This is a genomic window from Cohnella fermenti, assembly GCF_004801405.1.
In the GTDB taxonomy this organism is placed as follows: Bacteria; Bacillota; Bacilli; order Paenibacillales; family Paenibacillaceae; genus Cohnella; species Cohnella fermenti.
The window spans coordinates 1-57,671 of the sequence record NZ_SSOB01000053.1; the positions used below are offsets into that span (position 1 = coordinate 1).

Sequence of the window (57,671 nt, forward strand, 5' to 3'; positions counted from 1 at the left end):
CGGAGGCCCTCGAGCCATTTATGCCGTGGTCCGAGCAGCTTCCGGCAGAATGCCGGATGCCCCAATCCAAGTAAAAGCTTAGTCGAATCTCGCTCCCATCGCCAGGTGGGGGCTATTTGACGCTTACCTGGTAATGGCAAAACTGCCGGGGAATTAGAAAGAAAACTCCCACAGTTTTTAATAGAAGAGCAAATAGATAATTCTAAAAAAACAATTTTCGCAGAAATTATGAGAAAGCTAAGAAATAAAATAGCTCATGGGGATTTTAAGTCCGTGCAATGCTTATTAAATCAGTATCGTGATGAATTTATGGTTAATTACCAATACGACGAATTTGAATACAGTATAGAAAATTGGACTTATCTTAACATCTGTTGCAAGTTGGATTTGATACTGAATGAGATTGTATGGCAACTCCTTACTGATAAGAATAAAATGCGAATACTTCAGCACTCATAGGGAAGAAAATTAATTTGTATTCATAGCGGTCTTATCCCATTGTCTTCGCACAGCATCAGGGAAACTCACTGTATACATGACCAGAACGCCCAGCAAACTCAGTCCCAGCAAGGCTTTCTAACCGCAATACACACCACAATAAGCCCATAAAACACAGAAAAACCACCTCACGAGGTGGTCTCACTGATGGTATTGGTGGAGCCTAGGGGAGTATATGATTCCTCATTTTACTTGCTGACGAAGCCAATCCATCGAAGTAGAGCTTAGCGGTAGAATCAGATGCCGTACTCCTCCGCTTCGCTCCGTCCGTGCGGTCGAACCCCTGTCCTCCTTCGGAGTGGGGCGCCTCCCAACACCTTCTCCACCAAAGCAAAAACCCGACCTCACGCGGTCGGGTTTTTCTTGGTGGAGCCGAGGGGAGTCGAACCCCTGTCCGAAGACAACGCCACACAGGCTTCTACGGGTGTAGTCACGGTTTTGATGTCACCCTAGAGGCCCCCCGTAACCGGGTCCCCTTCGGGTCAGCCTGATTGTCTTCTTCAGCTAGCCCCAGGCGGAGACTAGACAGCGTATCCCACTAAAGTTGAGCCCCTATCCCGCCACATGGGCGATGGAAGGTAGAAGCCGCATCACAGGTTATTAAGCTGCGAAAGCGAGTTGTTGTTTTTGGTTGCCAGTTAATTGGCTTTCCGCGTTGATGAAGCAGACGCAGCCCTACTACCCGCTACCCATGCTCGAACTATCCCCGTCGAATCCATAAACGGCCCCGGATAGATGGTCGTCACCCGCGTCTTAGGCGGATGAGACGGAAGTGATGCTCTTGCATGAATGCTTACTTATTATAACACGTCTAAGACGGAATTACCGAAGTTCTTGCTGGGTGCGATGGCGAACTCTGCCCAAGCTTCCACTCTGGCCGCGCTGCCCTAATAACTCCATCACTACTCTCAATAGCTGACCTTCTGCTTCTCCTTGAGAGCCCGCTGGATCTCGCGCTGGGCATCCTTCTTGGCCGCCACATCGCGCTTGTCGTAGTTCTTCTTGCCTCGGCCGAGGCCGATCAGGCATTTGGCATAGCCGTTGCGGGTGTATACCTTCAGCGGCACGATCGTATAGCCCTCCTGACGGGAGAGGCCGTACAGCTTATTGATCTGCACCTTGTGCATAAGCAGCTTGCGAGCGCGGGTCGGGTCCGTCGGATTGTGGCGGTTGCCCTGCTCGAATGGACTGATATGCATATTATGCAGGAAAATCTCGCCGTTCCGAATCGTCGCGAAGGCATCGCCCATATTGGCCCGGCCGCCGCGAAGCGACTTGATCTCGGTGCCGGTGAGCACCATGCCCGCTTCGAAGGTGTCTTCGATGAAGTAGTCGTGGGACGCCTTCTTGTTCTGCGCGAGCGGCTTGTCGAAGGTGCTGTCCTTCTTGCCCATAATCCAACTTCATCCCCTTCTACCGCGGTCATTCCGTCATCGGTCTCTCATTATATCACGTCCGCCCAGGCAAGAACAACTGCTCCCCTCTACCCCGGGATAGAGACGGAACCGGACAGGATAAGCTATAGTATACGGGTATACCAAGCTTGGCACAATCGGGAGGAGTCGCTGCGAATGCTTCTTCAGCTTCTAGGATGGTCGCGCCATCGCGCGCGATGGATGTACCTGTTTATTGGGGTAACCCTGATCATCCTGTATTCCCGCCATTCCGATATGCTCGATCGGTTAGGCTGGTTCGGGACCGCGGGGCTCCTTGCCAGCTTCCTCCTCTATCTGATCCTGAGAAAAAAACCGCGGGTGCTCCCGTTCGCCGCGCCTGCGCTTACTCTGGTCGTCACGGCTTATTGCCTCGTCATGCACGGGATGGGGCTGACACAGAGCGATCTTCCGGCTTGGGTGCTCCTTGGGTTGCTGGCCTCCATGCCCCGATCTCATCTGAAGCTGTCGATCGGCTTAATTGCCTATACAGGTGGCGTTCTGCTGTACATCGATTACTCCGCCCCCTTCCCCTTCGTTGTCCTTATCGCGGTATTCGGGCTATACCTGGCCGTGCAGAGCGGGCAGGTGCGCAGGGAAGCGTATGAGCTGAACAAGCTGCGCCTGGAGGAGCTGGACCGCGCTTACTCCGAGCTGACACATGCGCACGAAGAGCTGCAGGAGGCGCAGCTCGACTCCATGCGGTACGCGGCACTGGCCGAGCGGGCTTCCATTGCCAGGGACATTCACGACGGCCTGGGCCATCACTTGACGTCGTTAATTATTCAACTGCAAGCGATCGATCTGATGCTGCAAAAAGGCCACTCCGAGGAAGCCGATCAACGAGTTCGAGAAGCGCTCGATCTGTCCCGCGAAGGGATGAAGGAGGTGCGGCGCGCCGTGCGGGAGTGGTCGGAGGATGAGAGCATGCTCGGCCTGGCAGCGCTCAGGGGGCTCGTCTCCCGAGTGGAGGCTCGCTCCAAGCTCCGCTGCGAATGGGTTCAGGACGGCCCGATCTCGGATTGGCCCATCGGGACGAGCATTGCCCTGTACCGCGTCCTCCAAGAAAGCCTGACGAACGTGTTGAAGCACGCCCGGGCGAAGAACGTGACGGTTCGCCTGAGCGAGACCGAATCCTCGGTGGAACTAAGCATAACCGATGACGGAGAGTATCGCTCCTCCGATCCGCCCGAGCCGGGCTTCGGCTTGACCGGGATGCGGAAGCGCTGCCTCGAAGCCGGGGGAAGCTGCGAGTTCCTGCCACGAGCTGGCGGCGGCCTGACCGTTGTCGCGATCCTCCCGCTCCTCGAACCGGAGCCGGACATGCGCGCCCAAGAACTGCAACCCCAAGCGAAGGGAGTTCCCGATCATCCATGACGAATCCGATTCCGCCCCAAGCGAATAATCCCGGGCAGGCGCCCGATCCGCTCTCCGCTGTCTCTGCTCCCGCTTCCCGGCCGAAGCTGCGAATTGTCCTGGCCGATGACCAAGCGATGATTCGCCAGGGGCTCGCCTACATCCTGAACAGCCAGCCGGACATGCAAGTTGTCGGCGAAGCGGCGGACGGGCTTGAAGCGGTCGAGATCGTCCGCCGCCGCCTCCCGGATGTCATCCTTATGGACATCCGAATGCCGAATCGCGGCGGCATCGAGGCAACGGCCGACATTTTGCGCGAGCGTCCGAATGTCAAGGTGCTGCTGCTGACGACCTTCGATGTCGAGGACTACGTCTACGACGGAATTCGGGCCGGCGCGGTCGGCTACCTGCTCAAGGACTCCGACTCGAAGGACCTCGTCGAAGCGATCCGGCTGGCCGCCCAAGGCGCCGCGATCTACCGAACGGCGAGCGCCGGAGAGGCGCTGGCCCGGGCGATCGCCTTCGCGAGAACGGAACCGGTTGCCGATCCCGCCTTGAATACCGTCCCCTCGTCGCACTCAACCCTGGAGCCCTCCGGGGTCTCCGGTGTTTTTCCCCTACCGTATCAATTAGAACCTCTAACCGCCCGGGAGACGGAGGTGCTGCAACTGATGGCGTACGGCAAGAGAAACGCAGTGATCGCGCAGGAGCTTCACGTCTCGGAGGGAACGGTCAAGACCCATGTCCACGCCATTCTGCAGAAGCTCGGGGCCGAGGATCGCACTCAGGCCGTCGTCGCCGCCATTCGGGGAGGACTCGTCCGCTAAAGATCGCCTCCTCCTGCAATCGATCAGGCCGTTCGAGTCGAGCGGACTCCCGTACGCGCCTTGCCCAACAATAGAATGCCCAGAACCCGAGTCAGCAGCGTTGCAATCGTCATGGCGATGAACCCGGTTCCGATCATGTCGGGGCTAAGCTGGTGACGGACAAGGAAGCTCCCCACTTCCATCTGATGGCTCTGCGCATAGTAAGCGAACGCAACCCGGAGGCCGAGCTCGAGCACCCACACGGCGAAGTACCCCCATCCCGCCTTCGTATACAGAACGCCGTTCTCTCCCCGTTCCAGACGCGTGGCCAGCACGAGCAGAGCACCGAAAACAACTCCGGCCAGAACGCAAAGCCCGAACGCCAGCAGGTTATGTCCGTCTTCCGGGAATCCGCCCAAGTATTGCCGCCCGACGACGACAGCCACGATAAACGGCATGACGATCCGGCGCGTCGTGAACGCCCTCTTGCCCATCTGAGTCCACACGGCGATCGCCAGAATCAGCAGTATCTCCAACCAGGTCGTTATTGTCATGAATATTCGCTCCCCTTCGCTTCGGTAGTTTATCGACGCTTCTACCTTACCGCGAACGGGGCCCCGACCGCTTCTACCGACGGATGGAACTTGCCGAACCGCCGCTCGTTCTCCCTATACCTATAGATAGATCGCCTCGCCGGAACCAACAAAAAAAAGCGCCCCTTCGGGCGCCAAAGCTGAACTCAGCCTTAATCCTTAATCCTTAATCCTTCAGCCGCTTTATCGTTGATCCGATTAACGATTAATGCCCCTAAGCGCCTTATCCACCAAGGCCATCCGGACATACAGCCCGTTCCGTGCCTGACGGAAGTAGGCGGCTCTGGGATCGTTGTCGACCGAATCCGCAATCTCCCCTGCGCGCGGCAGCGGATGCAGCACGATGGACTTGTTCGGCATAAGCGACATCAGCTCTGCATCCACGATGAAGTGGCCGGACGCCTTCTCATACTCCTCCAACGACGGGAACCGCTCCTTCTGGATGCGCGTCTGATACAGCACGTCGATATCGCCCGCCACCGAATTCAGATCGCCCGACTCCGAGTAACGGATTCCCTTCTCGTCCATATATCTCTTTACATAGGAAGGGATACGGACGTTCTCCGGGGAGATGTAGAACACTTGCACGTCCTTGTAGTTCGCGAGGATGTAGCTCAGCGAGTGCACCGTCCGGCCGTAGGCGAGATCGCCGACCATCGCGATTCGCACGCCGTCAAGCTGGCCGATCTCCTTCTGGATCGTGTACGCGTCGAGCAGTGCCTGCGTCGGGTGCTCGCCCGCGCCGTCGCCCGCGTTGATGACCGGCACGTCCGCTACCGCCGCCGCGCGCTTCGCCGCTCCGATCTCCGTGTGGCGCATGACAATGACATCGCTGTAGCCGCTGATGATGCGGATCGTATCCTCAAGCGTCTCTCCCTTGATCGCCGACGAGAACTGCGCCGCATTCTCCGTCCCGATGACGCTCCCCCCCAGGCGGGACATCGCCGATTCGAAGCTCAGCCGCGTCCGCGTGCTCGCCTCGAAGAACAGCGTCGTCATGATCGCGCCCTGATGGCTCCGATTCCCGCCCGTCCGAACGACCTCTTCCATTCCCTTGGCGGCGGCGAACAGCTCGTCCAGCTCCGAGCGGCTGAACTGCTTCGCTCCCAGTACGTGATACAGCTTCGGGTTCATCTTGTCCCATCCTTTCGTCCGTTGCCTAGACACACCATGTAATATCGTATCGGATACGCCCTTAAATGTAAATCCGATTTATGCCCTGAACGAGGAGGAGAGGCGAGTCATGTGTAAAAAAAAGAGCCGTCCGGATTAGCCGGGCGACCCTTGCTTAAGGCAATTGCTCTGAAGTTACTGTTGCGGTTCCGGCGACGGTGCGGCGGGCTTCTTCTTGCGGCGCTTGGGCTTCTTCGCGGCCGAAGCCTCGGAAGCTTGAGCCGGTGCGATGTCGGCCGCCGGTGCGACCAGCGCCGCCGGCTTCTTCGGCTTCTTCTTGCGCGGCTTGTTCGCGGCCGCGCCCGCATCCCCGGCGCCTGCCGTCGGAGCTGCGCCGGCCCTCGGCGCTCCGCCGCGCCTGCTGGCGCCGGAGCCCGTGCTGCGGCGTCCGCCGCCGAATTCGCCGCCGTCGTCATACCGGCGGCGCGCCGTCACCGGCAGGCCCCACATGTCGAGGGTGACGTTCTTGCCGCGCGGGGCCGCCGGCGGAACATAATCCGCCGAGTCCCGGTTGACCGGCCCGCCGTCGCGCGACATCGTCGCCTTAATCGGCTTCAGCCGGCCTTCGCCGATGATCTCCCCGCCGCTGAACACCGGCTTCTCCATCGCTGCGCGATCGAACCGCCCGCCGCCGCGGGAATCGCGGCCGCGCTTCTTGCCGCCGCCCTCGCTGCCGCGGCGGCCTTGACCCTCGCCGCCCGCCTTCGGCTTCGCGGCGCCAGCGCCCGCGGCGGCAGCAGCCGAGCCGCCGCCTTCTGCCGCACCGCGCTTCGCGTCGTCCGGCGCGGCAATGCCCAGCGCGACCGACGCTTCGCTCCGGTCGCCTCCCTGGCCGCCGGCTTCGCCCCGGCCGCCCTTCTTGCGCTTGCGGCTGCGCCCGCCTACGCGCGTCTCGCCGGCGGCGCTCTCTGCCGCTCCGCCGCGCTCCTCTACAATCTCCACGTTGTCCATGCCTCTTCCCCCACGTCGACCGTCAATACGACCGTTATTGTATCTATCCATCCTGCCATCTCTGGCCGTCTTCCCGACCCTTCCTGCCTTGCGCTTGCCGCGCGCGATGCCGCGGAAGGCTCCTCCGCCTCCGCCTCTCGCATCGATAAAGTTCATCTTGCCCGAGCGGCGCGGACGCATGTCCACCAACTCGAAGTCGATGGCGTACTCGGCCATGTTTACCCGGCCGACCCGGATGCGAACCTCGTCGCCGATCCGGTACACCTTGCTCGTCCGCTCCCCGATGAGCGCCATATGCAGCTCATGGAAGTGGTAGTAGTCGTCCGACATGTCGCTCAGTCGGATGAGCCCCTCGACGGTATTCTCCAGCTCGACGAACATGCCGAAGCTCGTTACGCCGCTGATGATGCCGTCGAATTCCTCGCCGATCTTGTCCAGCATGAACTCGGCTTTCTTCAGCCGTTCCGTGTCGCGCTCCGCGTCCACCGCAAGCCGCTCGCGTTCCGAGGATTGCTGCGCGATGTCCGGCATCCGCACGGCCAGCGCCTCCATCCTCTCCTCCGGGAGCATGCCCCCGTTCTCGGCGACCTCGCGGATAATCCGGTGGATCACAAGGTCCGGATACCGGCGAATCGGCGACGTGAAGTGCGTGTAGAATTCCGCCGCCAGACCGAAGTGGCCGAGGCTCTGCGCGTCATACTTCGCCTGCTTCATCGAGCGCAGCATCATCGTGCTGAGCACGGTCTCTTCCTTCGTGCCTTTGATCTGCTCAAGCAGACTTTGAAGCGCCTGCGGATGCACCGAGTTGCCCTTGCCCTTCACCGCGTACCCGAAGTTCGCCGCGAACTGCATGAACGTCATCAGCTTCTCGCTGCTCGGCTCCTCGTGAATCCGATACAGGAACGGCACCTTGAGCCAGTGGAAGTGCTCCGCCACCGTCTCGTTCGCCGCCAGCATGAATTCCTCGATGATCTGCTCCGCGACCGACCGCTCTCTTCTCACAATGTCGATCGGCTTGCCCTCGGCATCCACGATAACCTTCGACTCCTGGAAGTCGAAGTCGATCGCCCCGCGCCGCATTCGGCGCTGACGCAGCGCCATGGCCAGCTCCTCCATCGTCCGGAACATCTCGACAAGAGGCGCATAGCGCTCCATCAGCTCGGGGTCCTGATCGACCAGGATTCTGCGCACATTCGTGTACGTCATGCGCTCCGCCGTGCGGATAACGCTCGTGTAGATATCGTGGCGCACAACCCGCATCGTCGCCGGGTCGAACTCCATGTCGCAGGACAGCGTCAGCCGGTCCACTTGCGGATTCAGCGAGCAGATTCCGTTCGACAGCCGGTGCGGCAGCATCGGAATCACCCGGTCGACCAGGTAGACGCTCGTCCCGCGGCTGTACGCCTCTTCGTCCAGCTTGGACTTCTCGGGAACGTAGTAGCCGACATCCGCGATGTGGACTCCGAGCAGCAAGTTGCCATTCTCCAACCGTTCCACGTTCACCGCATCGTCCAGATCCTTGGCGTCCTCGCCGTCGATCGTCACGATGGTGCGCCCGCGCAGGTCGCGCCGGCCTTGGGCCGCAATCTCTTCCTCCGAGATGGAGCTGGGAGCGTCCTCCGCTTCCTTCATCACCTCATCCGGGAAAACCTCCGGGAGCCCGTGCTTGCGAATAATGCTCAGGATGTCGACGCCAGGGTCATCCTTATGCCCGAGAATCTCGACGATCTCGCCTTCGGCGGCCGAGCGGCCCTCCGGGTAGACGATAATGTTCGCGACGACCTTCTGCCCGGTTACCGCTCCCTTGAAGCTCTCCGGACGAATGAACAAGTCCTTGTTGATCCGCTTGTCGTCCGGAATGACGAAGCCGTAGCTCTCGTGGTTCTCGAACACGCCGACAACCTGCGTCACCGCCCGCTTCACGATGCGGACGATCTCGCCTTCGAGACGCGTGCCGCCTTCGCTCTTGGACGTGACCCGGCCGAGCACCGTATCGCCGTTCATCGCGCCCTTCAGATCGTTCGCATGAATGTACAAGTCCGGATGATCCGCATCTTCCGGCAGGAGGAACGCGAAGCCCTTCGCATGGGCTTGCAGCCTGCCTCGCAGCAGATTCATTCTCTCGGGAACGCCGTAGCGTTCCGTTCGGGTCCGCATGATCTTGCCGTCCTGCTCCAGCTCGGTCAGCAGCCGTAGGAATTCCTTGAATTCGGCCGCGCCTTCGATCCCGAACGCCTTCTCCAACTCTTGGTATGTCATCGGCTTATACGCGCTCTCGCGCATGAAGCTCAGGAGCTCCTGCTCCGTACACAATGGCATCCGCATCACCTCATCTTGCTTCTAGTATATACTCTTTCCCCGTTTGGCAACCGGATGAGCCATTCTTGCCAGAATTGCCCATGTGCGAACTATACAAAAAAAGGCGGGAAGCTCCTGCTTCCCGCCTTCGGTTGGTGAGGATAAGTTTAGTTCTTGACAAAGTAAGCGACGAGCAGCGACAGGATAAAGAACCCGATCGCCAGCACGATCGTTGCGCGCTGCAGGAACAAGTCCATTCCGCGAGCTTTGGTCTTGCCGAACAGGTGCTCAGCGCCGCCGGAGATGGCACCAGACAGACCTGCGCTCTTCCCGCGTTGCAGCAAGACGACGCCGATCAGGCCGATCGCGAAGAGTACCAGAACGATCTTCAGAGCGATTTCCATTGCTTCCACCTCCCATATATTACGCAGCGGCCGAAGCAGGTTCGGACCGAAACCATTCACAGTTCCACAGATGTGGACAGAAACAATTAGTTTTATATTATCACACAATCCCCTGCTCTAGCAACCTGCCAAGCCCAAAAAATCCGATCAGGAATAATGCGCCAACGCCCGCTCCAATTCGCGCCGAACGGCCTCTCTCAGCTCCGCAGGCTCCAGCACGGCCGCTTCCCTTCCGAGCCCCGCGAAGAAGCGCGCGTAGAAGCCGATATCGTTCGCCGGAACGCGCCCCTCCAGCATGCCCCCGCCGTCCGGCAGCACGCTCAGGGCTTCGGTCAGCCACGGCTCCGGCTCGCAGCGCCTCACCCCTTCCGGAGTGAGGCTCGCCCGGAGCTTCCCGGCGGCGCCGTCTCCCTCCCCGCTCGAAGGATGCCCCGGCTCGTATTGCTTCCGATTGCCGAGATGGCGGCCTTCGAGATCGATCGGAGGCGTGCCCGCCGGATCGGGCTCCGCGGACCGAATTCGGTCGCAGCGGAACACCCGCACCCCTTCGCGCAGGAAGCAATAGGCCGGGCAATACCACAAGCCGTTGCTCGCGTAGATGCCGATCGGCTGGATGGAGCGGACTCCCGGCTTGGCCTTGCTCCCGCGCTTTCCTTCCGTCGCTCCTTCAATCGCTCCTCCAACTGCTGCTTCTGCCGCTGCTTCTGCCGACTCATATTCGATCCGCAGCACCCGGCCGTCGATGGCGGCGTTCAGGAGAACGGCCAGGCAGGGCGCCTCGCGCCTTCTTCGCGGCGTCACGATGTCGACGCGGTTCTTCATCGCGTCGATCCGGTCGCGGACGTCGCCCGGCAGGTGCCGATAGAACTTGTCCAGCGCGGAGGACGACTCGCTCTCGAAGGGCAGGGAGACGTAATGCCGCAACGCGTCCACTGCGAAGAAGATCGACACCGCTTCCCCTTCGGTGAATGCAATCGGGGGCAGCACCCGCTCCCTCACAACCTGATAGCCCCCGTGCGGTCCAGGCTCCGAGTAGAGCGGAACGCCCAGCTCGCTCAGCTCCTGCAGATCGCGCAGAATCGTGCGCTTCGAGACGCCGAACTCGTCGGCCAGCTCCTGCACCTTAAACCTCCGCTTGCGGTTGACCGTCATCATAAGCTCCAACAGCCTCTTGGACTTCGGCATTCGGGACGCTCCTTCTCTAACGAATGCAGCTCACCAGCGGAATATAGCTCGCAAGCTTCGAATTGTTGACGGAATCTGTCACCATTATGCGCTACGATGATCTCGCAACGCAATCCTCGGTTCGCAGTTCGCGTTCCCGCAACACTCATTCTCATGCAAGGAGCGATTGTCCATGAGTAAATTCCCGATTCTGTTCTTCCTGATCATGTTCATGATCGGCACGGACACCTTCCTCGTCTCGCCGCTGCTGCCTACCCTGCAAGCCGAGTTCGACGTCTCCACCTCCTCGGCGGGCTGGATGCTGAGCGCCTACGCGCTCGGCTCCGCCGTGTTCGCGCTCATTGCCGGCCCTCTGTCCGACGGCTGGAATCGCCGTGTCGTGCTGCTGTGCGGACTGACCGCCTTCTCCGTCTGCACGTTCCTGTGCGGCTTCGCGAACGGCTTCTGGTCGATGTGCCTGTTCCGCCTGCTCGCCGGCATCAGCGCGGCATTCACCGCGCCGCAGGTGTGGGCGTCCATCCCGTCCGTCATGCCGCCGCAGCGAATCGCGAAGACGATGGGGCTCGCCTTCTCGGGGCTGGCCGCCTCCCAGGCGTTCGGCGTGCCGATCGGCAGTTGGCTCGCCTCCGGCGGCTGGTCCGTCCCGTTCTGGACCATCGGCTGCGCCTCCCTCCTGCTGGCCGGCTTCGCCTTCTTCGCGCTGCCGAGCATGCCTCCGGCGAACGCGGCAGCGCCCGGCGTCGGCGCCATTCTGCGCCGCTACGTCCCTCTCGCGCGCAGCGGCAGAGCAAGGGCGGGCTTCCTCGCCTACCTGCTGATCCACCTCGGAAGCGGAGCCGCCTTCGCCTTCTCCGGCAAGTGGCTGGCCGAAGACTTCGGCCTGACCGTCGGCGAGATCGGCACGGCGGTCATCTTCCTCGGCCTCGGCAACCTGCTCGGCAGCGCCGTCAGCGGCTCGGCCGCACAGAAGCTCGGCACCGCGCGAACGGTCGCCGTCGCCATGATCGGCGCCGCCGCCCTGTATGCGCTGCTCCCCCGGCTGGCGCCGGTGTCCGCCGCAACGGCCGTCTACTTCGCGATCTGCACGCTGCTCGGCATCGTGTTCCCGCTCGTCATGAGCGCGCTCACCTCTCTGAACGCCTCCCTGCGGGGGACGATCTCCAGCCTCGCGAACGCCACCATGAACGGCGCCAACACGCTCGGCGCCTGGCTCGCCGGCCTGATGTTCGTCCATCTCGGCGGGTATGCGGCGATCGGCGTGTTCGCCGCCGTCAGCCTCGCCGCCTCGCTGGCGACGTTCCTGGCCGGCGGACTGTTCCGCCCCTCCCCCGCTGCCGACCGCCCGTAAGAACCAACGTCGGGGACAAGCCCCGGCTCGCTGCATCTTGCCCTCTAGGCCGGGGCTTCTGCCTCCTTGGACGATGAATCTTGCCCCCTAGGCCGGGGCTTCTGCCTTCTTGGACAATGAATCTTGCCCTCTAGGCCGGGGCTTCTGCCTCTTGGACGATGACTCTTGTCCTCTGGGCCGGGGCTTCTGCCTTCTTGGACGATGACCCTTGCCCTCCGGGCTCCCCCTTCCACCTCTGGGCCGATGGCTTCTGCGATTTTATATGATTTTTCACATTCGTCGGCTTGAATGGGGAGGGGATTGCGGTGTTTTATGTGGTTTTTAGCATATATCCAGCAACTCAGGCCGGAAATTCCTCCATGTACGCTATTTTTCACATAAAACCGTTCAAACTGCTCACTTTCGAGCTGCGCGAATGTGAATTTTCGCATAAAATTCGGTTGCTGTCGGCTTCGAGCGCGACTTCGGCGGGTTCGGCGATATTAGGGAGCTTCGGGGGATTCGATGACATCGGCGCGAATTCGGCAGTTTGGATACTTAGGTACTTGGAGGTCTGGGGGTCGAGGGTCTTGGGGGTACTTGGGATACTTGGGGCACTTCGGGGCACTTGGGGGTACTTCGGGGTACTTCGGGCACTTGGCGTACTGCTTGGCGCTACTTGGATGCTTTGAGCGACAACCTGTATGTCTTCGTCGACTCCGGCGGCGTCCGCACAGGTTCGCCGACTTAATCGAGGGGTCTTATGCGCATTCCGATACTGCGAACCAAACAAAGCAGGTCGCCCCGGCCCAAGCCGCGACAACCCGCTCTTTCTCTTAACCTGCCTGTATTGCCATTCAGCTTGTTGCCTGCTTGTTACCTACCCTGTATTGCCATCCAGCTTATTGCCTGCTTGTTACGTACCCTGTATTACCATCCAGCTTGTTGTCAGCTTATTGCCTTCTTGTTGCCTGCTTATTGCCTGCTTATCCTGCCCGTTTATTACCAGCCGCGTTCCTTGAACCAGGCATAGTTCAGCTTCGCGCTCTCGAGCGAGCCGACATCGTAGCGCTCCTGCTCGATGATGACGTACTCGACGCCCGCCTCTTCCGCCGCTTGCAGTGCGGAGTCCCAATCGACCGTTCCGCGGCCGATCTCGGTGTCGACGCCGTCGTCCTTGAAGTCCTTCGCGTGAACGACCGGCACTCGTCCTGCGTACTTGCGCAGGTAAGCAGCCGGGTCCTCGCCGCCGACCTTCACCCAGCCGAGGTCGAATTCGGCGAAAATAAGCTGCGGAGAAACGCGTTCAAGCAGAAGATCGATCGCCGGAACGCCGTTCACCTTCGCGAATTCGAACGCATGGTTGTGGTAGCCGAACTCGAGGCCGCCCGCCGTGACGATCTCGGCCGCTTCCGTCAGGATGGCCGCCATCTTGGCGACGCCTTCTTCGTTCGTCTCCTCTTGCAGCGGATAGTAAGGCACGATGTAGCGCTTCAGGCCAAGCTCCTGAGCATATTCGAGCTGGCTCTTCACCTGGTCCGCGATCGGCTCCTGGTAGTTCAGACCGATATGCGCGGAATTCGCGTTCAAGCCCGCGTCCGCCAGCGCCGCCTTCAGATCCTTGGCCGATACGCCGTAGTAGCCGGCGAGCTCGACGTTCTTATAGCCGATGTCCGCGATTTTGCGGATTGTGCCGAGATAATCTTCCGCGCAGAGATCGCGAACCGAGTACATCTGAATGCCGAATTGTGGTTTAGCCATAGCTATACACCGCCTTGTTGGGTTGAGGCATGATTCCGCTCCGGGGCCGGGGCCGTATCGTCCGCCGTCTCCTAGGTTCGCTTCGCACGCCGTTTCTTATGCCCTCATTATAACGGAATCGCTTCCATCCCGAGATAGCGAATTGTGCCTTGTTCTTATGGCATTTGGCGGGGAGGCTTTAAACGAAATTTAACTTCCTCCGGCGGAAGCGTTGTCCTATCATGGGGAAGAACAAGGAGAAGCGAGGTGTCCCTATGGGCAAAAGGGTGCTATATATCGAAGACGACGCCGATATCGGCAGTTGGGTGAAGGAGGATCTCGAGCGCAGAGGGTACGAGGTCGATTGGCTTGTCTCCGGCGAGGAAGCGGTCTCCCGGGTGCGGGCGGCCGACCTGGTCGTGCTCGACGTCATGCTGCCGGGACTCGACGGCTTCACGGTCGGGCGCCGGCTCAAGAAGGAGGCGCCGGACGTGCCGATTCTGATGCTGTCCGCGCGCACCGCCGTCGACGACAAGCTTCAAGGGCTGCAATTCGCCGACGACTACTTGACGAAGCCGTTCCACCCGGACGAACTGGCCGCGCGGCTCGACGTGCTGCAGCGGCGTTACGCGGCTTCCGTCGATCAGCCGGCGGCGTGCGGCCATCTGCTGATCCATCCGGAGCTGCAGACCGTCGTCGACAGCCGCACGGGCGAGGAGATTCCGCTTACCGCGAAGCAGCTTCAGATTCTGTTGTACCTGCTGCGCAATCGCGGGCAGATTCTGACGAAGGAACAAATCTACGAAGCAGTATGGGGCGAGCCGCATCTCGACAGGGACAAGACCGTCAATGTGCATATCCGCTACCTCCGGGAGCGCATCGAACTCGATCCGGGCAACCCGCAGATTATCGAGACGATCCGCGGCATCGGCTACCGCGTGAAGTGAAGGCGAGGCGAATGCAAATGATCAATTCCTCCACAGATCGGAATCGCCGCCGCTACAGCCTGCGGCAATCGCTGCTGAGCAAGTATCTGCTCATTGTCCTGTGCGCGCTGCTGATCGTTCCGCTCGGCATTCCCGCCATTCTGATCGCCGTCTCGCTGCAGACGCGTGCGGACAACCGGGACGCCAGCCTCTACGACTCCAACCGCCTGGAGCGAATGTGGCACGAGGAAGCGGCGCGGCTGGACAACGCCGCGCCGGAGGCGATCGATGCCGCGCTGAACCGGGTGAAGGCGGCATATCCGAAGGCCGAGCTGTTCTGGGTCGACGCGTCCGGCGCGACGCGGCTGAAGCTGCCGGACACCATCGGCGTCCCCGCGTCCTGGTCGGCGTCCGATGCGGTCGCCTTCATGAAGGGCACGAGCGGCTCCGGCGTCTTTACGGTTGTCGCCTTCCTCGGCGACAAGCCGGGCGGCGGCTTCATGACGCTGCAGCTCGACCGCGCCGAGATGCGGAAGGCGGGCGGGCCGCCGACTTCGCGAACGTACCTCCTGCTGCTGGCCGCCATCCTGCTCGTGCTCGGCCTGTTCCTGTTCGTCTCGCTGCTGTTCTTCTACCGCATCCGTCGGCGGCTCGTCCGGCTCGAGACGGCGATGACGGCGCCGGCTGAGACCGGCATCCCGCTGCCGGTCGACGCGATGCGGATGGACGAGATCGGCCGGCTCGAGCATGCCTTCAACGCCATGATCGGCCAGCTTGAGCGGAGCCGCAAGCGGGAAGCGAAGGAGGAGGCGCTGCGGCGCGACCTGATCGCGAAGCTGTCGCACGACCTGCGCACGCCGCTTACCGCGATCCGCAGCCATGCCTTCAGCCTCGGCCAGGAAGCGCTGAGCGTCAAGGGGAAGGAGTCGCTGGAGCTGATCGACCGCAAGGTCGACTCGCTCGGGCGGCTTATCGACAACCTGTTCTCCTTCACGCTGCTCACGTCCGGCCAGTATCCGTATCATCCGCAGCGCGTCGACATCGTGCGGCTTGCGCGCATGCATATGGCCGGCTGGTACCCGGCGTTCGAGCAGGCCGGCTTCGAGATCGACACCGACCTGCCGGAGGAGGCCGTCTGCTGGAACGTCGATCCGCAGTGGCTCGAGCGCGTGCTCGACAACTACTTGCAGAACGTGCTGCGCCATGCGCGGGACGGCCGCTATATCGGCCTGCGGGTGTCGGGCGAAGCAGGCGGCCGCATCGTCATCGCCGACCGCGGACCCGGCATGGAAGCGGCGTCCAAGGAGAAGGGCGCCGGCATCGGCCTCTCCATCGCGGCGCTTATGCTGAAGGACATGCGTCTGCGCAGCATCTTCCGCAGCGGCGCGTCCGGCACCGAAGTGCATATTTTCCCCGACAGTACGCTGACCGGATGACCGGATGAAGAGGAGCGCCCTGCGCCCCTCTTCTCTCTTGTCCTCGGCGCTTTTTTTAAACCATTCTTAAACCGCACCCTCCCCTCGCTTTAACCTTGGCCCGTTAAGATGAGGGACGAGGTGATCGAGATGACAACCAAATCCGAAATTATCGTGGCCACGGACGGCCTGACCAAGCGGCTCGGCGGACGAACCGTCGTAAACGGAGTTAACCTGGCGATCGGAAGGGGCGATATTTATGGCTTCCTCGGGCCGAACGGCGCGGGCAAAACGACAACGATCCGCATGCTGCTCGGGCTGGCTCGGCCGACTTCGGGCCACATCCGGATTTTCGACAAGGATATCCGGAAGGAACGGCTGGCGATTCTGCGCAAGGTGGGGTCGCTGGTGGAGTACCCTTCGTATTACGGGCATCTGAACGCAACGGAGAATCTTGAGGCCGTACGCCGTCTGCTCGGCGCGCCGAAGTCGCGCATTGACGAAGTGCTCGCGATCGTGCGGCTGACCCAGGAAGCTCGGCGCCCTGTCAAAGGCTTCTCGCTCGGCATGAAGCAGCGGCTCGGCATCGCGACCGCACTGCTCGGCAATCCGGAGCTGCTCGTGCTCGACGAGCCGACCAACGGCCTCGACCCGGCGGGCATCCAGGAGATTCGCGAGTTGATCAAGAGCCTGCCGCGAACAAGCGGCGTAACGATCCTCATCTCCAGCCACCTGCTGTCCGAGGTCGAGCAGATGGCGACGCGGGTGGGCATTATCGCCAAGGGCGAGCTTATCTACCAGGACGGCATCGAACGGCTGCGCGAGCAGGCGCAAGGGCGCATCCGGCTCGGCGTCAGCGATCCCGAAGCGGCGTGGCAGTTGCTGCTCTCCTACGGCTATCCCGCCGAATGGGACCGGACGAAGCTTACTGTCGGCCAAGCCGACGACCGCACCATCGCGGGCATCGTGTCGCGGCTTGTGCAGAGCGACTTCCAGGTGTACCGGGTGGAGGAAGAACACGCCTCGCTCGAGAGCATCTTCCTGCAGATGACGGGATCGGAGGCGAGCCTGTAATGCTGCTGCGCATTCTGTCTGCCGAGCTGCTGAAGATCCGGCGCAAGCTGGTCTGGCTGCTCGTCCTCGCCGGCCCGCTCGGCGTCGTTGGCCTCGAGGCGCTTGCCTACGCGCTGCGCTTCGATTACATGATACGCCCGGCCGACTCGGCCAAGATGTGGAGCGATCTGCTAAGCGGCATCGGCTCCCTGGCGCTTCCCGCGCTGCTGATCGGCCTCGCCATCGTCGCATCGATGACAGCGGGAATCGAACATCAGATGAACGCTTGGAAAATGACGCTCGCCCTCCCCGTGAAGAAGCGCCACGTGTTCGCCGGCAAATTCCTGCTTACCGCGCTGCTGCTGTTCGTGTCATGCGTGCTGCTGGCGCTCTTCTCCCTCGTCTTCGGGCTGACGCTCGGCTCCTCGCTTGGGCTGCACGGGTCCGTGCCCATCGGCGGGCTGCTGCGCGAGGCATTCTATCCGTATCTCGCCGCCATGCCGTTCATCGCGCTGCAAGCCTGGCTGTCCGTCACGATGCACAATCAGGCCGTGCCGCTTACCGTCGGCATCGTCGGGATGATCGTCTCGCTGTTCGCGGGTTCCCGCTTCCCCGACTGGGTGCCCTACAAGTGGCCGGCGCTGCTCAACCAGTGGCACGAGCCGCTCTATTCCGTCGGCGCCGGCGTCGCGCTGGGGCTTGTCGTGTTCCTCGTCGGCATGTTCGAGTTCGTGCGAAAGGACGTGAAGTAGGATGCTCCGCATGTTCCGCTCGGAATGGCTCAAGATCCGCCGTTCCGTCTTGTGGCTGATCGCGGCCGTCAGCCCGCTCATCGCCTCTTTGTTCGGATTGTTCGGGCTGCGCCTTCAGGAGGGCGAATTCCCGTGGACGGAGACGCTGTCGCTTATGTCGGTGCTGCACGCCATGCTGTTCCTGCCGCTGCTGACCGGCATCTTCGCGGCGCTTGTGTGCCGCTACGAGCACAACGGCGGCGGCTGGAAAGCAATGCTCGCCATGCCGGTGTCCCGCACCCAGATCTACGTCGTCAAGTTCGCCGTCGTCATGGGATTGCTCGCGCTGACGCAGGCGCTGCTGCTCATCGCGCTGATCGCCGTCGGCCTCTCGCGCGGCTTCGACGACCCGATCCCGTGGCGGATGCTGCTCACCTCCTTCGGGGGAGGCTGGATTGCCTGCCTGCCGCTCGCCGCGCTGCAGCTGTTCGTGTCCATCGCGCTCCAGAGCTTCGCCGCGCCGCTGGCGATCAACGTCATCCTGACGCTGCCGAACATCATGATCGTCAACTCCGCGCGTTACGCGCCGTACGATCCGTGGGCGCAGCCGATGCTCGCCATGCTGCCCCGCGACAGCATGAGCTACGCGGCGCTGAACCTGTCCGCCGAATCGCTCTACCTCGTCGTGCTCGGCAGCTTCTGCGTCTTCTTCGCCGCGGGCTGGCGGTACTTCGTCCGCAAGGCGGTGTAGGCCCGAGGACGTCAAACGGCGCCGCCAATTGGCGGCGCCGTTTGGCGCGTTTCCGCTTTTACTTCCGCTTCTGCTTTTACTTCCGCTTCTGCCTTTACTTCCGCTTCTGCCTTTACTTCCGCTTCTGCCTTTACTTCCGCTTCTGCTCTTACTCCCGCTTGGCTCCCTGCACGCCGAGCGTCACGATCTCGCACGGGCCGACCGACACGCTCTGCGAGCCGTCGTCTGCGCGCGGAGCGAGCGCTTCGCCGCGAGTCTCGAGCACGTCGCTGCGATAGATCGCGGCGGCGCCTGAACCGGCAAGCGCGGCATTCGGCGCCGCAAGCGTCAGCTCGGCCGGCTGCGGGCGCAGGTTGAACCAGCGCAGCATCGCATCGCCGCTGCCGTCCGCAATCTTGAGCGAGGAGAACGCGAGCCCTTCGCCTTCCCAGGCGTAGGCGGCTCCGGTCGCCGCAAGCGGACCCCCGCGCACGCCGGTCTGCGCCGCCGTCCACGGCACCTGGAACTGGTACGCCTCCGCATACGCGCCGGATACGGCTCCGTCGCCGACATGCGGAATGATCATCAGCTCGGCCTCGTGCTTGCCGAGGCATTGCGCTTCCGGCGTCGGGAACACGCCCCAGTCGCCCAGCTCGGCGACGGAACGAAGCAGCGTGACGGCAATCGTGTTGCGCCCGTCCCGCAGCACCTCGTACTCGTTCAGCCCCTTGTTCGCAATCGTCAGGCCGCGGCTCAGGTCCGCTGCGCTCACGTCGGCGAACGCTTGCTGGTGTTGGGCGTTGCTCGGGTTCTTCCATTCCGCAGCCGGCTCGTTGTCGCGAACCGCGACCTCGAAGACGGCGTCCGCGCGGTGCACGGAGGTGTGCAGATCCGTCGGGAACAGCGCGCGCACGCGGTGGTCCTTCGATTGGTTGTTGAACGAGGTCCGAACCGCGACGCCCTTGCCGTCCTTCTCAAGGCTGACGAGAGTGCGGATCGCGAACGGCACCTTCTCGGCAACGCGCTGCGCCTTCCGCTCGGGGAAGTAGACGGCATACTGCTTCTCTTCCTCGAACAGCGCGTCGGCCGAAGCCGGAAGCTCCCAGCGGTGCACGATCTCGATTGCCGCGCGGTGCGCTTCATCGCAGACGATACGAATCTCGGCGGCCAGGCCGTGAGTCGTCAGCGCCGCTTCGCCGTCCGGCTGCTTGTACATATACTCGTTGCCGATGTCGCCCGTATCCTCGTAGACGAGCAGGTCGCGATACGTATGCCCGCCGGCGAGCTCGGTCACTGTCAGCGTTCCGTCATCCGCTACGTCGACGCGCAGCTTGCCGTTGTCCAGCGAGCGCTCGCCGCGAACGATAGAAGCAGCCTCCGGAGCAACAGCCGAAGCTGCCCCGGCCGCCTTCACCCAAGCGTACGCCTTCCAGCCGAGAGCCGGAACATCCGCCGCCGCGAACGTCAGGCGCACCTGGCGAGCCCAATACGCCTGGCGGAAAGCATCGTCCGGAAGGTCGTAGCCGAACCGAACGCCAAGCTCCTCCACCGCAACCGGCACGGCGGCTCCTTCCGCGTCGACGAGCACGCGGCCGCCCAGATCGAGCGCCTTCAGGCGGCCGATCATCTCCTCCGGCGCGAAGCCTTCGCGATAATAGATCCGGCGAACGTCGGCCACAATCGAGATCGTGCCGCTGCGCGCCCAGCCCGTCGTGTTGAAGACGACCAACGGCAGCGCATCCTCGCCGAACCGGGCGAAGCCGGACGTGTCGACGGCATCCGCGACAAGCTGCTTGCTCTCGTCCGCGATGGACTCGGCGACGTGTTTGCTCTTCTCGAAGCGGGCGACCATCTCGCGATGAACCTCGTCGACGCTGCAGCCGCAGATGCTGTCGTGCGGGTGGTTCTGCATGAGGGTTTTCCAGGCGTAGGTGAACAGGTGGTGCGGATAAGAATGGTTGCCCAACCCGTGGGCGATCGCCGCCAGCGGCTCCGCGACCTTCTCGAGCAGCGTCTGCCCATGTTGATTCATCTGCTTCAGGTACACGCGCGCGGATGCCGTGTTGACGAGCGTGCTCCAGCCGTCGGTGCGCTGGCTGCGCAGCTCGCCCTTCACGACCGACAGCCGGGAAGCCGGCTCTCCATCCCGTTCCTCCGCTCCATTCCGTTCGTCCGCCCCATCCCGCTCGCCCTTGCCTTCGCCGTTCCTCCCGCCCTCGCCCAGCGCCGCCAGATAGTCGGCGAAGCTCGAGTGGACGAAGTCCGTGTCCGGGTACAGCTCGCGCGCAACGCGCAGCGCTTCCGGCAGATCCGTCTGGATCGGCTGGTGATCGCAGCCGTTCATGTACAGCAGTTGGTTCGTCGAAGCATACTTCTCCGCGTCGGCCAGCTTGCGGTCCCAATATTCCTTGGCCGCCGCCTCGTCCGTCGGCACCTCGTTGCCGTTGCTGTACCAGTTGGCGAACAGGATGCCGAGCACCTGCGAGCCGTCCGGCCCTTCCCAGATCAGCTCGGAATACGAGGACTCGAACTCGGCATCGGACACCTCGTTATTGAAGCCCGTCGGCTTGACCCCGCGCCCGAACACCGCATTGCCGATGCCCGCCTGCCGCATAAGCTGCGGCGCCTGGCCGATATTGCCGAACGTGTCGGGGAAGTAGCCGACCTTCGAGATCGTGCCGTACCGCGCCGCGTCCCGATGACCGATCTGCAGATTGCGCACATTCGCCTCGCTGCTCGTCAGGAACGCGTCCTGCAGAATGTACCAGGGTCCGATGAAGATGCGATTTTCCCGGATGCGCTGCTCCAGTTCTTCCCGACGCTCCGGACGAACCTGAAGGTAGTCCTCCAGAATGATCGTCTGCCCATCGAGGAAGAAGCTCCTGTATTCCCCGTCCCGCTTCAGCGTATCCAGAAGCGTATCCATCAGGCGGATGAGGCGGACGTGGTGCTTCTCGTAAGGCAAATACCATTCCCGGTCCCAGTGGGTGTGGGAGATGATATGCGCCGTTCTTCTGTTGTTCTCCATCTTGACCTCCCCTTACTTGACCGCGATATCGACGGAGCGATAGGAAGCGATCAGCTTGCCGTCCCCGTCCGCCGCGAACAGCACCGAGCGCTCCCGCTCCAACAGGAACGAGTACACCGCGCCCGTGTCCGGGTCCTTCACTTCGACGTCCGTATCCCAGGCGTACTCCGAGACGAAGACGAACAGCGCGCCTTCCGCGAACGCCAGCTTGCGGCCGTACACGCCCGGCAGCTCGCCGCCTTGCACCCATTCCAGATCCGGCCCGCAGCCCGCAGCCGCAAGCGCGTACTCGTACAGAGCCGCAATCGGCTCGCTCCGGTCGTTCAACTCCAGCGGCAGCCCAGTCCAGAGGATGCGCCCCTTGCCGTGAGCAACCTCAACCACGCGGTCCGCCCCCGCAGCCGCACGAGCCAAGCCGTCCGCCCCTTGCACAGCCCCGTCCGTCGCCGCAAGCGACTCCTTGGCGACCTCGGCGATGCGCCGCTGCCCGTAGCTGACCGCCAGCTTGCGGCCGCCGAGCTCCAGACGCTCCTCGCGTACCACATTGCCGAGCCTGCGCTCGCCGAGCACGTCCGCCAACCGCTCCGTGTGCCGCCAGTAGGCGTCGATGCCCGCCGGACCGGTCAGCACAAGCGTCGCTCCGGTCTCGCCGACAATCGCCAGCAGCTCGGCCAGCGCCGAATCGTCGACATTGTGCGCCGACGGCAGCACAATCAGCTTGGCCGGCACGTCGCGCAGCGGCTTCAAGTCGTACTCCGACACGCCGCGGAACGGCACCTTCAGCTCGTACGAGAGCACGCGGGTCAGCTTCGTCGTCGCGTCGTAGGCGAGCTTCCGGTTCGAGAAGTCGTTCGAGTACGGGAATACCACCGCGACATCCTCCAGCCGCCGACCTCTGAACAGGTCGCGCGTCGCTGCCGCGAAAGCCCCGAAGTCGTAAGAGACGTCCGCCTCCGGCTTCTCCGTGCCGTCCGCGCGCACCGCTCCGATGTGCGACTCGTTCGCGTTGTCCATATAGAAGTTCGTGTTCCAGATCCAGTGCACCGCGCCCGCGCCGCCCGTGGCGAACGCATACGCGTACTTGCGCTCAAGCAGCGAGCGCAGTTCCTCCTCGGAGCGCTTCGCCAGCCCTTCCGGCGTCTCGACGTACATGATGCCCGTCTCCTGGATCAGGTTCGGCTTGTCCGCCGTCTTGGCGAAGATGCCGTCCCACAGCAGTTGGTCGTTCAGCCACCAGGAGTGAACGGTCGTGTAATCCACCTCGGAACCGTAGAAGAACGGCGACGGCCGCTGCGCGCCAAGCGCCTCGTCCTGCCCGACCGTCACCAGATGATCCGGGCACTCCTCCTTGATGGCAGCCGTAAGCTCCCTTGCCCAGCGGTTGTGCATGTCCATCGAGAACAGCGCGTAATCGAGCCAGCGCGTGCCCTTCTTGCCCTGGTGCATGTCCTGCACGTCGAAGTTGATCTCCTCCGGCTCCGGGATGCGGGCGGCGGCGAAGCTCGGCAGCTCTCCCGGCGTCATGCTCCAGCGTTCGCGCAGCAACTCGATCGAACCGTGGCGCTTCTCAAGCCACTGCGCGTATGCTTCCTGCTCGAAGCGATCGCGGGCCGAGCGCGGGCCGTTCGAGAAGATGCGCGGCGGATCGAACATCGACGGCTCGTTGATGAGGTCCCAATCGATGTTCTTCGTGTTCTTGTGGCGGCTGACGATGGAGCGGATGAACCGCTTCTGCGCCTCCACGCTGCGCGGATCGAGGTACGGGTTCGTCCCTTCCCACGTCTCCGGCGTGAACGAGAAGAACGTGAACGTCAGTTGCAGGCCGTGCTTCTTCGCCGTCAGGATGAAGGCGTCGATCGAGCGCAGCACCTCTTCCGACGCGTGGCCGTCCACCTGCATGAGGTTGCGGTAGGCGGTCCAGATGCCCGTGCGAATCCAGTTGATGCCCGCGCGGCGCATCTGCGCCATGTCGCGATCCCACACCGACACATTCGGGAGGAAAAGAAACTTGCGAGCCACGTCCGAGGTCATGTAGGTCATCCCAACAACAGGCAGCGGACGGCCGTCCTTCTCGAAGTAGTCGCGTCCGGCCGACACCGGCGTCCCTTCCGCCAGCAGCGCGGCGTCGTACGCCCAGAAGCCCTGGCGGAGGATGCGAATCTCGCCGTCCGCCGCTTCGGCGCGGCAGACGACGCGGTGATAACCGGCCGCCAGGTCTTGCCAGATCGGAAGGCGCCACAGGCCGAGCGCGGCCGTCACCTTATCCTCAAGCGGATAACGCGCCGTCTCGCCGCCACCGTCCTCGCGTTCGACGCTGATGTCGAACGTCCACACGCGATCCTCGCCGCGCCCGAGCTTCTGCGCCTGAAGCGTCAGCAGCGGGCGCTCGTGCAGCTCGTACGAAGCGTAGCCCGGCTTCAGCCACAGCTCAGTCACGCCTGCCGCGACGAAGCGAATCCAGCCCGCGAGCGCGTCCAGCCCGCCGCGTGCGCCGAAGTCCGCGCCAAGCGGCCGGTTCACGAACAGCCAGCGCCCGCCGGCGAAGTCGCCCTTCGTGTTCTCCCACAGAACGATAGGAGCGGCGACCTCGCGGCCGTCCGTCGTGACGCCCTTCAGCAGCGGATAGATATGCGCGTCCATCGGTCCCGCCGAGCCCATCTGGTCCGGCAGGTCGCTCGTCTTCGTCACGTGCGGAACAAGGTTCCACGTATCGGCGGCGTCGAACAGACCTTCAAGCCCTGCGAGCACCGGAATATCTTCATTCGCCTCATAGCCGACCACCCGTTCCGTGCGCACCGGAAGCATCTCGTGAATACGGAGATGACGATAGTAGGCCGTCTGATCGACCTCGGCCTTCCACTCGCCGTTCTCGGCCCGAACCGGGCTGCGGAACGGAGCTCCGCCCGCGTTGATCAGGCCGCCGCCGCGCTTCAGGAAGGCAAGAATGTCCTCCCAAGCCGCGACGGGGAAGTATGGGGCGTGCAAGGTGACGAAGCAGCCCCCTTCCGCCCCCTTAAGGCTCTCGCCCAGCTCGGCCGCGCCGACGACCATGCCCAGCTCCTTCACCCGCTCAAGCTCCGCCTCGCTCAGGACGGGAGCCCCGGGGAAGGCGGCATCGTAGAAAATCATTTTTTTAACCATCGAGCAATCCATCCTTCATCGCCTTATAGACAAGTTGGGAGAACAGGCTGTTGGACCAGGCGAACCACTTGCGCGTGAACACGGCCGGGTCGTCTGCATGGAAGCCCTCGTGCATGAAGCCGGTGTCGGCGTCGGTCGCTTCGAGCAGCGCGATCATCTCGAGCTTCTCCTCGGCGGTCGAAGCCGTCAGCCCCTGCATGGACAGCGCCATGTGCCAGATGTAGTCCGGCGGCGTGTGCGGGCTTCCGATGCCCTTGGCAACCTTGCCCTCGTAGTAGAATGGGTTCTCCTTGCTCAGCGCGAAGCGGCGCGTGTTCCGGTAGATCGGGTCGTCCGCGGACACGTAGCCCAGGTACGGAATGGACATCAGACCCGGCGTGCCGGCGTCGTCCATCAGGCAGTAGTTGCCGTAGCCGTCCGTCTCGTACGCATAGATCGGCCCGAACTCGGGATGGCGGCAGATGCCGTACAAGCGAATGCCGTAGTCGATCTCCGTCTCCAGCTCCTTCAGCTCGGCGAGCAAGGCCATGTCGCGGAACACCCATTCGGCGAATTCCTGCATGTGGCGGATAACGACGACGGCGAACATGTTGCCCGGAATGTTGTAGTGGAAGTCGCACGCGTCGTCGCTTGAGCGGAAGCCCGACCAGACCATGCCCGTGTAGTTGACCGGCATGCCGAGTCCGCCGTTGCGCAGGGAATCGTGAAGGATGCCGTTGTTGCGCGTAAAGCGGTACGGCGACTTCTCGAAGTGGCGTTGCTCGGTCTTGAACAGGTCGATGATGGCGCGCATCGTCTCCTTGAAGCCCGCATCGAAGATGTCGGCGCGGCCGGTCTCCTTCCAATACCGGTAAGCGAGCCGGATCGGGAAGCAGAGCGAGTCGATCTCGAACTTGCGCTCCCACACCCACGGTGACATCTCGGTCTCGTCGGTCGTGTTCCAGTGCCAGTCGCTCTCGAATTCGTTAAACGCGTTGGCGTACGGGTCGATCTTGATGTACTCCATCTGGCGGCGGATCAGGCCGGCGATGATGCGCTGCAGGTCGGCGTCGTCCTTGGCGAACGGCACGTAGTGAATAACCTGCTCGACCGAGTCGCGCAGCCAGGAAGCCGGAATGTCGCCCGTGATGACGAATGTCGTGCCGCCGCTTAGCAGCTTGGTCGTCGTCTCGAGGGTGTTCGGGAAGCAATTGCGGAAAAGCTTCTGAAGCTTGGGACGATGAGCCAGCCGAGCCTCGGCCTCGTTAAGCACGTCGCGGATCGCTTGAGGAAGAGGGAGGGGCGGCATGTCGATCTTGGGCAGTCGGAATTGTTCCATGGTCAGGGATCTCCACCTTCGGGTAGGAATGGGTAGCAACGGTCAGAAAAGAACTAGAATGGAGGCCGTCTCTCCGGAGCTTAACGGCCTTTAATTTTAACGGTTTTAATCTCGTATGGGGTGAAGCTTAGCTCCAGCTCGCCGCTCGTCGTTGCCGCGATCGGCTCCAGCTCCTCCTCGAGCGCGTTCGAGACGAAGGCCCGCTCGAACGGGCGCGGCCATGTCAGCCTGGCGCGGCCGCGGCCGCCGGACGATTCGTAGAGGCGGAGCACGATGCCGTCTCCGTCCTCGGCCGGCTTGACCGTGTCGAGCACGACATGCTCGCTCGCGAACGGGAGCAGCGTGCCGGACGGCGGGAGCGGCGCGGCTTGCGCGGGCTGCGCTAGGGGCGCGGAGGGCGCGATGAGAGCTGCCGTCGCCCGGGCGACGGCGGCAGCCGCGTTCAGCTCGGCGGCGCGGCGAACCGTGTGCGCGTCCCGCCAATCGCCTTCGTGCGGGTAGAGCGAGTACGTGAACGTGTGCTCGCCCAGGTCGGCCGTGTCGTCCGGCCACTTCGGCGCGCGCAGCAGCGACAGGCGCAGCGTCGTGCCCTGGACGTCGTAGCCATACTTGCAATCGTTCAGCAGGCTGACGCCGTAGCCGCGCTCGGACACGTCCGCGAAGCGATGGCCGCATACTTCATACTGCGCCTGCTCCCAACTCGTGTTGCGATGCGTCGGCCGCTCCAGCGCCCCGAGCGGAATCTCGTAGGTTGCCTTGCTCGCGACAACATCGATCGGGAAGCCGACCTTCAGCAGCTTGTTGTCCTCGTTCCAGACGACACGCGTCTTGAAGTCGATTCGCCTGTCGCTGCGATAGAAGCGAATCTCTTGTTCGAGCTCCGACCGGTGCAGCCTCCAGCGGAACCGCAGAATGTCCATCGTCTCGCCTTGAAGCGCCACGCCCTTCTCGAGCAGCTCCGCCTCCCCGGCCCGCTGCTTCTCGTAGCGGTCGTCGATGTCCCACGCATCCCACAGCGTCGGACGGTCGTGGAAGAAGTGGAAGCGGTTCGCCGCTTCGCCCGGCTTCACAATCTCGCGTCCGGCCTGCTTGTCGAACAGGCGGACAATCTCGCCGCGCGCGTTGAAGCGGATGGCGTAAAGCTCGGTCTCCCATTCGTCGCCGAGTTCGCCGCCAAGCGCCCGTCCGGATGCATCCGAAGCACCGGCGATGCTGGCGACGTTGGCTTGGCGGAGCACAATCGTTCTGCAGCCGAACGCCGGAACGCCCGGCACGACGACCGCAAGGCCGCCGCCTCGCAGCGCATCGGCGGCCAGACGGTTACCTTCGGCATCGTACGCCGCGGTTCCTGCTTCCGCATCCGCCAGCTCGATCCGCACGTCCCGCTTCCAGCCGAGGCTGTTGAACACAACATAAGGCGTGGTGGCGCCGGACGGTTCGGTCGCTCCCGCCGTTGCGGGCGAGCCCGTCGCCGCCGTCGCGGACATTCCCTGCGCCAGAAGCGGCAGCACCGCATTCAGGCTCGCGCTTCCGAGCGCCTCGATCTCGCGGTACTCCTTCTCCGACGTCCGGTATGCTTCCGGAATCGCGGAGCCGGGGATGATGTCATGGAACTGGTTCAGCAGAATCAGCTTCCAGCCCTCGTGCAGCTTGGCCCGCAGCTCCCGCTCCCGCTCGCCGTCCAGATGCGGCAGCGCCAGTGACAGCCACAGCTCGGCCTCGCGGTACAGCAGCTCCGCCTTGCGGTTGCTGCGCTTGTTCCGGCCATGTGTCGTATACGTGCCGCGGTGCAGCTCCAGGTACAGGTCTCCGTGCCAGGACGGCAAGGAGCCGCTGCTGCGCTCGGCGCCTGCGAAGAAGTCCGCCGCCGTGCCGTACTCGTTCGCCGGCTGGCCGACCATCAGCTCGGAGCGGTCGACGTATTGGATCATCTCGCGAGTGACCCCCCCGCCCCCGTCGCCATGACCGTACAGCAGCATCTGCTCGGGGTGGACGGCCTTCTGACGATAGGATTGCCAGTGGTCGTGAATATCCTTCGGCAGCGTGTGCTCGTTGACGCCGTGGTTCAGGTAGGACAAGATCGGCGTGCCGTCGATGCCGACCCAGTGGAACAGGTCGTACGGGAACACATTCGTGTCGTTCCAGCCAAGCTTCGTCGTCATGAAGCAGTCGATGCCGCCATGCTTCAGAATCTGCGGCAGCGAAGCGCAATAGCCGAACGTGTCGGGCAGCCACTCGATCTTCGATACGAGTCCAAACTCCTCTTGGTAGAAGCGCTGGCCGTACAGCATCTGGCGGATCAGCGACTCGCCGCTCGGGATGTTCAGGTCCGGCTCGACCCACATGCCGCCGACGAGCTCGACGCGGCCTTCCTTGATTCTGTCCTTGATCCGGGCATACAGCTCAGGATCGTTCTCCTTCAGGAACTCGAACAGCAGCGGCTGGCTCTGCGAGTACTTGAAGTCGGGATATTCCCGCATCAGCGCATCGACCGTCGAGAACGTCCGGCTCGCCTTGCGCACCGTCTCCCGCACCGGCCACAGCCAGGCGATGTCGATGTGAGACTGGCCGACCATGCGGATCAGCCCCTCTGCGTTGCCGCCGACCTTGCGAACCCCGTCCGCCAGCATCGTCTCGATCCGCTTCAGCACGCCGCCTTCGCGAATCGCACTCTCCTCCAGGCCAACGAACGCGTCCATCGCATGGAACAGCGCCTCGAACAATCGCGTCCGGCGGAAGTCCGCCTCCGGCAGCAGCAGCGCCGAGTCGCGGACGACAATTGCCGTGTGCATCAGGCTCTGTGCCGCGCCGTTCGCTTGCGCAAGCTCGCTGCGGACGCCCGAGATCGGCGGCTGGATCACCGCTTGGCGATTCAGCGGGTCGTTCGGCTCCGGAATCGGGTCGGACAGCTCGATCTCGAGCACGGGCGAGCTGCCGACAGTCGCAGCGTCCAGCACGGCGAACGTATGGTTCCGGTCGAGCCCGGCCCACGACTTGCCGTTCACGCGCAGCAGCCCTTCGCCGCCGGACTCGAACACGAGTCCGATCGGGCCGCGCGAGGCGTCCCAGTCAGCCGGAAGGTCCAGCGTCGTCCGGAAGAAGTACGTCGTGCCCTGCTTGCTCGGGAACGGAACGGTGCCCGGCAGCTTCGCATCGTCGGCTTCTTCCGCTGCCGCCAAGTCCACGCTATCGGTCAAGCCCGCCCTCTCGACAGCCCCGAGCTCCTCGTACTGCCCCGGCAGCACATAGATCGTCTTCTCGATTGCCCAATCGCGAATCCCCTGCCGCTCGAGCCATTGCACGTCGGCCAATTCCCGGATAAAGCGATTCACTCTCTCCAGCATGGAATTCATGCGCCGGCCTCCTCCTTCACGACAAGCTCCGCCTCAAGCGTGTCAACCGAGCTGCCGCCGACCAGAATCTTGAAGACACCCGGCTCGACGACGCGCTTATATCCCTCGCCAATATACTCCAGCTCGGCGACTCCAACCTTAAACGAGACGGTCTTCGTCTCGCCCGGCGCCAGCTCGAGCTTCTTGAAGCCCTTCAGCTCCCGCTCCGGACGGGTGTACGCGCTCGCCTTGTCCGAGATGTACAACTGCACAACCTCGGAGCCGGCCCGCTCGCCCGCGTTCGTCACATCCACCGTGACGGTCGCCTCGCCGTCCGGGCCGATGACGCCCGCCGACACCTTCATATTCGAATATTGATATTGCGTATAGCTGAGGCCGTAGCCGAACGGATACTGCGGCTTGGAATCGGTCTCCAGGTACCGCTTGCCCCGCGAACGCTTGCCATTATAATAGACCGGAAGCTGACCGACATGCTTCGGAAGCGAGATCGTCAGCCGCCCCGACGGATTCGCGTCGCCCAGCAGCAGATCGGCGATTGCATGGCCGCCCTCCTGACCGGGGTACCACGCCTCGAGAATCGCGTCCGCGTGCTCGTCGATCCACGGCTCGGCGATCGGCCGTCCGTTGATATAGACGACGATCAGCTTCTTGCCCAGCTTGCGCACCTCTTGAATCAGCTCAAGCTGCACGCCCGACAGGCGAAGCGACAGCCGGTCGATGCCTTCGCCGCAGTCCATGTCGTTCCAGGAATCCCCGGTCACGACGGAAGCCCCGGTGCGCAGGTCGATCGTCCCTTCGCCGAAGTCCCGGGCGCTGGAGCCGCCGACGACCATCACGACCGTGTCGGCCTTGGCCGCCGTCTCCAGCGCGAGCGGGAACCCCTCGCGATCCTCGCCGCGAACGCGGCAGCCCGGCGCGTACAGCACGCGCTCCGGCTCGTCCGCGAACTTCGCCTGCAAGCCCGCGAGCACGGTCGCGACCCGGCCCGCCGGCTGCGGCGACGTGTAATCGCCGAGCTGGTTGTAGCCGTTGTCCGCGTTCGGCCCGATGACCGCGATGACGCCGCACTCCTCCGCCTTCAGCGGCAGCGCCGCGCCCTCGTTCTTCAGCAGCACGACGCCTTCCGCCGCAAGCTGCCGCGCAAGAGCCCGGTGCTCCTCGCTCCCGATCACCCGTCCGGCCCGAGCCGCGTCGGCATAAGGCCGTTCGAACAGCCCGAGGCGGAACTTCAGCGTCAGCACGCGGCGAGCCGCGCGATCCAGCGCCGCTTCCTTTAACTTGCCCTCTTGATGCGCCTTCAGCAGATGCTTGCCGAACATCTCGCCCGACATCTCCATGTCGATGCCGGCCTCAAGCGACCGCGCTGCCGCTTCCTGGCCGTCCTCGGCCACGTCGTGCCCGGCCGCCAGCATATCGATCGCGCCGCAGTCGGTAATGATCATGCCGTCGAAGCCCCACTCGCCGACGAGGATGTCGTCCAGCAGCTTCTTGTTCACCGTACACGGAACGCCGTCGATCTCGTTGTAAGCCGGCATGATCGACGCTGCGCCCGCCTCCACCGCCTTGCGGAACGGATGCAGGTCGACCTCAAGCAGCTCGCGCCAGCCCATGTGCACCGGCCCGGCGTTGCGCCCGCCCTCGGAGCTGCCGTAGGCGACGTAATGCTTCAGCGTCACCGCTACGCTGTCCTCGGAGGCAAGCGACTCGCCCTGCATCCCCTCGACGGCGGCGACCGCCAGCTCGCCGATCAGGTGCGGGTCCTCGCCGAAGCATTCCTCCGTCCGTCCCCAGCGGGGATCGCGGACGACATCGAGCACCGGCGAATACGTGACCGCGCCGCCCTGCGCGCGCGTCTCCTGCGCGACCGCGCGGCACATGTCGCGGTACAGCTCGACGTTCCACGAGCTGCCGATCACAAGCGGCACCGGGTAGACCGTGCCGCCAATCGCCATATGCCCGTGAGAGCACTCCTCCCCGATCAGGAACGGAATGCCCAGGCGGGAGTTCTCGATCGCGTAGCGCTGAATCTCGTTCACCGCTTCCGCCCCCTCGGCGGGCGAGAGCCCGGTCTCGAGCGTAACGCCCGTCCACGGATCGGCGCGAAGCGTCCCGTACAGAGCCCCGACGGCTCCCTTCGCCACAGCTTCTTTAAACGCGTCTGTCAGCTTTATTTTGCCATCTATATGGTTATAGGCCTGCCAGCCGAACGGTTGGATCAACTGGCCGATCTTCTCTTCCGTCGTCATCTGCTTAAGCAGCAGCTCCGCCCGTTCCTCGGGCGATCTCGAAGCGTCTCTGTACTCCACTCTCACTCATCCTTCCTTGTTCTTCCTTGTTCTTCCTTGTTCTTCAATCCCCCGGGCTCGCGCCCGGGACGCCGCTTATTCCTTGACCGAACCGACGGTCAAGCCTTGCACGAAGTAACGCTGGAAGAACGGATAAGCGAAGATGATCGGAAGCGTCGCCAGCACGACCATCGCCATGCGCGCCGTATCCTGCGGCATCGAAGACAGAGCCTCGAGGCTTACCGCACTGTTAAGCGAATTCTGCTGAATGAACTGCATGCTCGATTCGATCCGCATGAGCATGGATTGAAGCGGAACCTTGTTCGGGTCGTCAATGTAGAGCAGAGCGTTAAACCAGTCGTTCCAGTAGCCCAGCGTGCTGAACAGGCCGATCGTCGCCAGACCCGGAAGCGACAGCGGCAGCACAAGGCGGATAAAGATCTTGAACTCGCCGGCGCCGTCGATCTTGCCCGATTCGATAATCGCGTCGGGAACGCCGGTGATGTAGAACGTGCGCAGAATCATGATATAGAAGGCGTTCATCGCCAGCGGCAGTATAAGCGACCAGACGCTGTCCTTCAGGTGAAGAAGCTGGGTCACGACGATGTATGTCGGGATCATCCCGCCGTTGAACAGCATCGTGAACACGGCGAACAGCGAGAAGAAGCGGCGATAAGCGAAGCTCTTGCGGGAGACGGCATACGCGTACAGCGCAATCATCAGCAGGCTGACGATCGTGCCGACGACCGTGACCAGAATGGTCACCCCATAGGAGCGAAGCAGCGTGTCGCCGGTCTTGAAGATATACTCGTAAGCCCCGAAGCTCCACTTCTCGGGCCAGATGCGATAGCCGTTCGAGGCCAGCACCTTCTCGTCGGTGAACGAGATGATCGTGACGAAGAGGAACGGGAACACGCAGAGAAGCGAGAAGAGGGCGGCAATAACGTTGAAGACGACATTCCAGCCTCGCGTGATCTGGTGGAAGTCGCGTTTGCTCTTGGTTGCAGTTGCAGTGGACAACGTGGGGTCCTCCTTTCTGGGACTCGGGGAATTAGAACAGCGCGCTGTCCTTGTCGAGCTTGCGCACGACGTAATTGGACACCATGACGAGAACGAAGCCGACGACCGATTGGTACAGGCCGGCCGCAGTGCTCATGCCGATCTCGCCCGTCGTCTTGAGGCCGCGGTAGACGTACGTGTCGATGACGTTCGTCACCGAGTACAGCGTACCGGAGTCCCGAGGAACCTGATAGAAGAGACCGAAGTCCGCGTAGAAAATTTTGCCGACCGCCAGCAGCGTCATAATGATGATAATAGGCTTGAGGAGAGGGAGCGTGATGTTGCGCACCTGCTGCAGCTTGCTCGCTCCGTCGATCATCGCCGCCTCGTACAGCGACTTGTCGATGCCCAGGATGGACGCCAGGTAGACAACGCTGCTGTAGCCGATCGACTTCCAGAGATAGACGAAGATCAGAATATACGGCCAATAGGTCGGATCCGAATACCATTGCATCGAATCGACCCCGAAGTAGCCCAGTATGTGATTCAGCAGCCCGCGGTCCATGCTCAGGAAGCTGAACGCGAAGTAGCCGACGATGACCCAAGAGAGGAAGTACGGCAGGAACATGCCCGTCTGATACAGCTTGGCGAGCTTCTTGTTCGCCAATTCGGAGAGCAGAATGGCCAGGGCAACGGAGCAAACAAGGCCGAGGACAATAAACGCGATGTTGTACAGCAGAGTGTTGCGGGTGATCGTTAAGGCGGCATCGGTGTTGAACAGGAATTTGAAGTTGTCCCAGCCTACGTTCTTGCTGTGGATCAGGCTGTACCAGAAGCCGTGGCGGCTGAAGCGGTATTCCTTGAACGCCGCGATTGTGCCGACCAGCGGAAGATAAGAGAAGCACAGGAACCAGACGGCGCCCGGAAGCACCATGAGCAGCAGCACCTTGTTGCGGTTGAAGCGGCGGAAGAATGAGCCTGCCATCGTGTCGTATCCCTCCCATGAAGTCATGAAGTTCGAGTAATAAAGTTCGAGTAATGATGTGCGTAAGCAAAAAAGATCGGGCGCACTAGGCCCGCCCGATCTGCTGTCTGTGTCTAAGAGCGTCTTACTTGTTCTCGGCTGCCCAAGCGTCCAGTTGGCTTTGCGCTTCGGCGATGACCTTGTCCAGGCCGGCCTTCTTGAACTCTTCGATCGCCTTCGGCAGGTACGTGGCCGGATCGACGGTGCCTGTCATCAGCGAGGACCAGAATTGCTCCTTCACGTTCTGAACGGCCGTCATCTCGGTCGCTACCTTAGTGCTGTCGAAGTTGAAGCCCAGGATCGGAGAAGCGACGCCTTCTGCGTTGAACTTCTTGAACTGCTCCCACTTGTCGTCCGGATCGCCTTCGTTCAGGTACAGCAGCATGTTGTTGCCCAGCGAGTAGGACGGCATGTTGTAGTTCTGCGAAGCGTCGAGGTTCTTCATGTGCGTGGCGTCGATCATCTCGTAGTGAGTGCCCTCGATGCCGGAGTCGATCATGTTGCGAAGCTTCGCGTCGGTGTTCAGCAGGTTCAGGAACTCCATCGCCTTCTCCGGATGCTCGGAGTTGGCCGAGATCGCCATGACCGAGCCTTGAACCGACGTGTTCGTGATGATCGCGTCGCTTGCCGGCGTCGTGGTGACCGGGTAGCCGTAGGAAGCGGACCAGAGGTTCTCCGCCAGCGGCTGGGTTTGCGCGCGGTCCAGGAACCACTTGCCGGACGTCGTCAGGTCGCTCGTCGAGCCCGTCGTTGCCGCTTCCGGAGCGACATAACCCGCCATGTAGTACTTGTGCATCGTGTCGAGGGCGGCCTTCATCTCGTCCGTCTCGAGGATGTTGACGACCTTCAGCTCCGATCCGTCGAGCTTGACGGCCATCGGCATGTTCGTCACGAGGTAATCGTAAGGAACGTACGGAACATAGTTCTTGTCCATCGCGAACGGAGTCACTTCCGGCTCCTTCTCCTTGATCGCCGCGAGCAGAGGCTCAAGGCTCTCCAGCGTCTTCACGCCGGACGTGTCAAGCTGGTACTTGTCCACGAGGTTCTGGTTGAAGCGCCACACTTCAAGCTGCGGAAGCTCCTTGTTGGCCGGGATGCCGTAGTTGTGGCCGTCGACCTTGGAGCCGCTGAGGAAGCCCGGATCGATCGTGTCGACGATGCCTTGGCCGTACTTCGCCAGCAGGTCGTCGAGCTCGAGGAACGCGCCCTTGCGGACGTTCTGCACATAATCGAAGCCGCCGGCGGAGGTGAACAGGATGTCCATCGGTTCGCCCGAAGCGACCAGAACCTGCATCTTCTGCGTATAGTCGCCCCAATCGATCATCTTCATCTTGATCGTGGCGTTGATCTTCTCTTGCGTATACTTGCTGACCTCCGCCATCACCGTGTCGACGTCCTTCTGCGGAGTGCCGATCGTGTACCAGATCAATTCAACCGGCTTCTCGGAGCCGCTTCCCGAACCGCTGGATGCCTCGTTGCCGTTGTTGCTGCCGCACCCGCTCAGAATGATCGAGAATGCCGTCGTTGCCGCCAGTGCCAGCCCTGCCCTTTTCTTGAACTTGCTCATCTTTGTCTGTGCCCTCCTCGAAGTTGCTCTCGCTTGAAGCTGCTCTCACTGAAGTTGCTTTCCCTTAACATGTCCTAACTTTAAAACATGAAAACCGTTTCAAATAGACGACAAACTTAAGAACTGCTGTTCAAATTAAAGATCAAATGAGAAGAGCCGTCAGGGAAAATCACCCTGACGGCTCCTCGTGCTTCTCGCGCGCTTGGAACTCGGCGCTATGCGCACCTCTGTTCCGGTGGTGGGGCCGGTTCCGTTTGCGGTTTGTGGTTTCGTGATTTGTTATTTGCGGTTTGTCGTTTGCGGTTTGTCGTTTGTCGTTTGCGGTTTGCGGTTTGCGGTTTACGGTTTCGTGGTTTAATTTGGTTTGTGGTTTGGTGGTTTGGTTTTAAGATGTGGAGCTTTTGCGATTTTATGTGGTTTTTCACATTCGTCGGCCTGAATTTGCGGGAATCGAGGCGTTTTATGTGGTTTTTAGCATACATGCGGCAACTCGGTCCGGAAATTCCTCCATTTATGCTATTTTTCACATATAATCGCCCAACCTGCCCGTTATCGCGCTGCACGAATGTGAAATTTCACATAAATTCCCGGTAAGTGGCGGGATCGCGGCGAGATCAGCGGGACGGGCGACTTCACCGACTTTATCGGAGGCCCATCCCGCTATTCCGTGCTTGATCGCCCGCTCTCGATTATATTTTGCACTTGCCCGCCTTCTTCGCACTTGCCCGCCTTCAATGAAGGCCTTTGAATTCGCTAGGCGAGACGCCGACGAACTTCTTGAACTGCTTGTAGAAGTAGCCGGTCTCCCAGTAGCCGACCTGTCTGGCGATATCATGCACCTTGAGCGGCGTCGTCTTGAGCAGCTTCTTCGCCTGTTCGATCCGGTACTTGTTGATGTGCTCCGTGAAGCTCTCGCCCACTTCCTTCTGGAACAACTGGCCGAGGTAGACCGGGTGGATGTGGAACCTTGCCCCGAGCGCCTTCAAGGACAATTCGGCCGCGTAGTGCTGCTCGATCTCGTGCAGCACCTGCCGCACGACGGGGCTGCGCGCATCCAGCGCCAGCGAGTCCGCACAGCGTTCGGCCACCTGCCGCACGGCGTCGGACAGCTCCGCATAGTGGGTCGCCGAATTGGCCTGCCCGATGCCGCCCTCGAACAGCTCCGGCTCGTCCGTATGCTTGATCGCCTTCAGCTCCATCTTGAAGCGGACGATCAGCTCGAGCGCCACTTCCTGCAGCAGGGCGGGCGTCATACCCTCGAACTGTCGAATCCGCTCGAAGTCGGCAGCGATCAACTCTGCCAGCTTCTCCTTGTCCCTGGCCACGAGCAGCTTCGCGTACGTCTCCCACTCGATCGGGAATTCCCCCAGCTCCGCCTTCTTAAGCGGCACGGTGTCCTCGTAATCGACCCAATCCCGCTCCGGATCGATCATGAAGAACTCCTGCGCCTTCTTCGCTTCGCGGTAGCTCTCGGAGATCGAGGCGAGCAGCGGGTGCACGGAGCCGAGCGACAAGCGGACGGGCGATTCTCCTGCACCGTCGGCAGTTGCCGGTGTGGGGAAGGGCTTGCGGGCCTCTCCTGCCTCTTCCGCTCCTTCCGCAACGGAGGCCGCGCCGCTGAGGCCGGGCGCGGCAAGCCGCTTCAGCTCGCGCGCCAGCTCCGTGCGATCCGCCTCCTTAGCTCGCAGCTCCGCCAGCACAACGATGTCCCCATCGAGGTCGCGGAACGGCATGACCGACCGCGAGCCCTCGAAGGCGGCGGATATCCGGTCGAGAAGCGCCTCTTGCGCTTCTTGCTCCGCGAGCGCCTCCGGCACCCCTTCCGCATCCAGCGTTCCCTGAACCTCTCGCATTCCTTCTGCATCCGACGTTCCCTGAAACTCTCGCACGCCTCCCGCATCCGGCGTTCCTTGAGCTTCCGGCTGCTCCGCAGGCCCCCGCCGCAGCAGCGCGACGAAGCCGTAGGGAGCCTCCAGCGACAAGCCGAGCAGTTCGGCCCGCTCCGCCAGCTCCGACTTGGAGATGGCGCCGTTCATCCAGCGATAGAGAGTATTGTCACGCATGATCTGCACGTTATGCCGCTGCAGCCGGGCATCGGTCCGGGAGCTCAGCAGCTTGTCGGTCGTATTGCGCAGCGTGTCCTGCAGCTCCTTCACGTTGATCGGCTTCAGCAGATAATTCTCAATGCCGAGCTGCATTCCTTCCTTCAAGTAATCGAATTCGTTGAACCCGCTGAGCACAATCGCCTTCAGCTCCGGGCGGAACTCCCGCGCGCGGCGGATCAGGTCCAGCCCGTTCATGAGCGGCATGGAGATGTCCGTAATCAGGATGTCGACCGGCGTCTGCCGAATGCGCTCCAGCGCGTCCCGGCCGTTCTCCGCGCTCCCGACCAGCTCCAGCCCGTAAGCCGGCCAATCGATCAGGTCCATCATCCCTTCGATAATAAATGGCTCGTCGTCGACGAGAAACAGGTTGAACATAGCGCGCTATCCCTCCTCTCCGTCTTCTTTCCGTCTCTCTTCCACCACGCGATTCGGGTCGGGGAATTCAACCGTCACCGTCGTTCCTTCCTCGGGATCGCTCTCCAGCGACAGGCCGTACCCGGCCCCGTAAGCAAGCTTCAGCCGCTCGTGTACGCTGCGCAGCCCGAACGAACTGCTCTCGGTCTCCGGATAGTCGAGCTCCGCGCGGATTCTCTTCAGCCGTTCCGGATCGATCGGCTTCCCGTTGTTCCATACCTTTACGCGAATGAGCCCGTTCGCCGCTTCCGCCCGGATCGCGATTCGATTGTCGCGCCGCTGCGATTCCATCCCGTGAACGATGTAGTTCTCGACGAGCGGCTGCAACATCAGCTTCGGGATGCGAACGGCGAGCAGCTCCGGCGGGCATTCGATCTCGAACGCCAGCTTATCCTTATATCGGATGCGGAAGAGCTCCAGGTAGAGCCGGCACATCTCCAGCTCCTCGTTCAGCTTCGCCTCCGCGCTTGGGCGGATCGAACCGCGGAACAACGCGGCCAGGCTGTAGATCATCTCGCCGACATCGTCCGCCCCCTGGGACAGCGCACGCATCCGAATGGCTTCCAACGTATTGTATAGAAAATGCGGGTTAACCCGAGCCTGAAGCGCCGCAAACTCGGACTGCCGCAGCCGGAGCTCCGACTTGTATTCGCGGTCGATCATCCGGTTCAGCTCCTCCACCATCTCGTTGAAGCTGCGGGAGATCTGTCCAAGCTCGTCCTCTCGGGAATCCTGAAGGCGCGCATTCAGATCGCCGCCCTCGACCTTCTTCATGAACCGCACGATCTTGTTCGTTCTCCTGGAGATGCTCACGATCAGAAGCGACGGAATGATAACCGCGATCAGAATGCACACCGCGGCAATCAGAATGATCGTGTTCTTCAGCCGTTCATACGACTTCGCCATCTCGCTCTTCGGTGCAATCCCGACAATCCGGTACCCCGACGTTGCGGATTGAAGAATGGAGACATACGACGGCTCCTCCAGCTTGGCCGTATCCTCGTAAACGCCGAGTCTGTCCGCATACGGGTAAGGATGCCCGTAGTAGCGGCCGGAGGAATCGAACATGACCTGGTTGTCCGCCGTCAGCACGAGAATGCTGCCCTTCGCCGCCCCCGCGCTGCTCGTCAGTGCCTGGCGAACCATCTCGGAATCGAAGTAAACGATCAACTGTCCGATGTTCTTAAGCGTATCCTTGTCATTGATTCGCACCCGCATCGAGTACAGCCTCGTATCCCACTGGTTGATCAGCTTGCGCACCCAGACGTTCGGCGTCGATGCATTCGCCCCGTCCAGCGACATCATATCCGGAATATAAGAGCGGGACGTGTTCGTCTGGTAGATCTTCGGCGAACCGACCGACTTGTACGCATACAGCGTCTGCTTGTCCGAGCTGTACACGATAATGTTGCGAATATCGGCATCCGCCTCGAACTTGTCGCCGAAGTACGAGATCGCGTTGGTCGAGTTGCCGCTGCCGGGGGAATAACCTTCGCCAAGCCGATATTGAATGTACTCTTGATAAGAGTGCTTCAGAAGATACGAGACGTTGTCGGACAGAAGGTTGTCGCGATAGCTGATCTGGACGACGGACTGCACCCATTCGTACTTCTGCTCCAGATACAGGTTGACGCGGTCCATGGCCTCCCGCTGGTTGCTCAGATCGTTGCGGACGATCGAAGCGGAGATGTAGCCAAACAGGAAGTACGAGAACCCGATAACCGTCAGGATAACGATGACCGCGAAGACGAAGATCACTTTGACGAACAAGTTGTTCTGGATGTAATTGCGGTAAATCCTTCGCAGCCTCATTGCACGGTATCCCTCGCTGTCCTCGTCCGTTCTCTTTTCCGCTTATTATAGCACGAACGGGACAGGGAACAGTCGCCAGCATCTTGAGGGCGGAGGCGGAATGGATGGTATGGTTTCTCACACCCATTCGCCGAGCCGCCGCGCAATCAAAAAAAATCCCCAAGAACGCCGATCCGCTCGGCAATTCTTGGGGATGTGCTCGATTCGCTCTTACTTGAAGTCCTTCAGGTTGTAGAACGCGGACTTGCCGGCATAGATTGCCGTAACGCCCAGGCGGTCTTCCAGACGAAGGAGTTGGTTGTACTTCGCAACGCGGTCCGTACGGGAAGGAGCGCCCGTCTTGATCTGGCCTGCGTTCGTCGCAACCGCGATGTCGGCGATCGTGCTGTCTTCGGATTCGCCGGAACGGTGGGAGATAACGGCCGTGTAGCCGGCGCGCTTCGCCATCTCGATCGCGTCGAACGTCTCGGTCAAGGAACCGATCTGGTTAACCTTAACGAGGATCGAGTTGCCGATGCCCTTCTCGATGCCTTGGGACAGACGCTCGGTGTTCGTGACGAACAGATCGTCGCCGACGAGTTGGATCTTGCCGCCCAGCTTCTCGGTCAGCAGCTTCCAGCCTTCCCAGTCGTCTTCGGAGCAGCCGTCTTCGATCGTGATCAGCGGGTACTTGTCGACCCAGCTTGCGAGCAGATCAACGAACTCGGCAGGCGTGAAGGACTTGCCTTCGCCTTCGAGGTGGTACTTGCCGTCCTTGAAGAACTCGGTGGAAGCGACGTCCATGCCCAGGAACACATCGACGCCCGGCTTGTAGCCTGCCTTCTCGATTGCTTCGATGATCGTGGACAGCGCTTCTTCGTTGGAGCCGAAGTTAGGAGCGAAGCCGCCTTCGTCGCCCACGGCCGTGTTCAGGCCCTTGGCCTTCAGAACGGACTTCAGGGAGTGGAAGATCTCCGCGCCCGTGCGCAGAGCTTCCTTGAAGGAAGGAGCGCCGACCGGCAGAACCATGAACTCTTGCACGTCGACGTTGTTGTCGGCATGTGCGCCGCCGTTGACGATGTTCATCATCGGAACCGGCAGCGTCTTCGCGTTGAAGCCGCCCAGGTAGACGGACAGCGGGATGTTCAGAGCGTCCGCAGCCGCGCGAGCGACAGCGATGGAGACGGCCAGAATCGCGTTGGCGCCCAGCTTCGCCTTGTTCGGCGTGCCGTCCAGCTCGATCATCTTGCGGTCGATGGCGACTTGATCCAGAGCGTCGTAGCCGATCAGCTCGGGAGCGATGATGGAGTTCACGTTCTCGACAGCCTTCTCTACACCCTTGCCCAGGTAACGGTTCTTGTCGCCGTCGCGAAGCTCAACCGCTTCGTATGCGCCGGTGGACGCGCCGGATGGAACGATGGCGCTGCCGAAGCCGCCGGATTCCAGGGTAACTTCGACTTCAACGGTAGGATTGCCGCGGGAGTCGAGCACTTCGCGTGCATATACGTCAGCAATGATCGTCATGAAGAAAACACTCCTTGTCAAATATTTTTCCTTCTCTATTATCGACATCCGGGGGCGCCTTCGCAACTTGTGCTGCGTCTGCCCCGGAAGCCGCGTGCTTATTCCTTAATAAGCGCCTTGCCGGTCATTTCCTTCGGTTGCGGCAGCTCCATGAGCTTCAGCAGCGTCGGCGCCACGTCGGCGAGAACGCCGCCGTTGTGCAGCTCGAAGCCTGCCTTGGTAACAATGCACGGAACCGGGTTCGTCGTATGCGCCGTGAACGGACGGCCCTGGTCGTCGATGACCATGTCGGCGTTGCCGTGGTCGGCGATGATGACGGCGACGCCGCCCTTGGCGAGAATCGCGTCGACAACCTTGCCGAGGCACTCGTCGGTCGCTTCAACCGCCTTGATCGTCGGCTCCAGCATGCCGGAGTGGCCGACCATGTCCGGGTTGGCGAAGTTCAGGATGATCGCGTCGTGCTTTTCCGACTCGATCTCCTTGACCGCCGCAGCCGCTACCTCGTATGCGCTCATCTCCGGCTGCAGGTCATACGTGGCGACCTTGGGCGAATTGATCAGCACGCGAGTCTCGCCCGGGAGCTGAATGTCGCGTCCGCCGCTGAAGAAGAACGTCACGTGCGGGTACTTCTCCGTCTCCGCGATGCGAAGCTGGGTCTTGCCTTGCTGCACGAGAACCTCGCCGAACGTGTTGTCCAGCTCCTTCGGCTTGTAGGCGACGAAGCCTCCGACCGATTCGGCGAACAGCGTCAGGCAGACGAAGTACAAGTTCTTCGGGAGCTTGTCGCCGCGGTCGAAGCCGCGGAAGTCTTCGTTCGTGAACACGTTCGAGAGCTGGATCGCGCGGTCGGGGCGGAAGTTGAAGAACACGACCGCGTCCTCCGACTCGACCAGGCCAACCGGCTTGCCGTCCGCGCCGACGATGACCGTCGGCATAACGAACTCGTCCATGACCGACTTCTCGTACGATTCCTTCACCGCCAGGATCGGGTCGACATAGGCAGGGCCTTCGCCGTACACCATCGCGCGGTAGGACTTCTCGACCCGCTCCCAGCGCTTGTCGCGGTCCATCGCGTAGTAGCGGCCTTGAACCGTCGCGATGCGGCCGACGCCGACCTCTTCGATCTTCGCTTGAAGCTGCGTCAGGTACCCGACCGCGCTGTCCGGAGCAACGTCGCGCCCGTCCAGGAACGCGTGGATGAACACCTCGGACAGCTCTTCCTTCTTCGCGAGCTCGAGCAGCGCGAACAAGTGGGCGATGTGGCTGTGCACGCCGCCATCGGACAGAAGGCCGTACAGGTGGAGCTTCTTGCCGTTCCGCTTGGCATGGCGAACCGCGCCAAGCAGCGTCTCGTTATCGAAGAAGTCGCCGTCGCGGATCGACTTCGTGATGCGGGTCAAGTCCTGGTACACGATGCGGCCCGCTCCGATGTTCAGGTGACCGACCTCGGAGTTGCCCATCTGTCCTTCCGGAAGACCGACCGCTTCGCCTTGCGCCGTCAGCTTCGTGTGCGGGTACGTCGCCCACAGGCGATCGAACACCGGCTTGTTCGCTTGGGCGACGGCGTTGCCGTGCGTCTCTTCGCGAAGCCCGAAGCCGTCGAGAATAATAAGAGCTACCGGTTTAGGAGCGGCCATCTTACTTCGCCCCCTCGACGAGCGCGATGTAAGAAGCGGGCTCCAGACTTGCGCCCCCGACGAGCGCGCCGTCGATATCGGATTGGCCCAGGTACTCGGCCACATTGTTCGGCTTCACGCTGCCGCCGTACTGAATGCGAACCTTCGCTGCGACTTCCGCGCCGTACAGGCCGCCGACTACGCTGCGGATATAAGCGATCGCTTCGTTGGCGTCGGTCGCCGTCGAAGACTTGCCGGTGCCGATCGCCCAGATCGGCTCGTAAGCGATGACGGTCTCGGCGACTTGCTCGGCCGTCAGGCCGGCGAGAGCCGCTTCCGTCTGCACGCGGTTCACTTCGTCCGTCTTGCCGGCTTCGCGCTCTTCGAGCTTCTCGCCGACGCACAGAATCGGAGTCAGGCCGTGCTTGAACGCGGCATGCAGCTTCTTGTTGACAGTCTCGTCCGTCTCATTGAAGTATTGGCGACGCTCCGAGTGGCCGACGATGACGTAGTCGACGCCGAGATCCTTCAGCATGACGCCGCTGATCTCGCCGGTGAACGCGCCGTTGTCTTCGAAGTGAAGGTTCTGCGCGCCGATCTTGATCGACGTGCCCTTCACTGCGGAGACGAGCGCCGGCAGCGCGATGTACGGAGCGCAGATAACGCTCTCGACGCCCGCAACCTCCGCCTTGCCCTTCACATCCGCCACGAACGCGACGGCCTCCGGAACGGTTTTGAACATTTTCCAATTGCCTGCGATAATCGGTGTTCTGCTCATCGGTTCACCCTCACTTATCGTTCAGTGCAACGACGCCTGGAAGAGCCTTGCCTTCCATGAATTCCAGGGACGCGCCGCCGCCTGTGGAGATATGGTTCATCTTGTCGGCCAGGTGGAACTTCTCAACCGCTGCAGCGGAGTCGCCGCCGCCGATTACCGTGTAGCCGTCCGTCTCTGCGCAAGCTTGCGCAACCGCCCGGGTGCCGTGTGCGAAGTCGTCGACTTCGAAGACGCCCATCGGTCCGTTCCAGAGGATCAGCTTGGAGTTCTTGATGACTTCGGCGTAGATCTCGCGGGTCTTCGGTCCGATGTCGACGCCTTCCTTCGTTGCCGGAATGCCGTCGGTGCCGACGATCTCGGAGTTGACGGCCGCCTTGAAGTCTTCCGATACGACGATGTCGACCGGCAGGTAGAAGTTCTTGCCGAGCTTCTTCGCCTTCTCGATGAATTCAAGCGTCAGGTCGAGCTTGGAGTCGTCGCACAGCGACAGACCGATCTCGTTGCCTTGAGCCTTGAGGAACGTGTAGGACAGGCCGCCGCCGATGAGGACGTTGTCGGCAATCTCGATCATCTTGTTGATGACGTCGATCTTGTCCTTGACCTTCGAGCCGCCGACGATCGCCGTGAACGGACGCTCCGGATTGTTCAGCGCCTTGCCAAGAACGTCGAGCTCCTTCTCCATCAGGAGACCCGATACGGCAGGCAGGAAGTGCGCGATGCCTTCGGTGGAAGCGTGGGCGCGGTGAGCGGCGCCGAACGCGTCGTTAACGAAGATGTCGGCCAGGGAAGCGAACGCCTTCGCCAGCTCCGGATCGTTCTTCTCTTCGCCTTCGTAGAAGCGAACGTTCTCGAGCAGCAGCACGTCGCCCTCGTTCAGGGCGGCAACCTTCGCTTCTGCGGCGGCGCCGATCGCTTCGTCGGCCTTCGCTACCGGCTTGCCGAGCAGCTCGGACAGGCGGGCGGCAGCCGGAGTCAGGCGCAGCTCCTCTACGAATTGGCCCTTCGGACGGCCCAGGTGGCTCGCCAGGATGACCTTCGCGCCGTTCTCGAGCAGGAACTTGATCGTCGGCAACGTCTCCCGGATGCGGGTGTCGTCCGTAATGGCACCGTTCTCGAGCGGAACGTTGAAGTCCACGCGCACGAACACTTTCTTGCCCTTCACGTCGATATCGCGAATGCTCTTCTTGTTCATGGTAAGCTCTCCTCCTATGGTTCGGACTATGGTTCGGATCTTAGGGCTCGAATCTTTATAAACGGCGGTAAAGAGGAGAACGGTCGTCAGAACGGTCGTCTCCTCTTTACGCGTTATCGGTTATAAGTTGGGGCGAATCTTACAGGCCCTTGCTTGCGATGAATGCAGCGAGGTCGACGACGCGGTTGGAGTAGCCCCACTCGTTGTCGTACCAGGAGACGACCTTCAGCAGGTTGCCTTCGATAACCATCGTCGACAGCGCATCGATCGTGGAGGAAGCCGGGTCCGTGTTGTAGTCGCTCGATACGAGCGGCTCGTCGGAGTAGTTCAGGATGCCCTTCAGAGGACCGTCGGCAGCAGCCTTCAGAGCCGCGTTGACTTCTTCGACCGTTACGTTGACCTTCAGCTCCGCAACGAGGTCGGTGACGGATACGTTCTTCGTCGGTACGCGGAACGACATGCCGTTCAGCTTGCCCTTCAGCTCAGGCAGAACGAGGCCGATTGCCTTGGCAGCGCCCGTGGAGGACGGGATGATGTTCTCGGCAGCGGCGCGAGCGCGGCGCAGATCCTTGTGCGGCAGGTCAAGCACTTGCTGGTCGTTCGTATAGGAGTGGATCGTCGTCATCATGCCCTTGACGATGCCGAATTGATCGTTAAGCACTTTCGTGAACGGCGCGAGGCAGTTCGTCGTGCAGGAAGCGTTGGAGATGATCGTGTGGGAAGCAGCGTCGTACTTGTCTTCGTTGACGCCCAGAACGATCGTGATGTCTTCGTTCGTAGCCGGAGCGGAGATGATAACCTTCTTCGCGCCGCCCTTCAGGTGAAGCTCAGCCTTCTCCTTAGCCGTGAAGATACCCGTGGATTCGACAACGATCTCAGCGCCTACGGAAGACCAAGGCAGGTTGCCGGGATCGCGCTCAGCGAATACCTTGATCGTCTTGCCGTTCACGATCAGCGCGCCTTCGCCTACTTCTACAGTCGCCTTCAGGCGGCCGTGGGTGGTGTCATATTTGAGCAAATGAGCAAGCGTGCTTACGTCCGTCAGGTCGTTGATAGCAACTACTTCTACATTCGGGTTATTCAAGGAAGCGCGGAATACGTTACGTCCGATACGTCCGAAGCCATTAATACCGATTTTAACACTCATTGAATGGTTCCTCCTTGGAAAACTTTGTTTTATTTTGATCTATAGAAGGCGCTATAATGCGCCTAGACCACACTGGTTGGTGAAAAGTTCCTCTCGATCGCTCATCCGTGCTTTAACGCTTCTTCGGCGGCCGCCTCGTCCGTGACGAGAATGTCGTCGTGCCCGAACCGCAGCACTGCGGCAATCGCTTCGCCCTTGCTTCTGCCCCCGGCGAGTCCGATAACCGTCCTGGCGGCTTCGATGTCCTCCAGGTGAAGCCCGGCATTCGCCGTGCGATGCATCACCCGGCCCGAGCGGTTGAAGTAATAGCCGAACGCTTCGGCGAGCGCTCCGTCTTGAAGCAGCGTCCCGATCGTGTCCTCGTCCAGCTTCCGCCTTCGCGCCATGGTGGAGGCATCTCCGATTCCATGGACGACGATGTTCGCCCGGCGGATCATATCCACCACTTCCCGAACGTTCGGCTCCATCATGATCGTCTGATACGCTTCCTCGCTCAGATGGTCCGGCACGTGAAGCATTCGGGAGCGCGCTCCCGTCTTCTTCGCAAGCTGCGCGGCGATCGTGTTCGCCTGGTAATCGACGCTCTCTCCGAGCCCGCCTCTTGCCGGAACGAACCAATTGTCTTCAAGTAAAGAAGCAACCTTAAAATGAGAAGCCATGTTCGCCATCGTCGTGCCGCCCATGACGGCGACGATATCTCCCGGGGCAAGGGCTTGGCCAAGCATCCGTCCGCCGGCTCTGCCGAGCTCCCGCTTCGCCTCGTCCGAGACGTCCGAATCTCCGGCCACGACAATGACTTGGCGCAGGCCGAACTTCGCGCGAACGGCTTCCTCCAGCTCCGCCAGACCGAACAGCTCCTTCACGAGCGGTTCCATCTCCTCGAGCAAGCGTCTTCCGCTCTCGCTGAGAGTCATGCCGGCGGTTCCGGCTTCAAGCAAGCCTTGCTCGCGAAGCAGGTCGATCTCGGCGCGCAGAGTTCGTTCGGTCAGGTCCAGGCTTGCGGCAAGCGAGCGGCGTCCCACCGTTCCGGAGACGAGAATTCGATGAAGAATGTCGTACCGCTTCTTCATGACCTGAAGCAAGTCCGGGACAAGCTTCTTCTGTACGTGCAAGATCTTGCTCATCGACTGGCTTCCCCCTATTGCCGACAACGAATCGGCAAGCTGCGGGATGCAGGGCTGGACGTTTAATGTCCCGCTACTTCATTTTAAGTCCCACAACCTTATTTTAATGGAACTTCCTGATTCGCGCAATAGAGTTTTCAAACAATCGACTTTTTTGCCTCGCCGATTTCCCTTGCTTTATTCCGATTCATCGACTATAATAACTTTTGCTGTCTCCTAACTTTACGAAGACAACATGCGCCCGTGGTCCAACGGATATGACGCAGGCCTCCGGAGCCTGAGATTGGGGTTCGATTCCCTACGGGCGCGCCATACCACACACATGACGAAGCAGCCGTTATCGCGGTTGCTTTTTTTGTTGTTCCGCGGAGCCCGGCTCCCGTCCTCCCTCCCTATCCTCGCGGCGAACGAGTCCCGCAAGCGCAGCCTCTATTATGTCCTTCCTGTGCGTCAATACGCCATATGATGCATCGACCCAGCCGCAACTTTGACTTTCTTTGACTTTTGTTTGACGATGGATTAGAATGGAGAAACCATAATTAATTACCCCAAATATTGAGGAGGGATTGACGAATGAGCTTTGTCCCTATGGTCATTGAACAGAGCAATCGCGGAGAACGCGCCTACGACATTTATTCCCGACTTCTTAAGGATCGAATCATCTTCCTCGGAACCGGCGTGAACGATGTGGTCGCCAACTCCATTATCGCCCAGATGCTATTCCTCGCCGCCGACGATCCCGAGAAGGATATCAGCCTCTATATCAACTCGCCGGGCGGTTCGATTACGGCAGGCATGGCCATCTACGACACGATGCAATTCATCAAGCCCGACGTCTCCACGATCTGCGTCGGCATGGCGGCTTCCATGGGAGCCTTCCTGCTTACGGCCGGAGCGAAGGGCAAGCGATACGCGCTCCCGAACAGCGAAGTGATGATTCACCAGCCGCTGGGAGGGGCCGAAGGCCAGGCGAGCGACATCGAGATCCGGGCCCGCCGAATCCTGAAGATGCGCGACAAGCTGAATCGGATTCTCTCCGAGAGAACCGGCCAGCCGCTCGAGAAGATCGAGAAGGACACCGACCGCGACAACTTCATGGAAGCGGAAGTTGCACGAGAATACGGTCTCGTCGATAAAGTTATCGAGAAGCTGTAACGCCCCTCCGAAGCTCCTCCGTCCGGTTTTCCAAGCCGGCGGAGGAGCTTTATCACACCTTTCGTGTTTTGTCAACAAAAATTCAAAACTTTGAATCCCCCCTCTGCGAATTTACCATCCCATGATAAACTAGTTTCATGGAAGTTCCATAAACAACCATATCTAGCTATGGCCTAGAAATACCGCGAAGGGGGAACCCCCAATGAGTCGTCCATCCCAAACGATCCGCTTGGTATCTAGCAACAAGATTCCGCTTCAGCCTGTACAACCAGCCAAGCACGCTTCCGAGAACGAATACCCGGAGATGATTGCCTCCAGGCAGCTCAGCGACAAAGCCTCTCTGCTGCGCCCCTTGAAGGACGAGCACCTTCTGGAAGTATATCGCGAAGCGAAACGCATGAACCTGTCCGCCGAATTTATCGAGCTCTTGGAAGACGCGATCGAGATGCGTCAACTGGAGCATCGATTGAAGGCATAGTCTTAAGGCGCCGTCCCGACCGAATTCACAGTCAGTCCCACATATAGACGGCCTCTTCCCAGGCCCGTTTGCCACTAGGCGGAGCAGCTACCGATGCTTCGCCTTATTATTTTGCGGAAGAACTCCCCATGATCGCCCCGAAGACTGGAGTTGTCGAACCTCCCGAAGCTCTCTTCCGCTCGGGATTTCTCCAATACTCCCTTACATAACCTCCTCTTCGGTCTTTTCCACGGTCTCCGTATTCTTCCTCGCCGTCTTTTTTCGTAATCTCCCCCACACTCCTCTCCACAACCTACCTCCGCCATCTCCCTTGCCATTTCCCTTGTAGCCTTTGTAGTCTTCTGCGGCCTTCTTGCGCGAGGCTGTTCGCCCTCCCTACCCCGCCGACTTTTGCGGTTTTATATGAATTTTCACATTCATCGGCCTGGATTGGCGGGAATCGACGCGTTTTATGTGATTTTTCGCATACATACGAGAATTAGAGCCGGAAATTCCTCCAGGAATGTGATTTTTCACATATAATCGTGCAAAGTGCCTGTTATCGGACTGTGTCAATGTGATTTTTCACATAAAATTGGGGAGTCCGGCGGGTTTGGAGGGGATTGGAGGGGGGGGGCAGCGACTTTATCAACGACTTCCTCCGCTCTTCGCCGTCGCTCGAACGGGATGTCGCGGCCCAGCCTGCAGCATCAGCAATTGGAATTGTATCATGCCATGGCACGCAGGTTCGCTCCGGCCCGAGCTGCTCCTGCGGTGCGAGCCATTATGATCGAAATTTCGATCATAATGTTTCCCGTTTGCCCGTTTCGAGCAAATAACATCGAAATTTCAGCTTTATTTCGTGACTGATCCCCGCTCCAGACAAATAAGCCTGAAATTTCAACTACAATTCGCGTTTGACGCCCGATCTCGGCCAATAAGCTTGAAATTCCGATTATAATTTCCGCTGCTCGGTACCATCGGAGGAATGTTGCATTGATGCCCAACAGGATAAGCTGATCCCAAGCTTATCCTCCAATACAAAAAAGAGCGCGCAACCGCACGCTCTTCTCTGCCATTGATCTTGTCCTGTTACTTCATCGCATATTGCACCGTTACGCTCGCGCTAATCTCGATCTGCCCGCTCTGAATCGAGGTCGAAGCCGCATCGCTCATCGCCTTGGCCATCTGCAGCGACTCCGTCTGGATGACCGGAATCGGCGACACGTCTCCCTGGACGATGTTCAGCACTTCTCCGAGCTGCTTCTTCGCCGAGGTCGCGAGCACCGCCGCCTTCGCGTCCGCATTGGTCATCGCTTGCTTCAGCGCTTCCAGTTCGTACTGGTCTTGCTTCTCAGTGCTGAACCGCACGCCGTTCATGCGGTTGGCGCCGGCTGCGGACAGGTCGTCCAGCAGCTTGCCGATCTCCGTGAGCTTGCGATAAGACACCTGCACCGAGTGATTGGCCACGTAGCCCTTCAGCACCTGGCCTTCCTTCTCCGTATAGTTGTACTCCGGCTGAACGTCGAAGCCGGTTGTCTGGACGTCCTGCTTGGCGAGACCGTAGGTCGTATACAGCACCTTCTCCACGGCCGCGAACGCGTCCGCATTCGCCTGCTGAGCCGCCTTCGCGTTCGCCCCTCTCGTCTCCACCGAGAATTTCACGTATGCGATGTCCGGCTCCACCTTGATCGAGCCTTCGGCGCCGACCGTAATCGTACTTGCCGCCGAAGCGGCGGACGTCGTCGTCTCTGCCGACACCGGCTTCACCTCCCCTTGTCCTCCGAATCCGATCCAGCTTGCCAAGACAACCGCCAGAGCCAGCGCCGTAACCTTCCATCCTTTTCCGATCATAACCGTTATCCACACCCCTTCGCCTGTTTGTCTACTCGACGCAGAGGATGCCCGGAATGTTGCATGATATTCGCTGCCGAAGCTAATTCTTCCACATTATCTTCTCAAAACCGCCGCCAGTCCCATTGATTGCTCTTGAACTCCGCCTCGATTGCGCCGCGCCCCCGGAGCCTTCCCGAATCCCCCTACGCAAAAAGCCCCCTGACGGGGGCTTTGAGCCATTGGCTGCTTTATTGGTTCTCGAGCTCTTCCTTGCTGACTAGTTGGACTAAAGCGGTTACAGCCTGCTCGGCGTCCGATCCTTCTGCACTTATCACGACTTCGGTACCCGAGCTAATCGCAAGGCTCATGATCCCCATGATGCTCTTGGCATTAACCTTCTTGTCGTCCTTCTCCACGAAGACGTCGGAGGAGAATTTATTGGCTTCTTGAACGAATAAAGCCGCCGGTCTGGCGTGAAGCCCCGTCTTAAGCCGAACAACCACCGGCTGTTTCGTCATGGAACGGATACCCCCTATCTTAGTTCATCACGTGTATGGTCTATCGTCTATTATACAATGTTAGCGGTTGTTTCGCCATAAGGTTATGCTCCGCCGTTCCGGATTTTTTCCGCCCACTCGTCGATCTTCCGCAAGCGATGGTTAACGCCGGACTTGCTGACCTGTCCCTTCAGCATATCGCCGACTTCCTTCAAGTTCAAATCCGGGTGCTTCAGCCGGATCTCCGCGACTTCCCGAAGCTTGTCCGGCAAGTTCGCGAGACCGACCTCCTTCTCAAGCAGCTTGATGTTGTCGATCTGCCGCACCGCCGCACCGATCGTCTTATTAAGATTCGCCGTTTCGCAATTGACGATACGGTTGACGGAATTTCGCATATCCCGCATGATTCGAACGTCCTCGAACTTGAACAGCGCTTGGTGGGCCCCGATAATGCTTAGGAATTCGATGATTTTCTCGCCTTCCTTGATGTAAAGAATGAAGCCCTTCTTCCGTTCGATGAAGCGCGCGTTCAGTTGGAACTTGTTCGCCAGATCCACGAGCGCCTGGCAATGCTCCTCGTACATCGAAGCGATCTCAAGGTGGTAGGACGAGCCCTCCGGATTGTTGACGGACCCTCCCGCCAGGAAGGCCCCCCTCAGATAAGCGCGCTTGCAGCACGGCTTGCGCACCAATTCCTTGTCAATCGACGATTGGAAAAGAAACCCTTCGCTCGTGATCGTCAGTTCCTTCAGCAGCGCTTCCACGCCGACAGGTACCCTGACGATGTACACATTGTTCTTCTTAAGCCGCATTTTCTTCCGTACGAGCAGCTCGGTCGGAACCGCATAATGCTTCTTCAGCAATGTATACATCCTTCTCGAGATCGCGGCGTTCTCCGTCGAGATATCCAAGACAATCCGCTTGTTCGTCAACTGCACCGACCCGTTCATCCGAATAAGCGCGGACAGCTCCGCTTTCTCGCAGCACGGCTCCGCTTCGACCATCGTTAATTCTTTCTTCGTCAGGGCTGCGAAGGACATTCGCCATCACCCCTTTCTGTTCTTCCAGTCGACCACCAGTTGGTAAATATGATTGCTCAGCTTGGCGGCATCGTGGCGCAGATAGGTCCGGAACAGCACAAGCGTGTCCGCGATTACCTTGTAGCCTCTGCGCGTGACTTCCTCCATATCCAGATGAACGGCGGTCGACCCTTGCTCTGCGTACATCTGGTGAACCTGGGCCGGAATCTCGCCGTCGTTCACGATCACATAATCGAACAATTGATGGCCGATGTGCGCCTGAACCGCCGCCAGATGATCGCTGACCGAATAATTGTCTGTCTCTCCGGGCTGCGTCATAACGTTGCAGACGAAGATCTTGACCGCATCGCTCTTCACGATCGCGTCGGCCAGCTTGGGCACGAGCAGATTCGGAATGATGCTCGTGTACAAGGAACCCGGCCCCATCAGAATCGCGTCGGCCCGCGCGATCGCTTCGATCGCCTCGGGCAACGGCTCCACGTTGGCCGGTTCGATAAATACCCGCTTGATGGCGATTCCCGCCTTCGGAATCGTGGACTCGCCGACAACGATGCTCCCGTCCTCCATCTCCGCCTTGAGCACGATCGCCTGATTCGCGGCGGGAAGCACCCTCCCGCGAACGGCGAGCACCCGGCTCAGCTCGCGCACCCCGGCGACGAAGTCCCCGGAGATGTCGGTCATCGCGGCCAGAATCAAGTTGCCGAGGCTGTGCCCCGCCAGTCCCTTGCCGTTCAAGAAGCGGTACGAGAGCATGTCGGCGAGCAGCGGCTCCGCGTCCGCAAGCGCCGCGAGCACATTGCGGATGTCCCCCGGAGGCGGCATCTGCATCTCTTCCCGCAGGATGCCGGAGCTCCCTCCGTCATCCGCCACGGTAACAATCGCCGTAATGTCCAACGGCTTCTGCTTAAGGCCTCGAAGCATGACGGACAATCCCGTTCCGCCGCCGATGACGACGATACGAGGCAGATCCTTCTGCGATTGCGGACTCTCCGATGGATTCGGACTCACAGCCTCACCTCACCCATGAAGATCACGATCAGCGTCACGATGGCTGACGCGCACCTTCTCGGTCTCACTCGAGCCGAGCATCCGACCGAGATATTCCGCCAGCGCCACCGAGCGGTGCTTGCCTCCGGTACAGCCGATTCCGATAACGACCTGACTTTTGCCCTCCTTATGGTAGAGCGGAATCAGGTATTGCAGCATGTCGAGCAGCTTCGAGAGGAACGTCTGCGTCTCGGGCCACTTCATGACGTAATCGTACACTTCCGCGTTCTGGCCTGTCATCGGACGCAGTTGCTCCACGTAATGCGGATTCGGCAGGAAACGCACGTCGAAGATCAGATCGGCGTCGATCGGAATGCCGTACTTGAAGCCGAACGAGGTGACGTTGATCGAGATGGAGCTGCGATCGAGGTTCGAGAATCGCGAGACGATTCTCTCCTTGAGCTGCGCCGGCTTCAGATTGCTCGTGTCGATAACCTGAGTCGCCCAGCCCTTCAGATCCTCCAGCAGCTTCCGTTCGTTCTGGATGCCGTCGAGCGGCATCCCCTCCGGAGCGAGCGGATGGCGGCGCCGACTCTCCTTGTAACGTTGAACAAGGACGGAATCCGTCGCGTCGAGGAACAGAATCTCGTTATGAATCGTGAAGTGCTCGCGAATGTAATTCAGCGATTCCGACAACGCCGTGAAGAACTCCCGGCCGCGCAAGTCGATCACAAGCGCAACCTTGCCGATTCTCCCCTGCGACTGGTCGATCAGCTCGGCGAACTTCGGAATCAGTACGGGCGGCAAGTTATCGACGCAGAAGTATCCCAGATCTTCCATGCTCTGCACCGCTATCGTCTTACCCGCGCCGGACATCCCCGTTATGATGACCAGCGACGGCTTGGATGCGATCGTATCCATTCCGGTCTCCTCCACTTCTGTATCGTTAAGCAAGCTAAAGCAACAACGCCTGCGGCGGTTGGCGGTTGGTGATACTTGCGATTCGCGGTTGGCGATTTTATGCCGTTTTTAGCATAGATGCGACAACTCGAGTCGTAATTTTCTCCATGTATGCTATTTTTCACATAGAATCGTCCAAGCTGCCCGTTATCGTGCTGCTCCAATGTGATTTTCCACATAAATTTCTGGCATCTAGCGGCATCGACAACTGGATCGGCGGGGTATTCCCCCAAAAAAAGCGCCCGCCCGTCCAAGTCCGACGGAGCAGGCGCTCTCCATTATGCTCGAAGGAACAATCCCGCAGCGCCCACGACGCCTGCGTTATTGCCGAGCTCCGCGGCAACGATGTCCACGCCCGCCGAGGCCGATTCCGGCGCCAGCTTGACGAACACGGAGCGAATCTGCTCGAACAGGAACTCCCCGGCCTTGCTGACCCCGCCGCCGATGATGAAGCGCTGCGGATTCGTCACAACCGCGACGGCGGCCATCGACTTGCCGAGGTAGAAGGCCGCCCGGCTGATGATGCGTTGCGCCGCTTCGTCGCCCGCCTTCGCGGCATCGAACACTTCCTTCGCCGCGATGTTCGGCACGATCGAGAGCGATGTCCGATCCCCGCGCTCCACCGCATCCTTCGCCATTCGGATAATTCCGGTCGCGGAAGAGACCGTCTCGAGGCAGCCCATGCGGCCGCAGCCGCATTGAATCGCTTCAAGGTCCGGCACGACAGACATGTGGCCGAGCTCCCCGGCCATTCCCTTGAAGCCTTCCAGCAGGCGGCCGTTCACGATAATGCCCCCGCCGACGCCCGTTCCGAGCGTGTAGCAGACGCAATGCTCGACCCCGCGGCCGGCGCCTCCCCATACTTCCCCAAGCGCTGCCACGTTGGCATCGTTGTTGATCTTGATCGGCTTGCTCAGCTTCTCCTCCATGATCTGCTTCACCGGCACATTCTTGAAGGGAAGATTCGGCGAGAAGTCGATAATCCCATTCGGAATGTCCAGGAAACCGGCGATGCCGATTCCGACGCCTTGGACGGCTTCCCACTCTTCCGTGCCGGGAACGACGAGCTCCTTCACATATGCCGCAATATTGCTAAGAACGGCATCCGCGCCCTGGTCCGTCTGAGTCGGACCTTCATGGGTGCGGAGCAATTCCCCCGCGGCATTGCACAATCCGATCTTGATGGCGGTTCCGCCCAGATCGACGCCAACATACAAAGCTTGAGACATAATGGTAGACACCTCGAATGGATAATGATATCGGTAATGCGATGAGGAACGCCCGTCGATCGCGCCGAGCGTCCGACTTGATTAGCGAACGGGCACTTCTTCCAGGAATTTCTCGCAATCGAGAGCCGCCATACAGCCGCTGCCCGCTGCGGTAATCGCCTGACGGTACTTCGTATCCTGTACGTCGCCGCAAGCGAATACCCCTTCGACGCTCGTCTCCGAAGAGTCCGGCTTCGTCACGATATAGCCGTGCTCATCCGTCTCGACCTGACCGCCCAGGAACTTCGTATTCGGCGTATGCCCGATGGCCACGAAGACGCCGTGCGCTTCGAGCAGCTCTTCTTCGCCCGTCGCGTTGTTGCGCACCTTCAGGCCGGTAACGCCATGCTCGCCCGCCACGACTTCCAGCGGCGTGCGGTTCAAGCCCCAGCTCACCTTCGGGTTCTCCTTCACGCGGTCTTGCATGATTTTCGACGCGCGAAGCTCGTCGCGTCGGTGCACAAGCGTCAGCTCCGATGCGAAGCGCGTCAGGAAGTTCGCTTCCTCCATAGCAGAGTCGCCGCCGCCCACGACAATGATCTTCTTGTTGCGGAAGAAGAAGCCGTCGCAAGTGGCGCAAGTGCTGACGCCTCGGCCCACGTTGTCCTTCTCCCCCGGAATGCCGAGATACCTCGCCGAAGCTCCGGTCGAGATGATCAGCGTCTCCGCCGTCAGCGTCTCCCCGCCTTCCAGGTTCAACGTGAACGGCCGCTTCGCCAGCTCCACCGAGTTGATCCAGCCCGTGCGGAACTCGGCTCCAAATCGCTCCGCTTGCTTGCGCATATTGGCCATCAGATCCGGCCCCATGATGCCTTCCGGGAAGCCGGGGAAGTTCTCGACTTCCGTCGTCGTCGTCAATTGGCCTCCCGGCTCCGGACCTTCGATGACAAGCGGATTCAGATTGGCCCGCGCCAGGTAGATCGCCGCCGTGAGGCCCGCCGGTCCCGTGCCGATTACGATACTCTTATACATAAGTCTCTCTCCTTCTGAATATGCAGCCCGAAGGACGAATGCCGTCTGAATGCCTGAGTCGCACCGCAACCGCTGCCGCCCCTCGAACTGTAACCATTATCCTAACAGTACAACCATTCTACCAGTCCGCTCCCGGTTCCACAAGCCCGCAGGGTCTGCCGCCGCGCCGGGCATCAGGCATCCTTGACGCTGCCGCACGTCGAAGGCACTCCCCCATGCAACCCCCATGTCACAGGCATTGTCGCTCTCGCCGGCGTCTTCCCACTCTCTCCCGCTCGCTACTGCAGCACGGGCAACTGGGGAATCGTCAGCACCTGCTTCATCTTCTCGCGAATGCCGCACGCCTCGTCGATTCGGTTCACGTACCGGCTGATGCTTGCCTGCGAAGCATCGTAACGGGCGACGAGGTCGTGGTACGTAATCGTCTGACGGTGCATCTTCGCCGTCCAATATTCGAGCGCGGCCGCCCATCCGGACGACTTGATCAGCTTCGGGACGTTCGGATACACGCGCGAGAGGTAATCGACCCACAGCGTCATCATGTCGTGCTGCTGGATCACGTCGTACCTTCCCGACATCTGCTCCATCGCCTTCTCGAGCACCGCCTGCCAGGCGCTGTCCCACACGGGAAGTCTCGGCGCCTTGCGCTTCGCTTCCAGGATGATCAGGCGGCCTCCGAATTGCACATGCAGCGCGTCGTTCACCCCGATCGAGCGGAGCACGAGCACGGCGACCCGCTTCAGCTCGTCTTCCTCCTTCGGGTCAAGCAAGAACGTCTTCAAGGCTTCGATCACCTCGGCATCGGCCACAAGCCCGAGCGCCTGAATGACCTGCACCTTCGTCTTCCGGTCTCCATGGCGCAGCGCCCAGAAGAAGGACGAACGAATGAGCGGGTCCTGCTTCAGCGCCCCCGGCAGCAGCTCCGGCGATTCCGTCCACTTCCGGAACTGCTCGTCGAACGGGAGATGATAATGGTAATGCGTCGGCGGCGAATCTTCTCCCATCCTCATCTTGACCAGCTTCTTCAAGTAGAACGCCGGCACCTCCGAGGTGCGGTCCAGCCTCTCCGCCTGCTGCCAATGGCGCTGCGCGTCGTCGTAGCGGCCGACGTTGGCAGCCGCCACGGCCGCGAAATGATGCAGGCTCGCTTCTCCGGAGAGCTCGCTCGAGCGAAGCAGGCGCCGGAAGTGGCCGTATGCTTCGGCATGGCGGCCGACGATCCCGAGCGTCGTGGACAGCTTGAAGACGTGCTCGGGGTGGAAGGGCACCGTCTTGAGCAGCAGCACAAGCAAGTCCTCCAGCTCCGCGTCCTTGTTCGAATGCTGGTAGAAAATCGCCAGGTTGCACAAGGCGTGCAGGTTGCCCGGCTCCGCTTCCAGCACTTCTCGGATCGTCAGGATGGACTTGTCGAACATCCCCATATAGTAGTATGCCAATCCGAGGTTATTCCTCGCCGCGAGGAAGTCCGGCTGCC

41 protein-coding genes, 1 tRNA gene and 1 other RNA gene (1 of these 43 running past the window's edge) are annotated in these 57,671 nt (G+C 60.9%); 11 read left to right on the top strand and 32 right to left on the bottom strand.

Features of this window, described 5'->3' with window-relative positions:
• Positions 1–862: 862 nt before the first annotated feature.
• Both ssrA and smpB read right to left on the bottom strand, forming a co-directional pair.
• Positions 863–1,227, bottom strand: a transfer-messenger RNA (tmRNA) gene (gene ssrA, locus E6C55_RS28550).
• A 179-nt stretch (positions 1,228–1,406) separates the two neighbouring features.
• A complete protein-coding gene (gene smpB, locus E6C55_RS28555; protein WP_136373247.1) occupies positions 1,407–1,892 on the bottom strand; it encodes an SsrA-binding protein SmpB in 486 nt (161 codons plus the stop codon).
• A gap of 177 nt (positions 1,893–2,069) precedes the next feature.
• Here smpB and E6C55_RS28560 point away from each other — a divergent pair, with 177 nt between their 5' ends.
• Entirely contained in the window at positions 2,070–3,308 is a 1,239-nt protein-coding gene (locus E6C55_RS28560) for a sensor histidine kinase (RefSeq protein ID WP_136373248.1), read from the top strand.
• Positions 3,305–4,114, top strand: a complete 810-nt coding sequence (locus E6C55_RS28565; RefSeq protein ID WP_136373249.1) for a response regulator transcription factor — start codon at positions 3,305–3,307, stop codon at positions 4,112–4,114. Before E6C55_RS28560 ends, E6C55_RS28565 begins: the two co-directional genes overlap by 4 nt.
• 23 nt (positions 4,115–4,137) lie before the next feature.
• On the opposite strand, the gene E6C55_RS28570 is transcribed toward E6C55_RS28565, so the two are convergent.
• The 5 genes from E6C55_RS28570 to E6C55_RS28590 all read right to left on the bottom strand — a co-directional run bounded on the left by E6C55_RS28570 (position 4,138) and on the right by E6C55_RS28590 (position 10,697).
• Positions 4,138–4,647: a CcdC protein domain-containing protein gene (locus E6C55_RS28570; RefSeq protein WP_136373250.1), complete on the bottom strand. Its 510-nt coding sequence runs from the start codon at positions 4,645–4,647 to the stop codon at positions 4,138–4,140.
• Between the two features lie 237 nt (positions 4,648–4,884).
• Positions 4,885–5,820: an aspartate carbamoyltransferase gene (pyrB, locus tag E6C55_RS28575; protein WP_136373251.1), complete on the bottom strand. Its 936-nt coding sequence runs from the start codon at positions 5,818–5,820 to the stop codon at positions 4,885–4,887.
• A gap of 174 nt (positions 5,821–5,994) precedes the next feature.
• On the bottom strand, positions 5,995–9,123 hold the full coding sequence (rnr, locus tag E6C55_RS28580) for a ribonuclease R (protein WP_211093667.1): 3,129 nt from the start codon (positions 9,121–9,123) through the stop codon (positions 5,995–5,997).
• Positions 9,124–9,275: 152 nt separating this feature from the next.
• Positions 9,276–9,512, bottom strand: a complete 237-nt coding sequence (secG, locus tag E6C55_RS28585) for a preprotein translocase subunit SecG (protein WP_136373252.1) — start codon at positions 9,510–9,512, stop codon at positions 9,276–9,278.
• A gap of 147 nt (positions 9,513–9,659) precedes the next feature.
• Positions 9,660–10,697, bottom strand: a complete 1,038-nt coding sequence (locus tag E6C55_RS28590) for a helix-turn-helix transcriptional regulator (RefSeq protein WP_136373253.1) — start codon at positions 10,695–10,697, stop codon at positions 9,660–9,662.
• A gap of 172 nt (positions 10,698–10,869) precedes the next feature.
• On the opposite strand from E6C55_RS28590, the gene E6C55_RS28595 reads away from it, so the two are divergent.
• Positions 10,870–12,045, top strand: coding sequence for an MFS transporter (locus E6C55_RS28595; RefSeq protein ID WP_136373254.1), 1,176 nt, complete (start codon positions 10,870–10,872; stop codon positions 12,043–12,045).
• 981 nt (positions 12,046–13,026) lie between these two features.
• Here E6C55_RS28595 and E6C55_RS28600 read toward each other — a convergent pair.
• On the bottom strand, positions 13,027–13,785 hold the full coding sequence (locus tag E6C55_RS28600; protein WP_136373255.1) for a sugar phosphate isomerase/epimerase family protein: 759 nt from the start codon (positions 13,783–13,785) through the stop codon (positions 13,027–13,029).
• Between the two features lie 254 nt (positions 13,786–14,039).
• Between E6C55_RS28600 and E6C55_RS28605 the strand changes: the two genes are divergently transcribed.
• The 5 genes from E6C55_RS28605 (at position 14,040) to E6C55_RS28625 (ending at position 18,640) form a co-directional block, all read left to right on the top strand.
• Positions 14,040–14,711: a response regulator transcription factor gene (locus E6C55_RS28605; protein ID WP_136373256.1), complete on the top strand. Its 672-nt coding sequence runs from the start codon at positions 14,040–14,042 to the stop codon at positions 14,709–14,711.
• Positions 14,712–14,722: 11 nt separating this feature from the next.
• Entirely contained in the window at positions 14,723–16,126 is a 1,404-nt protein-coding gene (locus E6C55_RS28610) for a HAMP domain-containing sensor histidine kinase (protein ID WP_230986902.1), read from the top strand.
• A 129-nt stretch (positions 16,127–16,255) separates the two neighbouring features.
• On the top strand, positions 16,256–17,179 hold the full coding sequence (locus E6C55_RS28615; RefSeq protein ID WP_136373257.1) for an ABC transporter ATP-binding protein: 924 nt from the start codon (positions 16,256–16,258) through the stop codon (positions 17,177–17,179).
• Positions 17,179–17,910 carry an ABC transporter permease gene (locus tag E6C55_RS28620; protein WP_136373258.1) on the top strand — a complete coding sequence of 244 codons (732 nt, stop codon included), beginning with the start codon at positions 17,179–17,181 and terminating at the stop codon, positions 17,908–17,910. Before E6C55_RS28615 ends, E6C55_RS28620 begins: the two co-directional genes overlap by 1 nt.
• Positions 17,911–17,920: 10 nt before the next feature.
• Positions 17,921–18,640 carry an ABC transporter permease gene (locus tag E6C55_RS28625; protein WP_330999670.1) on the top strand — a complete coding sequence of 240 codons (720 nt, stop codon included), beginning with the start codon at positions 17,921–17,923 and terminating at the stop codon, positions 18,638–18,640.
• 148 nt (positions 18,641–18,788) lie between these two features.
• Here E6C55_RS28625 and E6C55_RS28630 read toward each other — a convergent pair whose 3' ends face one another.
• The 16 genes from E6C55_RS28630 to E6C55_RS28710 all read right to left on the bottom strand — a co-directional run bounded on the left by E6C55_RS28630 (position 18,789) and on the right by E6C55_RS28710 (position 47,025).
• On the bottom strand, positions 18,789–21,647 hold the full coding sequence (locus E6C55_RS28630) for an alpha-mannosidase (RefSeq protein ID WP_136373260.1): 2,859 nt from the start codon (positions 21,645–21,647) through the stop codon (positions 18,789–18,791).
• 12 nt (positions 21,648–21,659) lie between these two features.
• Positions 21,660–24,788: an alpha-amylase family protein gene (locus tag E6C55_RS28635; protein ID WP_136373261.1), complete on the bottom strand. Its 3,129-nt coding sequence runs from the start codon at positions 24,786–24,788 to the stop codon at positions 21,660–21,662.
• The gene (locus E6C55_RS28640) at positions 24,781–26,106 is read right to left on the bottom strand and encodes a glycoside hydrolase family 125 protein (RefSeq protein WP_136373262.1); all 1,326 of its coding nucleotides are present in this window, start codon (positions 26,104–26,106) and stop codon (positions 24,781–24,783) included. The genes E6C55_RS28635 and E6C55_RS28640 overlap by 8 nt, the downstream gene beginning before the upstream one ends.
• 80 nt (positions 26,107–26,186) lie before the next feature.
• Positions 26,187–29,447 carry an alpha-mannosidase gene (locus E6C55_RS28645; RefSeq protein ID WP_136373284.1) on the bottom strand — a complete coding sequence of 1,087 codons (3,261 nt, stop codon included), beginning with the start codon at positions 29,445–29,447 and terminating at the stop codon, positions 26,187–26,189.
• Between the two features lie 8 nt (positions 29,448–29,455).
• Complete coding sequence (locus tag E6C55_RS28650) at positions 29,456–31,705, bottom strand: glycoside hydrolase family 3 N-terminal domain-containing protein (protein WP_136373285.1); 2,250 nt, start codon at positions 31,703–31,705, stop codon at positions 29,456–29,458.
• A gap of 135 nt (positions 31,706–31,840) precedes the next feature.
• Positions 31,841–32,764, bottom strand: a complete 924-nt coding sequence (locus E6C55_RS28655) for a carbohydrate ABC transporter permease (RefSeq protein WP_136373263.1) — start codon at positions 32,762–32,764, stop codon at positions 31,841–31,843.
• Positions 32,765–32,795: 31 nt separating this feature from the next.
• On the bottom strand, positions 32,796–33,728 hold the full coding sequence (locus E6C55_RS28660) for an ABC transporter permease (protein ID WP_136373264.1): 933 nt from the start codon (positions 33,726–33,728) through the stop codon (positions 32,796–32,798).
• Positions 33,729–33,852: 124 nt separating this feature from the next.
• Positions 33,853–35,334 carry an ABC transporter substrate-binding protein gene (locus E6C55_RS28665; RefSeq protein WP_136373265.1) on the bottom strand — a complete coding sequence of 494 codons (1,482 nt, stop codon included), beginning with the start codon at positions 35,332–35,334 and terminating at the stop codon, positions 33,853–33,855.
• Between the two features lie 731 nt (positions 35,335–36,065).
• Positions 36,066–37,814 (bottom strand): response regulator transcription factor, encoded by a 1,749-nt coding sequence (locus E6C55_RS28675; protein WP_136373267.1) that lies wholly within the window; start codon positions 37,812–37,814, stop codon positions 36,066–36,068.
• Between the two features lie 6 nt (positions 37,815–37,820).
• A complete protein-coding gene (locus E6C55_RS28680; protein WP_136373268.1) occupies positions 37,821–39,665 on the bottom strand; it encodes a sensor histidine kinase in 1,845 nt (614 codons plus the stop codon).
• A 210-nt stretch (positions 39,666–39,875) separates the two neighbouring features.
• On the bottom strand, positions 39,876–41,168 hold the full coding sequence (eno, locus tag E6C55_RS28685; RefSeq protein ID WP_136373269.1) for a phosphopyruvate hydratase: 1,293 nt from the start codon (positions 41,166–41,168) through the stop codon (positions 39,876–39,878).
• Between the two features lie 98 nt (positions 41,169–41,266).
• Complete coding sequence (gene gpmI / locus E6C55_RS28690; protein WP_136373270.1) at positions 41,267–42,805, bottom strand: 2,3-bisphosphoglycerate-independent phosphoglycerate mutase; 1,539 nt, start codon at positions 42,803–42,805, stop codon at positions 41,267–41,269.
• A 1-nt stretch (position 42,806) separates the two neighbouring features.
• The gene (tpiA, locus tag E6C55_RS28695; RefSeq protein ID WP_136373271.1) at positions 42,807–43,562 is read right to left on the bottom strand and encodes a triose-phosphate isomerase; all 756 of its coding nucleotides are present in this window, start codon (positions 43,560–43,562) and stop codon (positions 42,807–42,809) included.
• Positions 43,563–43,572: 10 nt separating this feature from the next.
• Complete coding sequence (locus tag E6C55_RS28700; protein ID WP_136373272.1) at positions 43,573–44,754, bottom strand: phosphoglycerate kinase; 1,182 nt, start codon at positions 44,752–44,754, stop codon at positions 43,573–43,575.
• 139 nt (positions 44,755–44,893) lie between these two features.
• The gene (gap, locus tag E6C55_RS28705; protein WP_136373273.1) at positions 44,894–45,901 is read right to left on the bottom strand and encodes a type I glyceraldehyde-3-phosphate dehydrogenase; all 1,008 of its coding nucleotides are present in this window, start codon (positions 45,899–45,901) and stop codon (positions 44,894–44,896) included.
• Positions 45,902–46,002: 101 nt separating this feature from the next.
• Complete coding sequence (locus E6C55_RS28710) at positions 46,003–47,025, bottom strand: sugar-binding transcriptional regulator (protein ID WP_136373274.1); 1,023 nt, start codon at positions 47,023–47,025, stop codon at positions 46,003–46,005.
• A 237-nt stretch (positions 47,026–47,262) separates the two neighbouring features.
• Between E6C55_RS28710 and E6C55_RS28715 the strand changes: the two genes are divergently transcribed.
• From E6C55_RS28715 to sda, 3 genes are all read left to right on the top strand, one after another.
• Positions 47,263–47,337: transfer RNA gene (locus E6C55_RS28715), tRNA-Arg, on the top strand.
• A 261-nt stretch (positions 47,338–47,598) separates the two neighbouring features.
• On the top strand, positions 47,599–48,180 hold the full coding sequence (gene clpP, locus E6C55_RS28720; RefSeq protein ID WP_136373275.1) for an ATP-dependent Clp endopeptidase proteolytic subunit ClpP: 582 nt from the start codon (positions 47,599–47,601) through the stop codon (positions 48,178–48,180).
• 202 nt (positions 48,181–48,382) lie between these two features.
• Positions 48,383–48,658 carry a sporulation histidine kinase inhibitor Sda gene (gene sda, locus E6C55_RS34930; RefSeq protein ID WP_230986903.1) on the top strand — a complete coding sequence of 92 codons (276 nt, stop codon included), beginning with the start codon at positions 48,383–48,385 and terminating at the stop codon, positions 48,656–48,658.
• A gap of 1,071 nt (positions 48,659–49,729) precedes the next feature.
• On the opposite strand, the gene E6C55_RS28730 is transcribed toward sda, so the two are convergent.
• The 8 genes from E6C55_RS28730 to E6C55_RS28765 all read right to left on the bottom strand — a co-directional run.
• Complete coding sequence (locus E6C55_RS28730) at positions 49,730–50,491, bottom strand: SIMPL domain-containing protein (RefSeq protein WP_136373276.1); 762 nt, start codon at positions 50,489–50,491, stop codon at positions 49,730–49,732.
• Positions 50,492–50,721: 230 nt separating this feature from the next.
• The gene (locus tag E6C55_RS28735) at positions 50,722–50,991 is read right to left on the bottom strand and encodes an HPr family phosphocarrier protein (RefSeq protein ID WP_136373277.1); all 270 of its coding nucleotides are present in this window, start codon (positions 50,989–50,991) and stop codon (positions 50,722–50,724) included.
• Between the two features lie 83 nt (positions 50,992–51,074).
• A complete protein-coding gene (whiA, locus tag E6C55_RS28740) occupies positions 51,075–52,010 on the bottom strand; it encodes a DNA-binding protein WhiA (protein ID WP_136373278.1) in 936 nt (311 codons plus the stop codon).
• 6 nt (positions 52,011–52,016) lie between these two features.
• Positions 52,017–53,018 (bottom strand): gluconeogenesis factor YvcK family protein, encoded by a 1,002-nt coding sequence (locus E6C55_RS28745; RefSeq protein ID WP_269145567.1) that lies wholly within the window; start codon positions 53,016–53,018, stop codon positions 52,017–52,019.
• Positions 53,019–53,027: 9 nt separating this feature from the next.
• Entirely contained in the window at positions 53,028–53,918 is an 891-nt protein-coding gene (rapZ, locus tag E6C55_RS28750; protein WP_136373279.1) for an RNase adapter RapZ, read from the bottom strand.
• Between the two features lie 317 nt (positions 53,919–54,235).
• Positions 54,236–55,186, bottom strand: coding sequence for an ROK family glucokinase (locus tag E6C55_RS28755; RefSeq protein WP_136373280.1), 951 nt, complete (start codon positions 55,184–55,186; stop codon positions 54,236–54,238).
• An 81-nt stretch (positions 55,187–55,267) separates the two neighbouring features.
• Positions 55,268–56,197 carry a thioredoxin-disulfide reductase gene (gene trxB, locus E6C55_RS28760; protein WP_136373281.1) on the bottom strand — a complete coding sequence of 310 codons (930 nt, stop codon included), beginning with the start codon at positions 56,195–56,197 and terminating at the stop codon, positions 55,268–55,270.
• A gap of 278 nt (positions 56,198–56,475) precedes the next feature.
• Positions 56,476–57,671, bottom strand: partial view of a tetratricopeptide repeat protein gene (locus E6C55_RS28765; RefSeq protein WP_136373282.1) — the 3' portion only. 550 nt of this gene lie beyond the right edge of the window; 1,196 of the gene's 1,746 nt are visible here — the last part of the coding sequence; its start codon lies off the right edge, out of view; it ends in the stop codon at positions 56,476–56,478.

Bases quoted from the DNA above. Each gene is read 5' to 3' on its own strand.
- smpB (WP_136373247.1), bottom strand. From the start codon at position 1,892: ATGGGCAAGAAGGACAGCACCTTCGACAAGCCGCTCGCGCAGAACAAG.
- E6C55_RS28560 (WP_136373248.1), top strand. From the start codon at position 2,070: ATGCTTCTTCAGCTTCTAGGATGGTCGCGCCATCGCGCGCGATGGATG.
- E6C55_RS28565 (WP_136373249.1), top strand. From the start codon at position 3,305: ATGACGAATCCGATTCCGCCCCAAGCGAATAATCCCGGGCAGGCGCCC.
- E6C55_RS28570 (WP_136373250.1), bottom strand. From the start codon at position 4,647: ATGACAATAACGACCTGGTTGGAGATACTGCTGATTCTGGCGATCGCC.
- pyrB (WP_136373251.1), bottom strand. From the start codon at position 5,820: ATGAACCCGAAGCTGTATCACGTACTGGGAGCGAAGCAGTTCAGCCGC.
- secG (WP_136373252.1), bottom strand. From the start codon at position 9,512: ATGGAAATCGCTCTGAAGATCGTTCTGGTACTCTTCGCGATCGGCCTG.
- E6C55_RS28590 (WP_136373253.1), bottom strand. From the start codon at position 10,697: ATGCCGAAGTCCAAGAGGCTGTTGGAGCTTATGATGACGGTCAACCGC.
- E6C55_RS28595 (WP_136373254.1), top strand. From the start codon at position 10,870: ATGAGTAAATTCCCGATTCTGTTCTTCCTGATCATGTTCATGATCGGC.
- E6C55_RS28600 (WP_136373255.1), bottom strand. From the start codon at position 13,785: ATGGCTAAACCACAATTCGGCATTCAGATGTACTCGGTTCGCGATCTC.
- E6C55_RS28605 (WP_136373256.1), top strand. From the start codon at position 14,040: ATGGGCAAAAGGGTGCTATATATCGAAGACGACGCCGATATCGGCAGT.
- E6C55_RS28610 (WP_230986902.1), top strand. From the start codon at position 14,723: ATGCAAATGATCAATTCCTCCACAGATCGGAATCGCCGCCGCTACAGC.
- E6C55_RS28615 (WP_136373257.1), top strand. From the start codon at position 16,256: ATGACAACCAAATCCGAAATTATCGTGGCCACGGACGGCCTGACCAAG.
- E6C55_RS28620 (WP_136373258.1), top strand. From the start codon at position 17,179: ATGCTGCTGCGCATTCTGTCTGCCGAGCTGCTGAAGATCCGGCGCAAG.
- E6C55_RS28625 (WP_330999670.1), top strand. From the start codon at position 17,921: ATGTTCCGCTCGGAATGGCTCAAGATCCGCCGTTCCGTCTTGTGGCTG.
- E6C55_RS28630 (WP_136373260.1), bottom strand. From the start codon at position 21,647: ATGGAGAACAACAGAAGAACGGCGCATATCATCTCCCACACCCACTGG.
- E6C55_RS28635 (WP_136373261.1), bottom strand. From the start codon at position 24,788: ATGGTTAAAAAAATGATTTTCTACGATGCCGCCTTCCCCGGGGCTCCC.
- E6C55_RS28640 (WP_136373262.1), bottom strand. From the start codon at position 26,106: ATGGAACAATTCCGACTGCCCAAGATCGACATGCCGCCCCTCCCTCTT.
- E6C55_RS28650 (WP_136373285.1), bottom strand. From the start codon at position 31,705: ATGACGACGGAAGAGAAGATCGGCCAGTTGATCCAACCGTTCGGCTGG.
- E6C55_RS28660 (WP_136373264.1), bottom strand. From the start codon at position 33,728: ATGGCAGGCTCATTCTTCCGCCGCTTCAACCGCAACAAGGTGCTGCTG.
- E6C55_RS28665 (WP_136373265.1), bottom strand. From the start codon at position 35,334: ATGAGCAAGTTCAAGAAAAGGGCAGGGCTGGCACTGGCGGCAACGACG.
- E6C55_RS28675 (WP_136373267.1), bottom strand. From the start codon at position 37,814: ATGTTCAACCTGTTTCTCGTCGACGACGAGCCATTTATTATCGAAGGG.
- E6C55_RS28680 (WP_136373268.1), bottom strand. From the start codon at position 39,665: ATGAGGCTGCGAAGGATTTACCGCAATTACATCCAGAACAACTTGTTC.
- eno (WP_136373269.1), bottom strand. From the start codon at position 41,168: ATGACGATCATTGCTGACGTATATGCACGCGAAGTGCTCGACTCCCGC.
- gpmI (WP_136373270.1), bottom strand. From the start codon at position 42,805: ATGGCCGCTCCTAAACCGGTAGCTCTTATTATTCTCGACGGCTTCGGG.
- tpiA (WP_136373271.1), bottom strand. From the start codon at position 43,562: ATGAGCAGAACACCGATTATCGCAGGCAATTGGAAAATGTTCAAAACC.
- E6C55_RS28700 (WP_136373272.1), bottom strand. From the start codon at position 44,754: ATGAACAAGAAGAGCATTCGCGATATCGACGTGAAGGGCAAGAAAGTG.
- gap (WP_136373273.1), bottom strand. From the start codon at position 45,901: ATGAGTGTTAAAATCGGTATTAATGGCTTCGGACGTATCGGACGTAAC.
- E6C55_RS28710 (WP_136373274.1), bottom strand. From the start codon at position 47,025: ATGAGCAAGATCTTGCACGTACAGAAGAAGCTTGTCCCGGACTTGCTT.
- clpP (WP_136373275.1), top strand. From the start codon at position 47,599: ATGAGCTTTGTCCCTATGGTCATTGAACAGAGCAATCGCGGAGAACGC.
- sda (WP_230986903.1), top strand. From the start codon at position 48,383: ATGAGTCGTCCATCCCAAACGATCCGCTTGGTATCTAGCAACAAGATT.
- E6C55_RS28730 (WP_136373276.1), bottom strand. From the start codon at position 50,491: ATGATCGGAAAAGGATGGAAGGTTACGGCGCTGGCTCTGGCGGTTGTC.
- E6C55_RS28735 (WP_136373277.1), bottom strand. From the start codon at position 50,991: ATGACGAAACAGCCGGTGGTTGTTCGGCTTAAGACGGGGCTTCACGCC.
- whiA (WP_136373278.1), bottom strand. From the start codon at position 52,010: ATGTCCTTCGCAGCCCTGACGAAGAAAGAATTAACGATGGTCGAAGCG.
- rapZ (WP_136373279.1), bottom strand. From the start codon at position 53,918: ATGGATACGATCGCATCCAAGCCGTCGCTGGTCATCATAACGGGGATG.
- E6C55_RS28755 (WP_136373280.1), bottom strand. From the start codon at position 55,186: ATGTCTCAAGCTTTGTATGTTGGCGTCGATCTGGGCGGAACCGCCATC.
- trxB (WP_136373281.1), bottom strand. From the start codon at position 56,197: ATGTATAAGAGTATCGTAATCGGCACGGGACCGGCGGGCCTCACGGCG.